The organism is Qipengyuania psychrotolerans (assembly GCF_019711355.1).
Classification (GTDB): Bacteria; Pseudomonadota; Alphaproteobacteria; order Sphingomonadales; family Sphingomonadaceae; genus Qipengyuania; species Qipengyuania psychrotolerans.
The window spans coordinates 1,305,065-1,361,392 of record NZ_CP081297.1 but is presented as its reverse complement, the minus strand read 5'-3'; the positions used below and the strand labels follow the sequence as shown (position 1 = coordinate 1,361,392).

Annotated in this window: 57 protein-coding genes, 1 tRNA gene and 1 pseudogene (2 of these 59 only partly in view); 21 read left to right on the top strand and 38 right to left on the bottom strand. The window is 59.6% G+C overall.

The genetic code is table 11. The annotated features are described in order from the left end of the window. On the bottom strand, positions 1-70 hold the beginning of the coding sequence (locus tag K3166_RS06695; RefSeq protein WP_221423875.1) for a hypothetical protein. It extends 116 nt beyond the left edge of the window; only the first 70 of its 186 coding nucleotides appear in the window; the start codon lies at positions 68-70; the stop codon falls past the left edge of the window. An 86-nt stretch (positions 71-156) separates the two neighbouring features. Here K3166_RS06695 and K3166_RS06690 point away from each other — a divergent pair, with 86 nt between their 5' ends. Together K3166_RS06690 and K3166_RS06685 are read left to right on the top strand one after the other, a co-directional pair. After that, a complete protein-coding gene (locus K3166_RS06690; RefSeq protein ID WP_221423874.1) occupies positions 157-1,215 on the top strand; it encodes a phosphotransferase in 1,059 nt (352 codons plus the stop codon). Further along, a complete protein-coding gene (locus K3166_RS06685) occupies positions 1,215-2,306 on the top strand; it encodes an Rv3169 family protein (RefSeq protein ID WP_221423873.1) in 1,092 nt (363 codons plus the stop codon). The genes K3166_RS06690 and K3166_RS06685 overlap by 1 nt, the downstream gene beginning before the upstream one ends. Here the strand turns inward: K3166_RS06685 and ribH are convergent. From ribH to K3166_RS06645, 8 genes are all read right to left on the bottom strand, one after another. Beyond that, the gene (gene ribH / locus K3166_RS06680; RefSeq protein WP_221423872.1) at positions 2,303-2,725 is read right to left on the bottom strand and encodes a 6,7-dimethyl-8-ribityllumazine synthase; all 423 of its coding nucleotides are present in this window, start codon (positions 2,723-2,725) and stop codon (positions 2,303-2,305) included. The two genes, K3166_RS06685 and ribH, sit on opposite strands and share 4 nt — an antisense overlap. Positions 2,726-2,731: 6 nt before the next feature. Then, positions 2,732-3,970: a 3,4-dihydroxy-2-butanone-4-phosphate synthase gene (gene ribB / locus K3166_RS06675; RefSeq protein WP_247714764.1), complete on the bottom strand. Its 1,239-nt coding sequence runs from the start codon at positions 3,968-3,970 to the stop codon at positions 2,732-2,734. 107 nt (positions 3,971-4,077) lie between these two features. After that, positions 4,078-4,153, bottom strand: a tRNA-Lys gene (locus K3166_RS06670). A gap of 106 nt (positions 4,154-4,259) precedes the next feature. Then, entirely contained in the window at positions 4,260-5,378 is a 1,119-nt protein-coding gene (gene rodA / locus K3166_RS06665; RefSeq protein WP_221423871.1) for a rod shape-determining protein RodA, read from the bottom strand. After that, entirely contained in the window at positions 5,375-7,507 is a 2,133-nt protein-coding gene (mrdA, locus tag K3166_RS06660) for a penicillin-binding protein 2 (RefSeq protein ID WP_221423870.1), read from the bottom strand. The genes rodA and mrdA overlap by 4 nt, the downstream gene beginning before the upstream one ends. Next, positions 7,507-8,058 carry a rod shape-determining protein MreD gene (locus K3166_RS06655; protein ID WP_221423869.1) on the bottom strand — a complete coding sequence of 184 codons (552 nt, stop codon included), beginning with the start codon at positions 8,056-8,058 and terminating at the stop codon, positions 7,507-7,509. The genes mrdA and K3166_RS06655 overlap by 1 nt, the downstream gene beginning before the upstream one ends. Continuing rightward, entirely contained in the window at positions 8,058-8,948 is an 891-nt protein-coding gene (gene mreC, locus K3166_RS06650; protein ID WP_221423868.1) for a rod shape-determining protein MreC, read from the bottom strand. Before mreC ends, K3166_RS06655 begins: the two co-directional genes overlap by 1 nt. Before the next feature lie 14 nt (positions 8,949-8,962). Continuing rightward, on the bottom strand, positions 8,963-10,006 hold the full coding sequence (locus K3166_RS06645; protein WP_221423867.1) for a rod shape-determining protein: 1,044 nt from the start codon (positions 10,004-10,006) through the stop codon (positions 8,963-8,965). Between the two features lie 194 nt (positions 10,007-10,200). On the opposite strand from K3166_RS06645, the gene mutL reads away from it, so the two are divergent. Both mutL and K3166_RS06635 read left to right on the top strand, forming a co-directional pair. Then, on the top strand, positions 10,201-12,003 hold the full coding sequence (mutL, locus tag K3166_RS06640; RefSeq protein ID WP_221423866.1) for a DNA mismatch repair endonuclease MutL: 1,803 nt from the start codon (positions 10,201-10,203) through the stop codon (positions 12,001-12,003). Further along, positions 12,003-12,500, top strand: coding sequence for a hypothetical protein (locus K3166_RS06635; protein WP_221423865.1), 498 nt, complete (start codon positions 12,003-12,005; stop codon positions 12,498-12,500). Before mutL ends, K3166_RS06635 begins: the two co-directional genes overlap by 1 nt. Position 12,501: 1 nt before the next feature. Here the strand turns inward: K3166_RS06635 and K3166_RS06630 are convergent, their stop codons facing one another. The 5 genes from K3166_RS06630 to ychF are packed head-to-tail and all read right to left on the bottom strand — an operon-like array spanning position 12,502 to position 16,993. Further along, positions 12,502-12,960, bottom strand: coding sequence for a MaoC family dehydratase (locus tag K3166_RS06630; protein WP_221423864.1), 459 nt, complete (start codon positions 12,958-12,960; stop codon positions 12,502-12,504). A gap of 15 nt (positions 12,961-12,975) precedes the next feature. Continuing rightward, a complete protein-coding gene (locus K3166_RS06625) occupies positions 12,976-13,755 on the bottom strand; it encodes a MauE/DoxX family redox-associated membrane protein (protein WP_221423863.1) in 780 nt (259 codons plus the stop codon). Beyond that, positions 13,752-14,564, bottom strand: a complete 813-nt coding sequence (locus K3166_RS06620) for a DUF1206 domain-containing protein (RefSeq protein ID WP_221423862.1) — start codon at positions 14,562-14,564, stop codon at positions 13,752-13,754. Before K3166_RS06620 ends, K3166_RS06625 begins: the two co-directional genes overlap by 4 nt. Positions 14,565-14,613: 49 nt before the next feature. Further along, positions 14,614-15,882 carry an alkaline phosphatase family protein gene (locus tag K3166_RS06615; protein ID WP_221423861.1) on the bottom strand — a complete coding sequence of 423 codons (1,269 nt, stop codon included), beginning with the start codon at positions 15,880-15,882 and terminating at the stop codon, positions 14,614-14,616. A gap of 10 nt (positions 15,883-15,892) precedes the next feature. Further along, a complete protein-coding gene (ychF, locus tag K3166_RS06610; RefSeq protein WP_221423860.1) occupies positions 15,893-16,993 on the bottom strand; it encodes a redox-regulated ATPase YchF in 1,101 nt (366 codons plus the stop codon). A gap of 100 nt (positions 16,994-17,093) precedes the next feature. Here ychF and K3166_RS06605 point away from each other — a divergent pair, with 100 nt between their 5' ends. After that, entirely contained in the window at positions 17,094-18,617 is a 1,524-nt protein-coding gene (locus tag K3166_RS06605) for a tetratricopeptide repeat protein (protein ID WP_221423859.1), read from the top strand. A 78-nt stretch (positions 18,618-18,695) separates the two neighbouring features. On the opposite strand, the gene K3166_RS06600 is transcribed toward K3166_RS06605, so the two are convergent. From K3166_RS06600 to K3166_RS06550, 11 genes are all read right to left on the bottom strand, one after another. Then, positions 18,696-19,415, bottom strand: coding sequence for a cistern family PEP-CTERM protein (locus K3166_RS06600; protein ID WP_247714762.1), 720 nt, complete (start codon positions 19,413-19,415; stop codon positions 18,696-18,698). 129 nt (positions 19,416-19,544) lie between these two features. After that, positions 19,545-20,114 (bottom strand): aminoacyl-tRNA hydrolase, encoded by a 570-nt coding sequence (gene pth / locus K3166_RS06595; protein ID WP_221423858.1) that lies wholly within the window; start codon positions 20,112-20,114, stop codon positions 19,545-19,547. Between the two features lie 60 nt (positions 20,115-20,174). Beyond that, a complete protein-coding gene (locus K3166_RS06590) occupies positions 20,175-21,170 on the bottom strand; it encodes an SDR family oxidoreductase (RefSeq protein ID WP_221423857.1) in 996 nt (331 codons plus the stop codon). A gap of 111 nt (positions 21,171-21,281) precedes the next feature. After that, on the bottom strand, positions 21,282-21,980 hold the full coding sequence (locus K3166_RS06585) for a 50S ribosomal protein L25/general stress protein Ctc (protein WP_221423856.1): 699 nt from the start codon (positions 21,978-21,980) through the stop codon (positions 21,282-21,284). Positions 21,981-22,094: 114 nt separating this feature from the next. Further along, positions 22,095-22,979, bottom strand: a complete 885-nt coding sequence (locus K3166_RS06580; RefSeq protein WP_221423855.1) for a TraB/GumN family protein — start codon at positions 22,977-22,979, stop codon at positions 22,095-22,097. Beyond that, entirely contained in the window at positions 22,976-23,893 is a 918-nt protein-coding gene (locus K3166_RS06575; protein ID WP_221423854.1) for a TraB/GumN family protein, read from the bottom strand. The genes K3166_RS06580 and K3166_RS06575 overlap by 4 nt, the downstream gene beginning before the upstream one ends. A 34-nt stretch (positions 23,894-23,927) precedes the next feature. Then, positions 23,928-24,581: a hypothetical protein gene (locus tag K3166_RS06570; RefSeq protein ID WP_221423853.1), complete on the bottom strand. Its 654-nt coding sequence runs from the start codon at positions 24,579-24,581 to the stop codon at positions 23,928-23,930. Next, a complete protein-coding gene (locus K3166_RS06565; protein WP_221423852.1) occupies positions 24,568-24,762 on the bottom strand; it encodes a helix-turn-helix transcriptional regulator in 195 nt (64 codons plus the stop codon). The genes K3166_RS06570 and K3166_RS06565 overlap by 14 nt, the downstream gene beginning before the upstream one ends. Continuing rightward, positions 24,759-25,271, bottom strand: coding sequence for a hypothetical protein (locus K3166_RS06560; protein ID WP_221423851.1), 513 nt, complete (start codon positions 25,269-25,271; stop codon positions 24,759-24,761). Before K3166_RS06560 ends, K3166_RS06565 begins: the two co-directional genes overlap by 4 nt. A 21-nt stretch (positions 25,272-25,292) precedes the next feature. After that, positions 25,293-25,718 carry a hypothetical protein gene (locus K3166_RS06555; RefSeq protein ID WP_221423850.1) on the bottom strand — a complete coding sequence of 142 codons (426 nt, stop codon included), beginning with the start codon at positions 25,716-25,718 and terminating at the stop codon, positions 25,293-25,295. A 75-nt stretch (positions 25,719-25,793) separates the two neighbouring features. After that, positions 25,794-26,111 carry a UrcA family protein gene (locus K3166_RS06550; protein WP_221423849.1) on the bottom strand — a complete coding sequence of 106 codons (318 nt, stop codon included), beginning with the start codon at positions 26,109-26,111 and terminating at the stop codon, positions 25,794-25,796. Between the two features lie 192 nt (positions 26,112-26,303). Between K3166_RS06550 and K3166_RS06545 the strand changes: the two genes are divergently transcribed. The 3 genes from K3166_RS06545 to ppdK are packed head-to-tail and all read left to right on the top strand — an operon-like array spanning position 26,304 to position 32,082. Beyond that, on the top strand, positions 26,304-27,203 hold the full coding sequence (locus K3166_RS06545; protein WP_221423848.1) for a glycine--tRNA ligase subunit alpha: 900 nt from the start codon (positions 26,304-26,306) through the stop codon (positions 27,201-27,203). After that, positions 27,200-29,359 (top strand): glycine--tRNA ligase subunit beta, encoded by a 2,160-nt coding sequence (gene glyS, locus K3166_RS06540; RefSeq protein ID WP_221423847.1) that lies wholly within the window; start codon positions 27,200-27,202, stop codon positions 29,357-29,359. Before K3166_RS06545 ends, glyS begins: the two co-directional genes overlap by 4 nt. Before the next feature lie 59 nt (positions 29,360-29,418). Continuing rightward, positions 29,419-32,082: a pyruvate, phosphate dikinase gene (gene ppdK / locus K3166_RS06535; RefSeq protein WP_221423846.1), complete on the top strand. Its 2,664-nt coding sequence runs from the start codon at positions 29,419-29,421 to the stop codon at positions 32,080-32,082. On the opposite strand, the gene K3166_RS06530 is transcribed toward ppdK, so the two are convergent. Further along, a complete protein-coding gene (locus tag K3166_RS06530; protein WP_221423845.1) occupies positions 32,079-32,837 on the bottom strand; it encodes a class I SAM-dependent methyltransferase in 759 nt (252 codons plus the stop codon). The two genes, ppdK and K3166_RS06530, sit on opposite strands and share 4 nt — an antisense overlap. A gap of 30 nt (positions 32,838-32,867) precedes the next feature. On the opposite strand from K3166_RS06530, the pseudogene K3166_RS13540 reads away from it, so the two are divergent. The 5 genes and pseudogenes from K3166_RS13540 to K3166_RS06510 all read left to right on the top strand — a co-directional run. After that, a pseudogene (locus K3166_RS13540) lies at positions 32,868-33,113 on the top strand (double zinc ribbon domain-containing protein); the annotation flags it as partial. A gap of 171 nt (positions 33,114-33,284) precedes the next feature. Then, positions 33,285-33,662: a ComF family protein gene (locus K3166_RS13535; RefSeq protein ID WP_345719143.1), complete on the top strand. Its 378-nt coding sequence runs from the start codon at positions 33,285-33,287 to the stop codon at positions 33,660-33,662. 345 nt (positions 33,663-34,007) lie between these two features. Continuing rightward, entirely contained in the window at positions 34,008-34,382 is a 375-nt protein-coding gene (gene hisI, locus K3166_RS06520) for a phosphoribosyl-AMP cyclohydrolase (protein WP_221423998.1), read from the top strand. A gap of 33 nt (positions 34,383-34,415) precedes the next feature. After that, positions 34,416-34,871 (top strand): MerR family transcriptional regulator, encoded by a 456-nt coding sequence (locus K3166_RS06515; RefSeq protein WP_221423843.1) that lies wholly within the window; start codon positions 34,416-34,418, stop codon positions 34,869-34,871. A 45-nt stretch (positions 34,872-34,916) separates the two neighbouring features. Next, a complete protein-coding gene (locus tag K3166_RS06510; RefSeq protein ID WP_221423842.1) occupies positions 34,917-36,722 on the top strand; it encodes an acyl-CoA dehydrogenase C-terminal domain-containing protein in 1,806 nt (601 codons plus the stop codon). Positions 36,723-36,794: 72 nt separating this feature from the next. Here K3166_RS06510 and K3166_RS06505 read toward each other — a convergent pair whose 3' ends face one another. The 5 genes from K3166_RS06505 to tyrS form a co-directional block, all read right to left on the bottom strand. Beyond that, positions 36,795-39,188 carry an alpha/beta hydrolase family protein gene (locus K3166_RS06505; RefSeq protein WP_221423841.1) on the bottom strand — a complete coding sequence of 798 codons (2,394 nt, stop codon included), beginning with the start codon at positions 39,186-39,188 and terminating at the stop codon, positions 36,795-36,797. Positions 39,189-39,296: 108 nt separating this feature from the next. Further along, positions 39,297-40,217, bottom strand: coding sequence for a cysteine synthase A (gene cysK / locus K3166_RS06500; RefSeq protein WP_221423840.1), 921 nt, complete (start codon positions 40,215-40,217; stop codon positions 39,297-39,299). Next, entirely contained in the window at positions 40,214-41,518 is a 1,305-nt protein-coding gene (locus K3166_RS06495) for an MFS transporter (RefSeq protein WP_425594580.1), read from the bottom strand. The genes cysK and K3166_RS06495 overlap by 4 nt, the downstream gene beginning before the upstream one ends. 80 nt (positions 41,519-41,598) lie before the next feature. Then, positions 41,599-41,937 (bottom strand): PilZ domain-containing protein, encoded by a 339-nt coding sequence (locus tag K3166_RS06490; RefSeq protein ID WP_221423838.1) that lies wholly within the window; start codon positions 41,935-41,937, stop codon positions 41,599-41,601. 96 nt (positions 41,938-42,033) lie between these two features. Next, complete coding sequence (gene tyrS / locus K3166_RS06485) at positions 42,034-43,263, bottom strand: tyrosine--tRNA ligase (protein WP_221423837.1); 1,230 nt, start codon at positions 43,261-43,263, stop codon at positions 42,034-42,036. A 32-nt stretch (positions 43,264-43,295) separates the two neighbouring features. Here tyrS and K3166_RS06480 point away from each other — a divergent pair, with 32 nt between their 5' ends. After that, positions 43,296-43,838: a DOMON-like domain-containing protein gene (locus K3166_RS06480; RefSeq protein ID WP_221423836.1), complete on the top strand. Its 543-nt coding sequence runs from the start codon at positions 43,296-43,298 to the stop codon at positions 43,836-43,838. Further along, the gene (locus K3166_RS06475; RefSeq protein ID WP_221423835.1) at positions 43,835-45,037 is read left to right on the top strand and encodes an exo-beta-N-acetylmuramidase NamZ family protein; all 1,203 of its coding nucleotides are present in this window, start codon (positions 43,835-43,837) and stop codon (positions 45,035-45,037) included. Before K3166_RS06480 ends, K3166_RS06475 begins: the two co-directional genes overlap by 4 nt. A gap of 2 nt (positions 45,038-45,039) precedes the next feature. On the opposite strand, the gene K3166_RS06470 is transcribed toward K3166_RS06475, so the two are convergent. Then, complete coding sequence (locus K3166_RS06470; protein ID WP_221423834.1) at positions 45,040-45,231, bottom strand: hypothetical protein; 192 nt, start codon at positions 45,229-45,231, stop codon at positions 45,040-45,042. Between the two features lie 208 nt (positions 45,232-45,439). Continuing rightward, complete coding sequence (locus K3166_RS06465; protein WP_221423833.1) at positions 45,440-46,621, bottom strand: vWA domain-containing protein; 1,182 nt, start codon at positions 46,619-46,621, stop codon at positions 45,440-45,442. A 123-nt stretch (positions 46,622-46,744) separates the two neighbouring features. Between K3166_RS06465 and K3166_RS06460 the strand changes: the two genes are divergently transcribed. After that, positions 46,745-48,145 (top strand): methyl-accepting chemotaxis protein, encoded by a 1,401-nt coding sequence (locus K3166_RS06460; RefSeq protein WP_221423832.1) that lies wholly within the window; start codon positions 46,745-46,747, stop codon positions 48,143-48,145. 75 nt (positions 48,146-48,220) lie between these two features. Here the strand turns inward: K3166_RS06460 and K3166_RS06455 are convergent, their stop codons facing one another. The 3 genes from K3166_RS06455 to K3166_RS06445 form a co-directional block, all read right to left on the bottom strand. After that, complete coding sequence (locus tag K3166_RS06455; protein WP_221423831.1) at positions 48,221-49,087, bottom strand: AAA family ATPase; 867 nt, start codon at positions 49,085-49,087, stop codon at positions 48,221-48,223. Between the two features lie 77 nt (positions 49,088-49,164). After that, complete coding sequence (locus K3166_RS06450) at positions 49,165-49,737, bottom strand: hypothetical protein (RefSeq protein WP_221423830.1); 573 nt, start codon at positions 49,735-49,737, stop codon at positions 49,165-49,167. Beyond that, a complete protein-coding gene (locus tag K3166_RS06445) occupies positions 49,734-50,261 on the bottom strand; it encodes an RNA polymerase sigma factor (RefSeq protein WP_221423829.1) in 528 nt (175 codons plus the stop codon). Before K3166_RS06445 ends, K3166_RS06450 begins: the two co-directional genes overlap by 4 nt. A gap of 71 nt (positions 50,262-50,332) precedes the next feature. Here K3166_RS06445 and K3166_RS06440 point away from each other — a divergent pair, with 71 nt between their 5' ends. Both K3166_RS06440 and K3166_RS06435 read left to right on the top strand, forming a co-directional pair. Beyond that, positions 50,333-51,550: a bifunctional alpha/beta hydrolase/OsmC family protein gene (locus tag K3166_RS06440; protein ID WP_221423828.1), complete on the top strand. Its 1,218-nt coding sequence runs from the start codon at positions 50,333-50,335 to the stop codon at positions 51,548-51,550. Further along, positions 51,547-51,852, top strand: a complete 306-nt coding sequence (locus K3166_RS06435) for a putative quinol monooxygenase (RefSeq protein ID WP_221423827.1) — start codon at positions 51,547-51,549, stop codon at positions 51,850-51,852. Before K3166_RS06440 ends, K3166_RS06435 begins: the two co-directional genes overlap by 4 nt. Here K3166_RS06435 and parE read toward each other — a convergent pair. After that, a complete protein-coding gene (gene parE, locus K3166_RS06430) occupies positions 51,849-53,825 on the bottom strand; it encodes a DNA topoisomerase IV subunit B (RefSeq protein WP_221423826.1) in 1,977 nt (658 codons plus the stop codon). The two genes, K3166_RS06435 and parE, sit on opposite strands and share 4 nt — an antisense overlap. 62 nt (positions 53,826-53,887) lie before the next feature. Further along, positions 53,888-55,030: a penicillin-binding protein activator gene (locus K3166_RS06425; protein ID WP_247714760.1), complete on the bottom strand. Its 1,143-nt coding sequence runs from the start codon at positions 55,028-55,030 to the stop codon at positions 53,888-53,890. Positions 55,031-55,068: 38 nt separating this feature from the next. On the opposite strand from K3166_RS06425, the gene rsmI reads away from it, so the two are divergent. The 3 genes in view from rsmI to gshB are tightly spaced (at most 9 nt apart) and all read left to right on the top strand, a layout consistent with a single transcriptional unit that may run on beyond the window. After that, positions 55,069-55,926, top strand: coding sequence for a 16S rRNA (cytidine(1402)-2'-O)-methyltransferase (gene rsmI, locus K3166_RS06420; protein WP_247714759.1), 858 nt, complete (start codon positions 55,069-55,071; stop codon positions 55,924-55,926). Beyond that, positions 55,923-56,273 carry a YraN family protein gene (locus K3166_RS06415; protein ID WP_221423824.1) on the top strand — a complete coding sequence of 117 codons (351 nt, stop codon included), beginning with the start codon at positions 55,923-55,925 and terminating at the stop codon, positions 56,271-56,273. The genes rsmI and K3166_RS06415 overlap by 4 nt, the downstream gene beginning before the upstream one ends. Positions 56,274-56,282: 9 nt before the next feature. Further along, positions 56,283-56,328: the 5' end (the start) of a glutathione synthase gene (gshB, locus tag K3166_RS06410; protein ID WP_221423823.1), read on the top strand. The gene runs 923 nt beyond the window's last position; 46 of the gene's 969 nt are visible here — the first part of the coding sequence; the start codon lies at positions 56,283-56,285; its stop codon lies off the right edge, out of view.

Sequence of the window (56,328 nt, the reverse complement as noted above, 5' to 3'; positions counted from 1 at the left end):
GGTGGACCAGGCAGTCCTCAAGCCGGGTGAGAACCTGTGCAATCTCGATATGTCGGGTGGGTGCAATCATAATAGCCACGATCTGTGCACGATCCTGATTGCCAGGTCGTGAGGCTGTGGCTAGCCTTTCATACCTAGGTGGGGAGTAATACACGCATGGACGGCATCCCGGTGCATCCGGATGAAGTTACTCCCGAATGGCTTGGCTCCATCCTTGGAGGCAAGGTCAGCAACGTGAGCTGGAAGCCCATCGGGACCGGTCAGGTCGGGGATAGCGTCCGGTTCACGCTTAAAGGCCCCGATGTCGGCACCCAGATACCTGCAACGCTTGCAGGCAAATTTCCCGCCGCCGACGAAACCAGCCGCGCCACTGCCGCGCTGTTCGGCCTCTATCGCAAGGAAGTTCGGTTCTACAAGGACGCCGCGTCCAAGCTGGATGTGCGCGCGCCGCGGGTTCACTTCGCGCAGACTTGCGATGAAGGACAGCGCTTCTGCCTGATTTTCGAAGATCTCGGACCGGCGCGCCAGGGCGACCAGATTGCCGGGTGCTCATTGGACGATGCACGAGAGGCGATCCGGCAAGCTGCGGCCATCCACGCGCCGAGCTGGGGGCGTCGCGACATATTGGAGGCTGACTGGATCCAGCCAGCGCCGGATGTAGCTGAGCGTGTCGACACAATGTATCCGCAAGCGCAGGCGATCTTCCATGACCGGTACAAGGATCTGCTCGAACCGCAGTTCATGTCGATATGCGACGAGTTCGCCGGCCTTACCGACCGGTATCACCGCTCGAACGACCAGCAGCAATGCCTGGTCCACGGCGATTTCCGGCTCGACAATATGCTGTTCGGGATTGGCGGCGGTGCCGAGCCGATTGCGATCCTCGACTGGCAAACCGTGACCAGCGGGAAGGCCATGACCGACATCGGATACTTCCTCGGCTGTGGGATCGGTCAAATGGGGCTGGATCACGAGGACGAGTTGCTTGAAATCTACCTAAACGACATGACAGCACGCGGCGTTTCCCTGACCCGCGAAGCCATTGACCATGATTACCGTGTGGGCATACTTCACGGCGTCACGACTGCAGTGTTCAGCGCGGCCTTTGTGGAGCGAACGCAGCGCGGAGACGCCAACTTCCTTTCAATGGCGAGGGGTGCCTGTGCCCTGGCCCTGAAGCATGACAGTATTGCAGCGCTAAAGGAGGCAAGTTGATGGTGCTTTCACGCGGGGACGAATATCCAATCCACCAGACGCCGGAACCGGTCGCCTATTCGGGGACCGACCGAAATTTCTACGACCGGTATTTTTTCAACGGATATGCGCCCGATGGCAGCGGATTTTTTGCGCTGGCGTTCGGCGTCTACCCGCACCTCGACGTGGTCGATGCGCATTTCAGCTTCATCAGCGGCGACACGCAGCATTGCATCCACGCCAGCGCTGAGATGGGAATGGAGCGTATGGCGATGCGCTGCGGGCCTATTTCGATCGAAGTGATCGAGCCGCTTCACGCGTTGAAAGTCACGGTGGAAGAGATCAACGGGATCTCTGCCGAATTCACGTTCACCGGACGCGCGTTCCCGATAGAGGAGCCGCGCTTCGTGCACCGGCTCGGCCCGCGAGCGTTCATGGATTACACGCGGATGACCCAGAACGGACACTATCGCGGATGGATTTCGCTGAACGGTGAACGGCACGCATTGGCGAAAGGCACTGCTGGCACACGCGACAGGAGTTGGGGCATCAGGCCGGTCGGGGCCAAAGACATGCAGCCCAATCCCGGCCATGAGTTACCCGGATTCTTCTGGCAGTGGACGCCGATCAATTTCGAAACGGGAAGTCTTTTTTTCCACGTCAATAACGACGAACATGGGGAGGCGTGGAATACCCGGGCCGCGTGGGCGCCCGACGGCGCGGATGCACGCGACATCTCAGAAGGTGTGGGCGGCATGCGCACCCGGCTTCAAGCAGGAACGCGCTGGCCTTCGGGCGGCACTCTCTCACTCGCACTGAAAGGCGCGCCGGAAGAAGTCAGCTTCGAACCGCTCGGACGTTTCCAGATGCGCGGGCTCGGCTACACGCATCCCGACTGGAACCATGGGGTGCACCACGGCCCGCTGGAGGTTCAGCGCGAAGATATCGATCTGGCAGCGCTCAATCCGCTCGCGCCGGAAAATGTGCACGTGCAGATGCCCGTCCGGGTCAGCGGTAACGATGGCCGGGAAGGCATCGGTGTATTCGAACAGCTGATCCTTGGCCCGTTTGCACCGCTCGGCCTTGAAGCATTCCTCGACGGAGCGGCTTAGCGAGCGAACCTTGCTTGCAAGTCGAGCAGGGCGAGGGCGGCCTTCGCTGCTTCGCCGCCCTTGTCCTTTTTGGACGGGTCAGCGCGCTCGAGCGCCTGTTCCTCGTTCTCGACCGTGATGATGCCGTTGCCGATGGCAATGCCGTCCATTGTCAACGCCATGATTCCGCGCGCGCTTTCTCCGGCCACGATTTCGAAGTGATAGGTTTCACCGCGAATGACGACGCCGATGGCAACGAAGCCGTCATAGCGCTCGCTGTCGGCCGCCAATGAAATCGCGCCCGGAATTTCCAGTGCGCCCGGAACGGTCAGCACGTCGACCGCGTGCCCTTCCGCTTCCATCGCAGCCTTGGCGCCTGCCACGAGCATATCGTTCAGATGGTCGTAAAAGCGTGCTTCGACGATGAGGAAATTGGCCATGTGCGATTACTCCGGGATGGGTCGATGGTCGACGATGTTGAGGCCATAGCCTTCGATCGCGATAACGTTGGGCTGTGAATTGCTCAGCAGGATCATGTCTTCAACGCCCAGATCCGCGAGGATCTGCGAGCCAATGCCGACATTGCGCTGAGCTTCGTTTTCGCCGTAGCCGCTCGCCGGCCGGCCAGTTATAATCACGATAACGCCGGAGCCATGGTCGCCAACCGCCTGCATCGCCCGTTGCAGGGTGCGCTTGCGCGGTCCGGGCTTGCCCAGCACATCGTCGAAAATCGAGATCGGGTGGACGCGGCAAAGCGTGGCTTCGCCTTCCTTCACCTCGCCTTTTTGCAGCACGTAGGCTTCGCTGTCGTCGACTGTGTTGCGATAGGTGAGCATTCTCCAGCCGCCGCCATAGTCGGAATCGAAGTGCTCTTCCGCGGTGCGCTCGACCAGGTGATCGTGACGCATCCGGTATTCGATCAGGTCACGGATCGTGCCGATCTTCATGTCATGCTTGCGCGCGAAGGTGACGAGGTCGTCGAGGCGCGACATCGTGCCGTCGTCATTCATGATTTCGCAGATGACGCCGGAAGGGTTGAGGCCGGCGAGGCGCGAAATGTCGACTGCTGCTTCCGTATGGCCTGCGCGAACCAGGACGCCGCCATCGCGGGCGGTCAGCGGGAATACATGGCCGGGGGTGACGATATCGTCCGGGCCCTTGCTGGTGTCGATGGCAACCGAGACCGTGCGCGAGCGATCGGCTGCGCTGATGCCGGTGGTTACGCCATCCTTTGCTTCGATCGAGGTGGTGAAAGCGGTTTGCATGCTTTCCCGGTTGTCGCGGCTCATCGGTTCGAGGCCGAGTGCATCGACGCGCTTCTTGTCCAGCGCAAGACAGATAAGGCCGCGGCCATGCGTCGCCATAAAGTTGATCGCGTTCGGGGTCGCCATCTGGGCCGGGATGATTAGATCGCCTTCGTTTTCGCGGTCTTCATCATCGACCAGGATAAACATCCTGCCATTGCGCGCTTCGTCGATGATCTCTTCCGCGCCAACCACGACGGGTGTTTCGTCATTGGCTTCGAGGAATGCCGAGAGTTTGCCGAGGGTTTCTGCGGTCGGGTTCCAACCGGTTTCGGCGCAATCACGCAGCGTGTTGGCATGAAGGCCTGCGGCGCGGGCGAGCCCGGCGCGCGTCATGAGGCCTTGTGAAACGAGGGTGCGAACTTTGTCGATGGTGTCCATGGCGGAGCCTCTATCACATCATAATGTGATAGCCAAGACACAGATCACACCGAAGCATGACGCGTCCTTGTAGCGAAGAAACAGACCATTCCTGGAAAGATAGGAAATGGTGGACCCTGTTGGGTTCGAACCAACGACATTCTGATTAAGAGTCAGACGCTCTACCAACTGAGCTAAGGGTCCACACTCACGTTCTACCGTGCTCCGGCCCGGTGGTTCGGGCGGCCCCCGACTCGGGGGAGGCGCTCATATAGCGGCTGTCGTTCGGATTAAAAGGCCTAATTCGCCGTCAGCTCATCAGGCCGCGTTTCGGCGCCTTGAGGTTCCATCGGTGCACCATCATCAGGATCCCGATGCAGATCATATTCGTCATCATTGAACTGCCGCCGTGACTGACGAAAGGCAGCGGGATACCAACGACTGGTGCAAGGCCCATCACCATCATCAAATTGATGGAAACGTAGAAGAAGATTGTGGCGGTCATGCCTGCGGCGAGTAGTTTGCCAAACCGCTCCGCGCTGCCATGTGATACCTTGAAACCCCATCCCAGGATCATCGCGAAGGCACCGAGAACGAACAGGCCGCCTGCGAATCCCCATTCTTCGGCCATAGTGGCAAAAACGAAGTCCGTGTGCGGTTCGGGCAAGTAATTGAGATGGCTCTGCGAACCTTCGTTGAAACCCTTGCCAAACAGTCCGCCAGAACCAATCGCAATCTTCGATTGCGTGATCTGGTAACCCTCTCCGAGCGGATCACTTTCCGGATCGAGGAAGGTGGTGACACGGTCCTGCTGGTAAGGCTGCAATGCAAAGAAGAAAGCGAGCGGAATGGCGGCAATGCCAGCCGCTATGGTGCCAACGAACCAGCGAAGCGGGAGGCCTGCAAAGAACATCACCAGCCCGCCGCCGAACGCGATCGCCAGGGAAGTGCCGAGATCAGGCTGAAGCAGGACAAACGCCATCGGCAGAGCGATGATCGCTCCGGCCGGGATCAATGCGCGCCATGTCGGCACCATGCCGACAGGAAGGGTATCGTAGAAGCGAGCCAGCGCCACGACGACCGCCGGTTTCATCAATTCCGAGGGCTGTATCCGGATTGGACCCACTTCGAGCCAGCGCTGGCTGCCGCCGCCAAGCGTTCCGACAATCTCGACTGCCATGAGGAGCAACAGAACGATGATGTAGCCGGGATAGGCGAAGAACTTCACGAGGTCCTTGGACATCCGAGAAATCACGATCGCAGCGATTAGGAAAATGCCGAACCGCACCAGATGCGATTCAGCATAACGCGAGAAATCCCCGCCCGCCGCCGATGTCAGCACAAGCGCGCCGAAGCCGATCAAGGCAAACAACGGGAACAGCATCATCCATGGCTGGCGTGCGACCGGGGCAGGGACGATACCGTTCATTCGGTGCCCGGTGTGGGGGTAGGTTCTGGAGCAGCCGGACTGGTCGCTGTTGCCTGCGGCGGCTGTGACGCTTCGCGGACTTCAGCTGCTGTTCGCGTATCGACACGGGGCTGGATGGTTTCTTCGGCGAGCTGTTCCGTCTGACGCGCTGCCACACGGGCTTCTGCCTCGACCCGGTCGAAGATATCCTCGTCGCGGGAAGGAACTGGGGGCACAGCTTCCCCATTGGCCGCTGCGTAGGCGCGATATTTCTGGTCGAGCCTTTGCTGCGCCGTTCCGCCCCATTGCTTTTCGAGCGCGCTGAGTGCCTCGATGCCTTTTGCAGGATCAAACAGATAGGTCATCACGTCGCGCGCGATTGGATAGGCCGAACCAGAACCGCCGCCATGCTCGATGACGACTGCGCCCGCATATTTCGGCTTGTCGAACGGGGCGAAGAAAATGAACAATCCGTGGTCGCGGTATTTCCAAGGCCCGGTCTTGCCGTTCGAAACGCTGAGCGAGACGACCTGAGCCGTACCGGTCTTGCCGGCCATCAGAACATCATCGATCGGGAGACGCGCGCGTCCCGCAGTGCCGGGCCCGTTGACCACGTCGCTCATGGCCTGACGGACATAGCCGATCTCTTCCGGGCTAAAATCGAAATGCTCGAACTGGGGTTTCTTGTCGGTGAGGCGCAGCCTCGGCATTACCCGGTTGCCGGTCGCAAGGCGGGCAGACATCACGGCCAATTGCAGCGGATTGGTAAGGTAGTAGCCCTGGCCAATCGACGAGTTCACCGTGTCGTAGGGCTGCCATTCACGCTCGAACTTGCGTTCTTTCCAAGCGGGGGAGGGGACGGTGCCGTAAAACTGGCTGGTGACGGGAAGATCGAACTCTTCGCCAAGGCCCATTTTCTTGGCCCATTCCGCCACTTTCGCGAAGCCGATCTGCTGGGCGAAGTGGTAGAAATAGCTGTCGCAGCTCTGGTAGATCGCCTTGGCCATATCGACCCGGCCGTGATTGCTCCAGCAATTGAAGAACCGGTTGCCGATCCGGCGGCCACCATTGCACATGATGGCTTCTTCCGGCTTCACCCCGGCATCGAGGAAGGCCATGCAATGCATTGGTTTTATGGTGGAGCCTGGCGGGTAAAGGCCCTTCAGAACCTTGTTGCGCAAGGGCACACGTTCGTCGTCGCGCAGCATGGAGTATTCCACACGGCCAATACCGGCAGAAAAGCTGTTCGGATCGAAGCTCGGCATCGAGGCCATGCACAGCAAATCGCCAGTTTCGCAGTCCATCACCACGCATGACCCGCTTTCAAGGCCGATACGCCGGGCTGCGTAGTCCTGGAGCGGACCGTCGATCGTGAGGCGGACCGGATCGCCCTGAACATCTTCGCGGGTCTCGAGATCGCGCACGATGCGCCCCGATGCGGTGACTTCAACACGCCGCGCCCCAGGTTCCCCGCGCAAATCCTGTTCGAACTGCTTCTCCAGCGCGTCCTTCCCGATCTTGTAGCCCGGAGTAATCAGGATAGGGTCGGGATTCTCTTCGTATTCTTCTGCCGAAGCGGGTCCGACATAGCCGATCAGGTGACCGACGCTGGGTCCGGTTTGATAGTACCTTGAGAAACCACGCTGCGGCACGACGCCCGGCAGATCCGGCAAGCGTACGCTGATCGCGGCAAACTGATCGTAATCGAGACCAGTAGCGATCTCGACCGGCTGAAACCCGCGCGCATCGTCGATCCGTTTCGTAATATCGGCGACCGTTGTGGCTTCGAGATCGAGTATCTTGGCAAGCGCTTCGACGGTCTTTTCGGGGTCCTTCATCCGGTCGGGAATGACATCCACGCGAAAGTCGGCTCGGTTCGAGGCAAGCGGCGCGCCATTGCGGTCCAGAATCCACCCGCGGCGCGGAGGGATTAGCGAGAGATTGACGCGGTTGCTTTCGGATTCGAGCACCCAGCGCTCGTTTTCGGCGATGGCAATATAAGCCATGCGAGCAGCAAGGATCGTCCCCAGGCCGCCCATCCCGGCAGCAATGACAAATGAACGCCGGTCGAAAGCGTTGTCGAGCGTGGTCTGGCTAACCAGGTCACGGGGCTTTCCGACCCGCCGTTTCCGACTCGAAAACATGCCCATTACAGACGCTTCCAACGCATCAGTCGCAGCCGGTCGAGCCGCGCAATGACGCGGGCGATGATGGGAAAGGCGAGAATCGAGAACAAGAGTTGCGGTATCAATGCAATTAAGGAGGGCAACGTCGGGCTCGCGCCTGAAAGAAGCCAACCGGTAATCAAGTACAAGCTTACCAGTAAACTGGCGGTGAACCAATCCTGCCAGAACCCGCGCCAGGGCCAGCGCAGTTCCACGAACTCGATCGCAAGCAGCGAAGCGGACCAGAACAGGATAGCGAACCCGAAAGGTTGCCCGCTGAAAAGGTCATCGAATAAACCCAAGGGGAAGCCAGCCCATACAGGTAGGAGGCCTGGACGAACCAAGCGCCAGCCGAGCAATGCCAGAAATCCGAGCGGCGGCACCATTGGTAGTGCTGCAGCGATGGCGAATATGGGAAGGAGCGATCCGAGCAGGATCGAAATCCAGGGAATAACATTTGCGATCAGCGGTGAATGCGAGCGGTTTATTCGGCTGCCATAGGCATCGCTGCGGGCACGCGGCTCCATCCGCTCCATCAGTCGGTCAACTCCTCTTCGATCGGAGTGGACGCGCCAAGCGCCGCCTCCGGTTCGAAGATCGGTTCGACTGCAACGAAGTCGGTAGCTGCAGGATCGCTCACGATCCGTGCGAGTCCGCCGTCATCGGCAAGTTCGGTCACAATCGCGACGGCAATCCCTGGTGGATAATAACCGCCTGCACCGGAGGTGACGAACAAATCGCCTACCTTGAGCGGGTTGATACCCAGATTGATCAGTTTGATACGCAGCAGGCTGTCGCCGCGCCCTTCGGCAAAGGCGACCACTTCATCGCCTGCGCGCCGAACAGGCAACACGCTTTCGCTATCTGTCAGCAGCAAGACGCGGGAGGAGCTGTCGCCCGTCTCGAGTATCCGGCCGACCACACCGCGGGGCGAGCGAACCGGCATACCAACCTCGATCCCGTCGTCGCTACCTGCGCCAAGATAGGCGAAGCGGCGAGTGCTCGTGGAACTGGAGCCTACCAGCCTTCCGACTGCAACGGGCTTCCGTTCCTTGTCCTGCAACTTGAGCAGGCCTTTCAACCGGACGTTTTCCTGACGCACGGCCTTGGCTTCTTCGAGCCGGATGCGCGCGAGCTCCATCTCTCGCTTGAGTTCCGCGTTCTTCGATCCGGCACGGTAATACCCGCTGACGGAATCCCAAAGTGACTTGCTGCCGGAACGAACCGTGGCAGCTGTCTCGGTCGCCGGCGTGACAGCATCTTGAGCGGCACTGCGAGGGCCACCGAAAAAGCTGGGCTGGAAGAACGACACACCAAGCAGGATCGCGCCGATAAGGGCGCCGACCCCGGCAATGATATAGCCGGTAAAAATGTTGTACTGCGCCCGCCTCGAATAGCTCGAGCGCCGTGTGCCGCTCGGCGCCATATCCTACGTCTTCCTCAAGCTGTCATCAGTACGCCGCGATAAATCGGGTCTTCCATTGCGCGGCCGGTCCCGATTGCAACGCAGGAAAGCGGATCTTCTGCGATCGTGACCGGCAGGCCAGTCTCATCGCGGAGATATTCATCCAGACCCGAGATAAGAGCGCCGCCGCCGGTCAGGACGATGCCCTGATCGACGATATCCGCTGCCAACTCAGGAGCAGTGTTTTCAAGTGCGATCCGTACGCCTTCGACAATCGCGCCGATTGGCTCGTTGAGGGCTTCGGCGAGGTGGCCCTGGTTGATCGTGATTTCTTTTGGCACGCCGTTGACGAGATCGCGGCCCTTCAGAGTGATCTGTTCGCCGATGCCATCTTCCGGAGCACGGGCGATACCGTAATCCTTCTTGATCCGTTCAGCAGTCGATTCGCCAATCAACAGATTGTGGTGTCGCCTGACATAGGAGACGATAGCCTCGTCCATCTTGTCACCGCCGGTACGGACCGATGTCGTGTAGGCGAGGCCGCGAAGCGAAAGAACGGCAACTTCCGTGGTGCCGCCGCCGATGTCGACGACCATGGAGCCAACCGGCTCGGTGACCGGCATGTCTGCGCCGATCGCCGCGGCCATCGGTTCGAGAATGAGATAAACCTGCGAAGCACCGGCGTTGCTGGCCGCATCACGGATCGCGCGGCGTTCTACGCTGGTCGAGCCGGACGGCACACAGATGGTGATTTCGGGATAACGCATCAGGCTCTTGCGGCCGTTCACCTTGCGGATGAAGTGCTTGATCATTTCTTCGGCCACGTCGAGGTCGGCAATCACACCGTCACGAAGCGGGCGAATGGCTTCGATCGAGTCGGGTGTCTTGCCCATCATCATCTTGGCATCGTCACCAACTGCCTTGACCCGCTTCATGCCATTGATGGTCTCAAGCGCCACGACGCTCGGCTCGTTAAGAACGATGCCCTGATCTTGCACATAAACCAGCGTATTGGCGGTACCGAGGTCGATAGCCATGTTCTGAACGCCGAATTTGAAGATGTTATTCCAGATACCCATTGTAGCGCAATTTTCCGTGTGTTCGTGACGAGGCGAGAGGCGATGAAACCCGTTCTCACCTTGTCCGGGGGGATTGGTGGCCGTGCCTTAGCGATATTACGCACCGAATGCCAAAAATATCCGAGTCTTCGACGGGGATTATAAACACGCACCGTCTCGGTTTTCCGGCATTTCATCGCTAGACTGCGATTTGCATGCCAATCATTCGCCGCCTACCCGACAATCTGGTCAATCGTATCGCTGCTGGTGAGGTCGTTGAACGTCCTTCGTCGGCGCTCAAGGAACTGGTCGAAAACGCCATCGATGCGGATGCATCTCGCATCGCGGTAAAGCTGGTCGAGGGCGGCCTGACGAGTCTCGAGGTGACCGATGACGGCTGCGGAATGACACCCGACGAAATGGCGCTGGCGCTTGAACGTCATGCGACATCGAAACTTCCCGATGAAGCTATCGAACAGGTCGCGACACTTGGTTTTCGCGGCGAGGCTTTGCCCAGTATCGCAAGCGTCGCGCGCTTCACCATGGAAAGCCGCGCGCACGGTGCGGAGCAAGGCTGGAAGCGCATCGTCGATCACGGCCAGCTCCTCTCGGAAGGCCCCGCGGCACTTCCGCCCGGTACCCGCGTCCGAGTCGAAAACCTGTTCGCGAAAATCCCTGCCCGGCGCAAGTTCCTGCGCACCGCGCGCAGTGAATACGCTGCATGTCTCGACGTGGTGAAACGCTTGGCGATGGCGCGCCCTGACGTGGCCATGACGCTGGATCATGGCGAACGGCGCATCCTTGGCCTTCAAGGTGAAGAAGGGCTCGTGAACCGGGTCGCTCAGGTGGTCGCGCGCGAATTGAAGGACAACGGTGTCCCGATCGATCTGGAGCGCGGGACAATGCGGCTGACCGGGATCGCCGGATTGCCGACCTACAACCGCGGAATTGCCGACCATCAATATCTGTTCGTGAACGGGAGGCCAGTCAAAGACCGCCTGCTGACCGGCGCTGTGCGCGGTGCCTATGCGGATATGCTGGCGCGCGATCGCCATGCAGTACTCGCGCTGTTCCTCGACCTTCCGCCGGAAGAAGTCGACGTGAACGTCCATCCCGCCAAGACAGAAGTGCGCTTTCGCGATTCCCAGGCGGTTCGCGGATTCATCGTTTCCGGCCTGCGGCAGGCGTTGTCCATCGGCGACAAGCGCAGCGCGCAATCGCCCGATGCGGGTGCCATGTCGCGCTGGCAGGCAGAGCCGGTACGCGGCGAGCCATCGCCGGCACTGCGGTCCATCTTTGAAGGCAGGGACTGGTCATCACCGGCCCAGGGCGTAGCCGATGCCGGACAGGCCTGGCGCGGACCTGATGCAGGCGTAATGGCAGAACCGCGCGGCCGCGCCGAGGAAGCTGCCCCGGCTTCCGCTTACGATCAGGATTATCCCCTTGGTATCGCTCGGGGACAGGTCGCCAACACCTACATTGTCGCCGAAGCCAAGGACGGGCTGGTACTCGTCGACCAGCACGCAGCGCACGAGCGCCTCGTCCTCGAACGGCTGCGCAGTGCCGGAGCAGAAGAGGCGGTCGCCCGCAGCCAGGCGCTGCTCATTCCAGAAGTAGTGGAGATGGACGAGACATCCTGCGACCGCCTGGAAGGTGCCGCGGATGCCTTGGCCAAACATGGGCTGGCGATTGAGCGATTCGGACCATCGGCCATTCTTGTGCGGAGCCTTCCGCACGCGATTGCGCGCACTGATCCCGAGAAACTGCTGCGCGATATCGACGACGACCTCGCGCTCAATGGTGAGGCGTTGTTGCTGGGCGAGAAGCTCGATCTCGTGCTGGCGACGATGGCGTGCCACGGTTCGGTGAGGGCAGGGCGGACATTGCGGGTCGACGAGATGAATTCGCTCCTGCGCGAAATGGAGCGCACGCCTCGGTCGGGCCAGTGCAACCATGGCCGCCCGACATGGGTCAAGCTGTCGATGGAAGATGTCGAAAAATTGTTCGGGAGGCATTGATGCGGCGATTGGCTCTTTTCCTCGTGGCAGGTCTTGCGGCTTGCGGTCCGACACCTGAAGAGAAAGCTGCGGCTGATGCGCGCGATGTCGCCGAAGTCGAGGCGCATCAATCCCCTCCGCCTGATAAGTTCGTTCCGGAGCCAATAAGTTTTGCCGATGTCGAGGCGGCGGATATGTTTGGGGCAGGATGCAGCGTCCTTCCGAAAACGGAAAGTGCCGACGGCATCGCGATAGCCGTGGCGCAGGCGGATGCGGCCTATTTCAAGCGCAAGGGCGAGCTGGTCCGGCTAAGCGCGGATGCGGGCAGCAAGGAGCTCCCGTATCTCGCTCGCACTCACTACGACGGGCTGGAATATTCGATGACGCTTGAACTGGATGAGGACGCAGGGGTTCAATCGGGCGATGAGACCGTGGATTATCCCTCGGTCCTGACCATCAAGGACGCCGCGGATCGAGCGATCTTCACGGACCGCGGGACCACGCAATGCGGCGCGTAAGCTAGTCTGAACCACCCGGTTCGCGCGTGGAAATCAAACCGTTGGAGACCATTTCCAGAACGACTTCATCGTTCTGGTTGTAGGTGCGGATACTGCTCTTGAAGATGCCCATTTCGGGCCGCGACGCGCTCCGCCGTTTTTCGATGATTTCGGTTTCGCAGCGGAGAGTGTCGCCGGGATAGACCGGCTTTTTCCAGCGCAACTGGTCCACCCCCGGCGATCCGAGACCCGCAGATTTCTCGCTGCGCATGTTCTCCACCATCATCGCCATGGTCATCGAACAAGTATGCCATCCACTGGCCGAAAGACGCCCGAAGTGCGTTGCGGCCGCAGCGTCATCGTCGAGGTGGAAGGGTTGCGGATCGTATTTTCTTGCGAAGTCCATCACCTCTTCGCGGGTGACCTCGTAATGTCCGAAACTGCGGGCATCGCCCACTGCGATATCTTCGTAATATTTCATCTTAAACCGTCTGGATCAGAGTGCGGGCCGAAGCAACATCCAAAGACCCATCCCAATCATCGCGAGATTTTCGGATAGGGACACGAAGCCGAGCGGGACGTTGCTGCTGCCGCCGACACAGGCGCATTTGATCTCGCGCTCCTGGATATAGACTGCGTAAAACACGCTGACCGCGCCAATCGTGCCGATGGTAAGGGCTATGGGCACCGAGACTGCCGGGAAGATGCGCCCGGCCATCAGGATGGCCGTCAGTGCTTCCAGAAACGGGTAGGCATAGGCGTAGGGCACGAACCGGCGGCCCAGCAGGTCATAGCCGACGAACATCGTCGAAAACTGCTCGACATCCTGCAGCTTGAGCATGGCCAGCATCGCCATCGAGAAGGCGATAAACCACTCTGCGGCGCGCACGGTGATCGGGGTATCGTATACGAACGTGCTGAGCGACAATGCCAGGCCAGCCGCGACTGCGAACACCGCAATGACGGGCTGGTAACTGGTTGCGCCCTTGTCTTTGACCTTTCGATCGAAATGCTTGCGCAAAGCTTCATGACCGCCAATCCGCACGCCGTCGATGAATGTCTGGGGCGTGGTCGCGACCCCGTGCTGTTCCTTGAATGCGTCGGTTTCCTCACGCGTGGTCAGGTGGTGGTCTTCAACCTTGTAGCCTTCGCTTTCGAGGAGGTATTTCGATTTGATGCCGTATGGACAGACGTGCTTGTCCATTACCATGCGATAAAGGCGGGCGGTCTTTCGACCACCCGCCTCTTTGTCTAGCGTTTCCAATTGTTCGCTCATGCGCGGAAGCTGGGGACCCCGGCACTGGAATCAAGTTCCGGGATGATCCGGTAACGTGCCAGGATCAGGCTGAAGAGACCGAACAGCATCAAGCCGATTGCAGTAAGCGTAAAGATGAACCCTTCACCTGCCAGGCTAGATACTGCGTCACCCAGAGTTTTGATCTGGTCTGCACCGCCTGACATAAAGCCTGCCTGGAACAGCGACCAGCCGATCACGATGTAAACCACGGCGCGAGCGAGGAAGCCTGCGCCCCCGAGCCAGCGCGTAAAGTCGGGTGCCTGCCCGCTGATGCGGTTCATGAAACTGCCAGTGAGGCCCTTTTTCGCCTGATGGAACGCTGCGATAAACAGCGCGATACCGAGCAGGCCGAGAACGACACCGCCGAACTCAAACGAAAGAACACCCGAGGCAGCTTCCTGAGCACCGCTGCCGCCCGACCCGCCATCACCTGAGCCTTCGCTGCTGGCAAACTTGTAAGCGGAATAAGCAAGCGCAAGGTGGGCGATGCCGCTACCGGCATGGCCAATGCGCTTGCCCCAGCCTTTGGCATCGGAGCCATTGTTTTCGATGTCGAACAACAGCGAGCAGAACCGGAACAGCGCATAGGCCAGAAGGCCGACGACCATGATCCAGAGAATGAACGTACCGGCGGGATACTCTTCGATTGCCTTGAAGATACCATTGGTGCCTTCTGCGATCTTGCTTGCGCTCGTCAGGGCGATGAGCCCGAGGACGAAATAGAGGATGGCACGGCTAAAGTAGCCGATGCGGACCAGCCAATTGAACTTCTCGGATTTGTCGACCATTCACTTACTCCCTGTTTCCCAGCCTAACGGCATGGCAGGGCAAGTGTTCCTACCGCGGTGCTCGCAAGGCGCCTTTTACATCCTCCAGCGAACCGTCGGCGCGCTGTTTCTGCGGCAGACCGATCAGTTCGCGCAGCAGCGGTGCGATCGCCACATTCTGAAACGCCGGAATGCCCTTGCCGCTGGCGAAGGCGGGACCGTTGGCAATGAACAATGCCGCCATTTCAGGTGCAAACGGGTCAAAGCCGTGATTGCCGCCGGTCCAATCGCCCGAAGGTGCGGACCGAGTAACCGTCCAGCCGGTTTCTGGCAGACAAAAATACGGCGGGATGCGGTCATGCGTACCATATTGGAAGCGCGCAGGGATATCGCTCTTGGGCCAGCATTCCATCCTCGCGTGATCGGCCAGAATGGCGGCTTCGAATGCGGCTTCGTTGCCTTGAGTGGCTTCGAAAGTCGCATAAGCGCCAGATTCGACAAGCCGGTAGAGCGAGGGATCGACGATCTGATCGAGTACGATAACTCGCTCCGACGATGTTGGCGCCATGCCGTGGTCGGAGACGATAACCAGATTGGCCGTTTGTCCCAGCTCGTTGAGGCCAGAGATAAGCGCGCCGATATGCCCATCAATGTCTTTCAGGCCTGCGTTTACCTCGCCGCTGCCAGGGCCGCCGTCATGCCCAGCCGTATCGACTGTGTCGAAGTAGAGCGTGACAAATTCAGGGCGGATGTCCTCGGGCCGGCGCAGCCAGTCCAGCACGCTGTTCACGCGCTGCGTATTGGAGACCTGCATCGAGAATTGCTGCCAGTCACTTGGCAAGACGCCGTCCGATACCGGACCTCTGCGCTGCGAGGTGCCGCCCCAGGGGACTGCCGATCCCGGCCAGAACATCGCCGCCGTCCGGATCCCGGCTTCTTCGGCCTCGACCCAGATCGGGCGGGCATCGTTCCACCAGAACGGATCCACGCTAGCCATGGTAAAGGGTTCATCGGGACGGGTGCGATCCTCCATCCTGTTTGCGATGATCCCGTGATGGTCGGGCACGAGGCCCGTCACCAGCGTCCAGTGATTGGGAAATGTCTTTGTGGGGAAGGACGGTCGCATCGCCGCAGTCACACCGCCGGATGCAAGCTGCGAAAGATTCGGAGTAAGGCCCCGGTCCAGATAATCAGGATGGAAACCGTCGATTGAGACAAGGATCGTCACAGGCTCCCGCACCGAGACCGGCGCGGCGGCCATCGGCGGAGAGGAAACCGAAGTGCATCCGCCCGCAAACGCTGCGAACGTAAGGGCGAGGGCGGACAACACAGGTTTCATTGGGCAGTTCTCAGACGTTGAATTTGAACATCATGACGTCGCCGTCCTGGACAAGATACTCCTTGCCTTCCTGGCGTAGCTTTCCAGCTTCGCGGGCTCCGCTTTCGCCTTTCAGCGCGACAAAATCATCATAGGCGATGGTCTCGGCGCGGATGAAGCCCTTCTCGAAATCGGTGTGAATTTCCCCGGCGGCCTGGGGCGCCTTGGCACCTTCCGGGAACGTCCAGGCACGGGCCTCCTTGGGGCCGGCGGTAAAGAAGGTGTTGAGCCCGAGCAGCTTGTACCCGGCCTTGATGACCCGGCTCAGGCCGCTTTCTTCAAGACCCAGTTCGGCCAGATATTCGGCGCGATCTTCCGGGTCCATTGCCACGATCTCGCTCTCGATAGCAGCGCTGACGACGACGGCTTGCGCGCCTTCGCGTTCCGCTTTCTCGAAAACCATGGCCGACAAATCGTTACCGGTTGCCGCGTCTTCTTCACCGACATTGCAAACATAAAGAACCGGCTTCGCCGTCAGCAGCTGCGCCTGTGCAAAAACCCGCGCTTCTTCTTCGTCCTTGGGCTCGGTCAAGCGGGCCGGTTTACCTTCGCGCAGCAAGGCAAGCGCCTGTCCCAGCACACTGGCGATAAGCTTCGCTTCCTTGTCCCCCGCCGTGGCGCGTTTCTCAGCGTTGGGAACGCGCTTTTCGAGGCTTTCCAGATCGGACAGCATCAATTCGGTTTCCACCACTTCGGCATCGGTCAAAGGATCGACCTTGTTGGCGACATGCTGGATATCGTCATCCTCAAAGCAGCGCAGGACGTGGACGATTGCATCGACCTCGCGAATATTGCCGAGGAACTGGTTCCCCAGGCCTTCGCCCTGGCTTGCGCCCTTAACCAGGCCCGCAATGTCTACGAAGGCGAGCTGGGTCGGAACGACCTTTGCCGACCCTGCGATCGAAGCGATTTGTTCAAGCCGCTCATCCGGCACGGATACCTGGCCGACGTTCGGCTCGATCGTGCAGAATGGATAGTTGGCCGCCTGAGCAGCCTGTGTCTCGGTCAATGCATTGAAAAGGGTGGACTTGCCGACATTGGGCAGGCCGACGATCCCGCAACGGAAACCCATCGAAAACTCCGGAAATAGTGATATGCGGATGCCCTTAGCCGCGAGCTGTGATCATTGCCAGCTTCACGAACGCTTTAACATTACCTGCTAGGCATTCGGCATGAATAGAACGACTACCTTTTTCTCGGCCGTGGCCATCGCTGGCGCCCTCGCTGCGTGCTCTCCCGATCCGGAAAGCAGCTTTGCTCGCGGGCAGGACGCTTTCGAACAGCATGATTTTCGCGCCGCGCGCGTGGCCCTGATCGCGGGCCTTCGCGAAATGCCCGGCAATGCCGAAATGCGCAGCCTGCTGGCGCGCACCCAGATCGCGTTGGGAGATGGGGAGGGGGCTATTACCACCCTCGATGCATTGAGCAGCGATCAGAGAAAGGAACCGCAAATTGCGGCCCTGATCGGTGAAGCCGAGGTGCTTCGCGCCAAATACGATGAAGCGATGGCAGCAGTCGGCGGTGTGGAAACCGCCTCGGCGGACCGTGTCAGGGCCTTGGCGTTACTAGGCCAGAACAAGATCGAAGAAGCTGCCGAAGCTTTTGCCTCCGGTGCCGAGCGCGAAGAGGCAGACGCCAGACTATTGGCATCCTACTCACGGTTCGAACTGGCCCGGGGCGATATCGCGAAAGCAAGGACGCTGGCCGACAAGTCGGTCGCGACAGATCCCGATTCGATTGATGGCTTGCTTGCCCAGGCGCTTGTTGCCCGGCGGCAAAACCGTCTTCCCGATGCGCTTGCGGCCTATGACGCTGCGCTGAAACGCCATTCGGCCAATTTCGAAGCACGGCTTTCCAAGGCCCAATTGCTTGTGGCGATGGAACGCTATTCCGACGCTAATTCCCTTGTGGGCAGTCTGCTGAAGGAAGCTCCGGAAAATGGTGATATCGCTGTTCTGCGCGCGGAGATCGCCGGTAGCGAAGGGAAGTGGAAAGAGGTCCGCGCCATTCTCCAGCCTTTCGAAGGAGAGATGCGCCAGATCCCGAAGATGAGGCTCGTCTACGGCGAGGCACTGCTGGAGCTGGGTAATACCGCGCAGGCCATCGGGCTGCTGGAGCCGATGCTGCGAGCCAACTCCGGCGCCCGCGACTTGCGGTTGCTGGTCGCGCGGACACAGCTTGCATCGGGCCAGGCGCAAGACGCGCTCGACACTATTGAACTGGTGGCCATCCGTCCCGATGCCAAGCCGGAGGAACTGGAATTCGCAGCGAAAGCCGCAAAGGCGATCGGAAGCGCGAAAGCGGCTGAATTTGCCCGCCGCGCGAGTGAGGTGACGCCCGAATGGGTCGGCGGCGAACTGGCGAAGGCCGACCGCGCCATGCGCAACCGCCAATGGGAAAGCGCGGAAGCCAGTTACGAGGCAATCCTCGACCGCAGCGGATCGCGCAATGCGATGGTGCTCAACAATCTGGCATATGCAAAATCGCAGCTGGGCAAGACAGACGCCGCGCTCGCGATGGCGCTGGAAGCCTCGAAGCTCGAGCCGGACAATGCTTCGATCCTCGATACCGCGGGTTGGTTGCTGGTCCAGACGGGATCGCGCAAGCGGGGCATGGAAATGCTGTCTAAGGCGGCAGCGCTGGACCCGGACAATGCCGCAATCGCAGGCCGGTTGGAGCGGGCGAAACAGTCCTGATCAGGCCGCCGAAATGAAAAACGGCGCGCAATCCGAAGAGTGCGCGCCGTTCATCCCCCCAGAGAAGTAGAGGAACTATCAGGAGTAAGCGATGCGTCCTGCAAGCGGCTTAACCGCGCGGCGGCGGCGTGTGCCTGCGAAGATCATCAGGGCTGCGAGGCCGAAGAGGATCATCATGTTCGGTTCGGGAACTTCATTGCCCGAGCTGGTGCTGGTCGAAACCTGGCTGCCGCTGGCCGAAGTGATGTCGCCTGCGCCAGTCACCGACTGGTAGCGGACGAAGAAATCGTCGAGCGTCAGGCTGCTGAGCGCACTGTCGAACGAAAGCGAAAGCGTGCCGGTTCCGGTGTCACCGCCGTAAACGCCGCCGCGGTTACCTGCACACGAGCCGGTGTTGGCTGCCTGGAAACACACATCGACGGTGCCGATCTGGTTCGGGTAATTGCTGTCGATATTCGTGAAGTTATAGGTGCCGGTGCTGGTCGCGCCGCTAATGTCGGGATCGGTGTTGAACGCGAAGCTGGAAACCCGCGCATCTACGCCGCCGTCAGTATCTGACGTGTTGGTCATCGAATATGCAAAATTGTAAACGTCGCCTACGATCGAGGTCAGCGTCAGCGTAAGCTGAGCGCCGAGCCCGTCCACGATGACGTTGCCATCAACAAAGCCGTTGAAATCAATAGTGAAGCTTTCGCCGACATTCGTATCACTCAGCAAGATAGGGTCTGCTGCAGCCGGAGCTGCAAACAGCAGACTGAAGCCAGCTGCTACTGACGTGATTAGACCGCGCATATTCATTAATTCGCCCCCAGAACGGTAAACGCTGCTTTATCCAAGTCCAATTACCATGTCATCCGGGTTTTGAATGTCGAACCACCTTTTTACATGTGTCTCAAAGGGGAACAGGTTTGGACAAAGTTTTCTCGATCAGTCCTGCATCCGCAGCGCGATCTCGCTCATGAAGCGGGCGTCGTTGTTCTCTGCGAGCCAGTGTGCTTCTGCCGAGATTGCTCCGAGCATTGCAGCAAGGTCATCCATTTCGGATTTTGCATAGTTTCCAAGCACATGGCCCGTCACGCGGTCCTTGCTGCCGGGATGCCCGATGCCGATCCGTACGCGGCGGAAATCAGGTCCGAGATGCTGGTTGATCGAACGCAGGCCATTGTGGCCCGCCAGCCCGCCGCCCCGGCGCACCTTGATCTTGAACGGTGCCAGGTCGAGTTCGTCATGAAAAACAGTCAGGTCTTCGATGCCGAGCTTGTAGAAATGCATGGCTTCGGCAACAGCGCGCCCGCTTTCATTCATGAAAGTAGCCGGCTTGAGCAGCAGGATTTTCTCGTTCCCGATGCGGCCTTCCTGGACCCAGCCGGAGAATTTCTTCTGCACCGGGCCGAACCCGTGCATCTCGGCAATCACATCGCATACGATGAAGCCGATGTTGTGCCGGTGCATCGCGTATTGCGGTCCCGGGTTTCCTAGGCCTGTCCAGATCTGCATGGGCGAGGGCAATAGAGCCTGCGCCGCGAAGGGCAAGTCACGGCGTCACAAGTCGCGACGTCAGTCGTGGACCGCGCGAACCAGAGGGCCAAGAGCTGGCGAGCCGCCAAGCCAATCAACCTGCGTCTTCGCGCTGACTTCGTTGATCCTGGCCTGCGGAATGCTGCCGCCGCTCACGGCAAGGCGCACAGGCCGCGTTCCCTGCGGCATGGCAAGGACGCGGGCCATTGCGCGGGGAATGTCCATCGGGTCGGCGCTCCTACCCGAGCCGTCCTCTTCACCCATGCGCTCGACCGCCTGAGGATACCCACCGAGATGCTTGTCATCGGCGCGGTTCTTAAGGTCGCGGGAATAGGCGTTCCTATTGACCCAAACCTTTGTGGGATATCCGCCGGGCTCGATCACGGTAACTTCGATATTGTGCGGCACCAGTTCATAGGCGAGCTGCTCGCCCATCGCTTCGACTGCGAACTTCGTCGCGGAATAGTGACCTGCAAACGGCACAATCACCCGGCCAAGCTGGCTCGAAATGCTGAAGATGTGGCCGCTTTTGCGCGCCCTCATTGCAGGCAGCACAGCCCGGACGAGACGGTGATATCCGAACACGTTAGTATCGAAGGCAAGCCTGGTTGCTTCCATGTCCTGTACTTCGACGGGGCCGGTTATCCCGATCCCGGCATTATTGACGAGCACGTCCAGCGCACCGCCTGCAATCCGCTCCGCCTCGGCGACAGCCCGCGTCACCTGCCCATCATCGAGGACATCAAGCTCGATTACATGGATGTCGAGATTCCGGTCCTTGGCAATCCGGATGAGCTCGTCAGCTTCCGGGCGCGGCAGGTTGCGCATCGTGGCGAAAACCTTGGCGCCCAGCTCGGCAAAATGAACCGCGCTGAGTTGGCCGAAGCCGCTCGAACAACCGGTAATCAGGATAGCCTTGCCGCTCAGGTCGGGCATTGCGCCCACCGTATCGCCTTGCGCTCTCGCGGCTGCGGCGGCCAGTGCGCCGGTTGCAGCGACTCCGGCAAGCAAGGTTCGGCGATCAATGGCGGGCATGGCAAGTCTCCTCTGGTTGAGGAAAGCATTACCGCATCACCGCCGCAAACGAAAACGCCGGACTTCGCGTGAAGCCCGGCGTTTCGATTTTGGTCTGAAAGACAGCGCGAATTATTCGCTCTTGTCTTCCTGTTCCTGTGCAGCGTCGGCGTCCGGACCCTGCTCGGTGGCAGCGGTTTCGCCCGCTTCCATACCTTCGCCGGTCTGGCCTTCGTCGCCGTCAGCGCCTTCGCTCTTCTTGAGAGCGGAAGGAGCAACCAGCGTAGCGATCGTGAAGTCACGGTCGGTGATGGCGCTTTCGCTGCCAGCCGGAAGCGTCAGTTCGCTGATGTGGATCGAATCGCCGACTTCCTTGCCGGTGACGTCGATTTCGATCTCGCCCGGAATCTTGTCGTTTTCGCAGACCAGTTCCAGCTCGTGACGGACCACGTTCAGAACGCCGCCCTTCTTGAGGCCCGGGGAAGCTTCTTCGTTGATGAAGACCACGGGGACCGAGACTTCGATCTTGCCGCCCTTGACCATACGGAAGAAGTCAACGTGCTCGGGGCGATCGTTGACGGGGTGAAGCGACACGTCCTTGGGAAGGGTCTTGATCTTCTTGCCGCCCAGATCGATCTCGACGATCGAGTTCATGAAGTGACCGGTGCCGAGCTGGCGAACCAGTTCCTTGGCCTCAACGTGGATCAGGGTGGGTTCTTCCTTACCGCCATAGATTACGGCGGGGACACGGCCTTCACGACGCAGTGCACGGGAGGCTCCCTTGCCAGCCCGTTCGCGCGCCTCGGCCGGAAGTGTCAGAGCATCGCTCATGTCGCTTACCTTTCGAATGCAATTAAGTAATCCGGTCCGCCATGCCTCCAGGGATGACCATGACGCCGAAGGGCGCGCCTATAGCGTCATGCGCTGTAAAAGCAAGCGTCAAGCCTATTGGATGCGCCGGACCGTGTAGCCTCTTGCTTCCAGCAGTGCAGGGACGCCGTCCTCGCCCAGAAGATGGCCAGCCCCGACGGCTATGAGTGGCTTGGGTGAAGCCGACAGCAGGTTCTCTATCTGCGCGGCCCATGCCTTGTTCCGCCTGACCAGCAAAGCGTCGCGCAATTCAGGGTCGGCGAGCATTCCCTGACGGGTAATTTCCTGCAGCTCGTCCAAGTCGCCGCTCGACCAAATTGCAGCCAGATTCGTGCGCTTAGATTCGGGTTTTGCGACCTCTTCGACAACCGCGACCAGGAGATCGCGTTGTTCCGCTTCAGGAAGGTCGTTGAAAATAGACAGCTGCGGCTCGGCGCCTTCGAGCTCGAAAATCTCGCGCCCTGCAAACTCCTCAAGAAGTATGCGGTCAGCACCGTGGTCAGAGGAATTGGTGCGCCCCAGTTCGGCGATGGCGAGGGCGGCAGCCCAGCTTTCCATCGGATCGAGCGATCGCGCATCCAACCCGGCGTCCCCGAGGACCGCTGAGAGTCTCTGGCGCTGGGAAGCGTTCAGCCTTTCTGCGATCGGTATCGCGGGAGCGGCGTCATACGCCATTGTCCGGAACAGCGATTCCAGCGTGCGGCGATCATCCAGTCCCGATACTTCCACCACCAGCAGCGGTGCCATTGCGGCGACGCGGTCGAACTCGGCAGAGCGCCATTCAAGTTCCGGAGGGAGGGCATGAAGGGTCCCGAACAGCCAGCCTTCCGCGGCTCCCGTTTCGTCAGCAATTTCCCATAGCGCAGGATAGCTAGCTTGTTCATCCGGCACAGCTTGGTCTGCCTGGCAGGACATCAGCGCGAGCGCCGCAAGGCTCGCGGCAAAGGCTCTCGTTCTCACCGGACCCTGCTTACCGTAATGCCGCGGTCTTCGAGATAATCCTGCACGCTCTTTTCACCGGCAAGATGGCCAGCACCCACTGCAATGAAGACCGCGCCGGGTTCGTCCATCCGGCTATCGATCCACTCGGCCCATCTGGCGTTGCGATCATATAGGAGTGCCGCCGCCAATGCGGGGTTGGTTAGGCCGTTATTCATCAAGGCGGCGAGAGCATCGGCATCGCCGTCCATCCATTCTGCCACCATCTGGTCCATCAGGTTGACGATAGCCAGCGGATCGCGAGCAGACGACATCAGGAATTCCACCTGCGCTTCTTGAGGCAGATCATCGAACAGCGACATCTGCTGATCGAGAGTTTCAAGCGCTGCGCGGGGTTTTTCGGATCCGGCCTGGGTGTCGATGATCTTCTCGACCCCGCTTTCCGGATTGTAGCCCTCCTTCATCAGGGGGAGGACTGCCAATGTTACCCCGGCAAACCAAGGTTCGAAACGGTCGAACGTGCCCGGGGGCATCCCAAGCAGGCCAAGCGCGGCCTCGTATGCGCTCCGGTCTTCTTCCGACAACATTGCGCGCAAGGACTGATCCGGCGGCAACATCGCCTTGGAAGCGATCATCATCTGGCTGGATGGGCTGTTCATTTCCTCCGGCAGGATTTCGGTCACCAGCGTGTCGGAGGAGGCAAGCGCCGCCGAAATGTCGCTTCGTAGCCATTCAAGATCGTTGGGCAGCGCGTGTACGGTGCCAAACAGATAGATCGTCGTATCTTCGTCCGCGACCTTCCACATGGCCGGGCCAGCAGGCGTAGCTGCGGCGGGCGCAGCCGCAGTTTCAACCGGCTCTGCGGCCACACATGCGGGGAGTGCCAGAAGCGCGATAGCTGAGGCGGCACAAGTGAGACGGTTACGAAGCTTCATGAAGGTTTTGCCATTTCAGATATTGGGCGGAGGTTCAATTGGACCGGCGCACTTGCCAGACAAGGCCCCACACGCCCATCACAATCAAATAAACAATCATCGGTTCTTGCTTAGGGGCAATATCGGCCCGTTCGAGAATCCACCAGATAGGGGCGATGAAAGCATAGGTGTAGATTGCCGCAAGAGCGCCTTGGCCCGAAGCTCCCCTTTCAAACTCGTCCGCATTCTTGTGCCAGTATAGCGACAGTAGAGGAAGCAGTAACGCGTAAGCTGTGACGACGAAAAGCGCATTGACCACGGGTAGGGGGCTGTTGCTGAGAGTGGAGTTTACGCCTTGCTCCAGACCTGGAACGGCAAGCACTACCCCGATGATCGCTCCCAATCCCACCGCGGCAAGTAGCATCCAGTTCGCCGTTTTTGTCTTGGCCGACATAGGTTCGTCGAAGCGCAAGTCCGGTTTCAGCTGCCAGACACCGTATCCGCAGAGCGCAGCTGCGATGAGCGCGCCCCCAAGGTTGCGTCCCGACTTCATCGAAAAACCGCCATTATGGATGATCGCGGCGATCACCCCGGTAATGTAGCCCAACGCAAGCACGAACCCGAAAAACAGCCCGGTGAGTGCGAGAAGGCGAGCATATTTTCGGATGCCATCAGCGTTGCCGGCGGAATCTACCTCAAGCTTCGTCATGGAAAATTTCCTCGATAGGCATTTCGAACAGCCGCGAAATGCGAAAGGCGAGCGGAAGGGAGGGATCATGCTTCCCCGTTTCGATGGCGTTGACCGCTTGCCGCGACACGTCGAGCTGCATGGCCAGTTCGGCCTGGCTCCAGTCGCGCTCGGCACGCAGGACTTTGAGGCGGTTCTTCACCGGCTGTCCTTCCAGCGCAGGATTTGGAAGACGATCACGAAGGCCATAATGAAGGCGAGCCAGGCTCCTACCATCCCAGCACGGGCATTGAGATCCTGTTCGATGAAGTAATAGAATTGGTAATAGGCGCGGTGGATGATGCCTCCGTCCGGAGTATAGAGAGTGGCTGTAATGCGGTAAGCGGTGTTCAAGACCAGTGGCACCACTGCTGCCAGCACGCCAATCACCATCATCGTGCGGCGCCAGATGCCATCGGCATAGTCGTCTCTCATGAAACTGGCTGTGATCAGGAACACGGGGACGACACCCGCCATAAAGGCGAGAGGCCACATTACGATTTGGACCCATAGGGGGGAGTATCCGTCGATATCTCCGGGCAGCGGCCAGACGAGCGTGGCAAGCCCGGCAAGTATCGCTACGGTGGCTGCATCCATCAGCCAGAAATAGAAGCGGTACTTGAATTGTTTGTATGGTTTGGTTGGCGGAACCGGGGAAGTTGCTGCTTTCATTCGGTAATCCAGTTCATTTACTCAGACCGAGCCGCGCAGGCGGACCCACGCGTTGGCAGTGAAAAAGGAGGCTAGGGCGATTGGCGGGAGCCATTCGCCGATCAGGATGTCCTGCGCAGTCTCACGCTCCCAGATCGCCTCTGTGAAACCGTCCACGAAGCCTTCCAGGGCTGGTGCGAACAACATGAAGCTGACCGTGACCACGAAGGCGACGCTGGTGCCGGCCCGCCAGATCGAAGACACATATTCATCGGCATTGCGGGTCGCGAACATGACGATCAACGAAAGCGCCAGCGAAAGCAGGGCGAATAGGCTGAACCCTCCATTGGTCTCGATAACACCGCCGGCAAATAGCATGAACGCGGTGAGCGAAACGAAGGCAAGGATTGTTGCAACATTGTGCCACCGCACGGATTTATCGCGGTGTATCAGAGGTTTGGCAGGCATACTCGGCAAATCCTATCAGGTAGCAGAAAGATCCGCCGGGGCGCCGTTGTCGCGTGACACCCCGGCGAAACCGGTTCAGCCTTGGGCATCAAGTGCGATGGCTGCGAAATATCCAGTGCGTGCCGTTTCGATTGCAAAGGCGACCTTCGGGGCAGCATTGGCCTTGGCGGCGAGGCGGCAATCGGCCTGCTGGCGCAACATGGCGGCATCGAAACCGTCGACGCGGCACATCCGGCGGATTGCCTGGTCGACGCGCTTGTCGAGCTTGTCCTGACCGGCCTTGGTCGACAGGTCGAGATCGGCAGTCGTGACGGTCGCCGACGGTGCGTCCTGGGCAGCAGCCATCGAGGGAACTGCAAGGAATGCGGCGGCGATGAGAATGGTCTTTTTCATGTCAGGTCTCCAGTTGGATGTAGGGTCCAATGGTTAGGTCAACCTTCCGTTATGTCAGGTTGTCCTGACTATATGTCTCGATTCGCTGACAATGTCAACACTACCTGACATCCTGTCGGCACTACCTGTCTTTTAGGTCTCTGGATCACTGCGCCATTGACCCGTTTTCGCGCTTAAGCCATTGCGCCGCGCATGGACCGTAATCCCAAAAACTCCTTCCAGGACATGATCCTCGCGCTACACGATTTCTGGAGCGCGAATGGGTGCCTCATCCTGCAGCCCTACGATATGCGCATGGGCGCGGGCACGTTTCACACGGCCACCACGCTTCGCGCACTCGGGCCTGAGCCGTGGAATGCCGCATTCGTGCAGCCTTGCCGCCGCCCGACCGACGGCCGTTACGGCGAAAATCCGAACCGGCTCCAGCACTATTACCAGTATCAGGTGATCCTTAAGCCGAGCCCCGCCGACATTCAGGATCTGTATCTTGAAAGCCTGCGCGTGATCGGCATCGATCCGCTGAAGCACGATATCCGTTTCGTGGAAGATGACTGGGAAAGTCCGACGCTTGGCGCTTGGGGACTTGGCTGGGAAGTCTGGTGCGACGGGATGGAAGTCACCCAGTTCACCTATTTCCAGCAGATGGGCGGCTTCGATTGCAAGCCGGTCGCGGGCGAACTGACCTACGGCCTCGAACGCCTCGCCATGTATATCCAGGGCGTCGACAATGTGTACGACCTCGATTTCAATGGCCGCGGCGTTTCTTACGGCGACGTATTCCTCGAGAACGAAAAGCAGATGTCGAAATGGAATTTCGAGGTCGCTGATACCGACGCTCTTTTCGACCTGTTCAACAAGGCCGAGGCCGAGTGCAAGAACGCGCTGGCCGCAAATGTGCCCATCGCCGCTTACGAGCAGGCAGTCGAGGCCAGCCACATCTTCAACCTGCTGCAGGCGCGTGGCGTGATCAGCGTGCAGGAACGCGCCAGTTACATGGGCCGGGTCCGCGACCTCGCGCGCGGAAGCTGTGAAGCGCATATGGAAAAGGAAGCGCCTGTCTGGGCCGAGAAGTATCCGGAGTGGAGCGCATGAGCGACTTTCTCCTCGAACTGCGCAGCGAAGAAATCCCCGCCCGGATGCAGGCAGGTGCGCGCGCCGAACTCGATAAGCTGTTCCGCCGCGAGATGGACGGGGCGGGAGTATCGGTTGGCGACATCACCGTATGGTCGACGCCGCGCCGTCTTGCGCTGATTGCCCGCGATCTTCCTGAAGCCACCAAGGCCGTAAGCGAAGAAGCCAAGGGCCCGCCTGAGGGTGCGCCCGATCAGGCGGTCGAAGGGTTCTGCCGCAAGAACGGCGTTACCCGTGAACAGCTTGAAGTGCGCGACGTGAAAGGTCGCAACACCTACTTCGCCGTGATCGAAAAGCCGGGCAGGGCGGTGAAGGACCTGCTGGCCGAAGCAATCCTCTCGATCATCCGAGACTTCAGCTGGCCAAAGTCGATGCGCTGGGGCGATGCTTCGATCAGCACGGAAAGCCTGCGCTGGGTTCGCCCGCTGTCGGGCATCGTTGCGCTGCTTGGCGACGAGATTGTCGAGTGCGAGGCGCACGGCGTTACCTCCGGCGCGGTCACGTTGGGCCACCGGTTTCATCATTCGGGCGATATAACCATCGGCAATGCCAATGATTACGCGATGAAGCTGCGCGCTGGCCATGTCATCGTGGATCATGCCGAACGCCAGGACATCATTCGCGCTGGCGCTGCGAAGGTTGCGTCCGAAGCTGGCCTCAAGCTGGTCGAGGACGAAGGCCTCGTGATAGAGAACGCCGGCCTCACCGAATGGCCCGTCCCGCTGCTCGGTCGGTTCGAGGAAGATTTCCTCGAAGTCCCACCAGAGACGATCCAGCTGACCGCGCGTGTGAACCAGAAGTATTTCGTGTGCGAAGATGATGCTGGCAATCTCGCCAACGCCTTCATCTGCACCGCCAATATCGAGGCGGATGACGGCGGCGCGCGCGTGGTCGACGGTAACCGCAAAGTCCTCGCCGCGCGCCTGTCCGACGCGCGCTTCTTCTGGGAGGTCGACCGCAAGAAGACGCTGGCCCAGCACGCCAGGGGGCTGGAGCGCATCACCTTCCATGAGAAACTTGGCACCGTCGCTGACAAGGTCGAACGTGTGGCCAAGCTGGCTGACGGGCTAGTCTTCGATGCCAAGGCTCCGAACGGTGATCACAAACTGGCGCGGCAGGCAGCCGAACTCAGCAAGGCCGATCTCGTCACTGAAATGGTCGGCGAATTTCCCGAGTTGCAGGGCCTGATGGGCGGCTACTACGCGAAGGCCGAAGGCTTGCCGGTAGAAGTCGCCGAAGCGATCCGCGATCACTACAAGCCCGTCGGTGCGAGCGACGAAGTTCCCACTGCACCGACCACCGTCGCGGTCAGCCTCGCCGACAAGCTCGACAATCTGCTCAGCTTCTTCAAGATCGACATCCTGCCCACCGGTTCGAAGGATCCATTCGCCCTGCGCCGCGCGGCACTCGGTTATCTGCGTTTGGTGCAGGCCAACGACCTCAGGCTTTCTCTCGACGAGGTGGTCCACGCCTGGGCGAGCAAGCCGATGCCAAAGCTGGCGGAAAAGCTGGCCGACTTCCTGCTCGACCGTCTCGCCGTGCAATTGCGCGACGAGGGTGTGCGCCACGACTATGTCCAGGCCTCGCGCAGCTGGCAGGGGCGTCCCGACCAGCGGATCGACCGCGTCGAGGCACGGGCGAGGGCGCTTGCGGCTTTCCTTGGAACCGAAGACGGCGCAAACCTCCTCGCCGGCTACAAGCGCGCGGCAAACATCCTCAAGAAGGAAGACTGGCACGGCGCGGAAGGCGAAATCGCGCGCACCGGCGAAGAAGATCCGCTGGCGCTGGTCGACGATCCCGACATGAAGGCGGTGATCGATGCCAAGATGGCCGAGCGCCATGCGAAAGAGCTTTCCTACGCACCTGAGCCTGCTGAAAAGGCGCTGATGGACGCACTCGCGACTTCGGAACCTGCGGCGGCGAAGGCCATTGGAACGGAAGACTTTGCCGGGGCAATGGCGGCGCTTGCCGCTTTGCGCGGGCCGATCGACCGGTTCTTTGACGAAGTGACGGTAAACGCGGAAGAAGAAAACAAGCGGGCACATCGCCTCGACCTGCTTGCACGCTTCCGTGCTGCGGTGCACAAAGTGGCCGACTTCTCTCGCATCGAGGGATAGGATTTGAAGAGCAGGACCGTGTTCCAAGTGTTCCACGGTTCAGACAATCAGGGATAAGCATGAACGATACGGTCTTCACCTTCGGCGGCGACGCTCCGCATACGAATGCCCGGCAGAAGGACAAGACCGTCACCGGCGGCAAGGGTGCCAATCTGGCGGAAATGGCGAGCATTGGCTTGCCGGTCCCTCCCGGCTTCACCATCGCCACCGAGGAATGCCTCAAATACCTCGAACACGGCGGCGAATTCGCGCCTGCCCTGCGCAAGGAAATCGAACAGGCCCTGACCCACGTCGAACGGACGGTAGGCAAGGGCTTCGGCGATGCCGCCGATCCGCTGCTGGTGTCGGTGCGCTCGGGTGCGGCGATCTCCATGCCCGGCATGATGGACACAGTGCTCAACCTTGGCCTGAACGACGCGACCGTTGAAGGCCTGGCGCAGGCTTCGGGCGATGAACGCTTTGCCTGGGATAGCTATCGCCGGTTCATCCAGATGTATTCGGACGTGGTGCTGGGGATTGATCACGGGCTGTTCGAAGAAGCGCTCGAGATCACGAAGGAAGACAACGGCTTCTACGCCGATACCGAGCTTTCGGCAGACGACTGGAAGACGCTGGTTGCCGAATACAAGCAGATCGTATCGGACGAACACGACGCGCCGTTCCCGCAGGACCCGACCGAACAGCTTTGGGGTGCAATCCGCGCCGTGTTCGATAGCTGGGACAGCGAACGCGCCAAGGTCTATCGTCGCCTCAACAACATTCCCCATGACATGGGCACCGCGGTCAATGTGCAGGCGATGGTGTTCGGCAACATGGGCGACACCAGCGCAACGGGCGTGGCTTTCACCCGAGATCCGTCGACCGGCGAGAAGGCCTATTACGGCGAATGGCTCGTCAATGCCCAGGGCGAAGACGTGGTCGCGGGCATCCGTACTCCGCAATACCTGACCAGGGCCGCCCGCGAGAATGCCGGTGCCAAACCGCTCAGCATGGAAGAGGCGATGCCGGAAGCCTATGCCGAGCTGGCGCATCTCTTCGACCTGCTCGAACGGCATTACACCGACATGCAGGACATCGAATTTACGGTGCAGCAAGGCAAGCTGTGGCTGCTCCAGACCCGCAACGGCAAGCGTACGGCGAAGGCGGCGCTTAAGCTGGCTGTCGACATGGTTGGCGAGGGTCTGATCGACGAGAAAACCGCGATCCTGCGGGTCGATCCGATGGCGCTCGACCAACTCCTGCATCCCACGCTCGATCCGGATGCTCCGCGCGATGTGCTGACAACCGGCCTGCCAGCATCCCCCGGTGCGGCGAGCGGCAAGATCGTGCTCGATGCGGACACCGCAGAACTATGGTCGAACCGCGGCGAGAAAGTGATCCTGGTGCGGGTGGAAACCAGCCCCGAGGACATTCACGGCATGCACGCTGCGACCGGCATCCTGACCGCGCGCGGCGGGATGACCAGCCACGCTGCGGTTGTTGCTCGCGGCATGGGCCGCCCGTGCGTTTCCGGCGCATCGCAGGTTTCGATCGCACGGGAAGGGCGCACGCTGACCATTGGCGACCGCGAACTCAAGGAAGGCGACACGATCACCATCGACGGTGCCAACGGGCAGGTCATGGCCGGAGAAGTCGCGACGATCGAACCCGAGCTCGATGGCGACTTCGGCGTTCTCATGGAATGGGCCGACAAGCACCGCCGGATGCGGGTTCGCACGAACGCCGAAACCGAGAACGATTGCCGAATGGCGCGGCAATTCGGTGCTGAAGGCATCGGCCTTTGCCGGACGGAACACATGTTCTTCGATGCGAGCCGTATCAGCCTGGTCCGCCAGATGATCCTTGCCGATGACGAGCAGGGCCGCCGCGCCGCGCTCGACCAGCTCCTGCCCGAACAGCGCAGCGATTTCGTGAAGATCTTCGAGGTCATGGTCGGGTTGCCATGCACCATCCGCCTGCTTGACCCCCCGCTGCACGAATTCCTGCCACACGGTGATGCCGAGTTCGAAGAATTGGCGAACGCGACAGGCTTCTCGGTCGATCAACTCCGCCGCAGAGCTGGCGAACTTCACGAATTCAATCCGATGCTGGGCCATCGCGGTTGCCGCCTGGGCATTACCTATCCCGAGATTTACGAGGTGCAGGCCCGCGCGATCTTCGAAGCTGCTTGCCAGGTCGCCAAGGCTTCCGGGGAAGCTCCGGTTCCTGAAGTGATGATCCCGTTGGTTGCCACGCGGCGGGAACTCGAACTCATCAAGGAGGTCGTGGACCGCGCTGCACAATCGGTTTTCGAGGAAGCCGGTTGCTCTGTCGAATACCTTGTCGGCACCATGATCGAACTTCCCCGTGCTGCGTTGATGGCCGGAGAGATCGCGGAAGTCGGAGAATTCTTCAGCTTCGGGACGAATGACCTGACGCAAACGACGCTGGGTGTGAGCCGCGATGATGCGGCACGCTTCCTGACGACATATGTCGACAAGGGCATCTTCGCGCGCGACCCGTTCGTGAGCCTCGATGTCGACGGCGTCGGTCAGCTTGTCAGTCTCGCTGCAGAGCGGGGCAGGGCCACTCGTCCTGACATCAAGCTCGGCATTTGCGGTGAGCATGGCGGCGATCCGGCCAGCATTGCCTTCTGTGAAAAGACCGGCCTCGATTACGTCAGCGCGTCGCCCTATCGTGTGCCTATTGCGCGCCTTGCGGCGGCTCAGGCGAGCCTTCGCTAATCTTTCCAGCCGGTTAGGGTGAGTATCTCGAAGGTTTCGACAACGCGGTTCTGCTTGTTTCGACCTTCGAGAAACGCATCCCTTGCCCGGCCGAGTGCTTCGCGGCCAAGCGGCGGTGCCGACGACGCGAGGCTGGAGGTCATTGCCTGATCGCGCAGGTCTGACACCAGCCGGTCGAGCGAACTGAATGCTACTTCAAGGCTTCGCCCATCGACGACTTGCCTGCGAAACAGCGCTCTTTGCATCAAGCCCGACGCGGCGGCATTATCGACCAGCGGGTGCATTCTGGCAGCAGGCCTGTCCGGTTCTGCTGCGATCATCGCCCGGCGCAAATTGCTGAGGCTTCCCGCCCCTACTATGCTGGCAATCATGATCCCGTCGGCCGCCAGTGCCGCGCGCAGATGCGTGAGCGATCCGGGCAGGTCGTTGACGCGTCCGATCGAGGCGAGGCTGACGATGAGATCGTATCCGCCCGCTGGCAATGGCGCCTCCTCGTCGAGATCGCGCAAGTCGGTTTCGTCGACTTGCGACCCGTTCCCTCTTAGCGATAGCGCGAGCGTGCCGGTCCAGTCGCCGATCACCAAGGCCTTTGCAGGTGAAAGCCGCATGAACTCCAGCCGCTCTAGAATGTCCTCGACCATGTCATCCAGCACATAGCGTGCGGCATCCCGCTGCGATTGACGAACTAGTGCACGGCGCAGTCCAGCTTGGCGGCGTTGACGTGAAAATATGCGGGGAGGTGACCTTGATTCCATAGCGGGGGCACTGCCGCCCTTGCCAGCAGGATGCAAGCGCGCCACGAGGTCCGGATGGGGAGAGTGGGCACTATTCGCAGAACGCTTCGTGATGGCGCAGCGCCATTGGTGGACCTTGTCTACCCTCCGCGGTGCCCTGCCTGCGGTAATGCCATCGGGGAGCAGGGCGGTCTGTGCCAGGATTGCTGGAGCGGGCTCGCGATACCGAGCGAACCCAGCTGCGGACTATGCCAGCGTCCTTTCGGTCAAGGCGGCCCGGAAGCCGGGTCCGTTTGCGCACCGTGCATGGGCAATCCGCCAATCCATGATGGAATAGCTGCAGGCACGCTCTATACCGATACATCGCGCAAGCTTGTCCTCGCATTCAAACACGGTCGCAGGATTGGCCTGGCGCCGATGCTGGCGAGGCTGATTGGCGCGCGTTTGCCGCCAGGAAACTCTGAGCGGTTGATCATACCCGTCCCGCTCCATCGCTGGCGATTGTGGAAGCGTGGCTTCAATCAGGCGGCAATGCTGGGGAGAGAACTTGATTCGTTGGGGCATGGCCGATTGCTTGTGGATGGGCTGGAACGCCGCAAGCAAACGCCGAGCCTTGGTGGAATGGGCGCCCGGAAGCGTGAAAAGATTCTCGCTGGTTCCATCGTGGTGGCATCGAAAGCGCAGCCCTTGATCTCTGGAAAAGATGTCATTCTGGTTGATGACGTTTTGACCAGCGGGGCGACCAGCAACGCTTGCGTCCAGCAATTGAAGCGAAACGGGGCGCGATCAGTTGTCGTCGCTTGTTTTGCGCGGGTGCTCGACGAGTCGCTTGATACCGTCAGATAACGAAACGCCCGGGTCCTTGCGAACCCGGGCGCCACGTGACGAAATACACCGGACCAGTCTTGCGACATGATGCAGCCCCCCAGCATGCATCGGGTCCTATCCCTCATCGTTACCGGATGCGCCGCACTAAATACCCCCGTGCGGCTGCGGATCCGGGATCCCCTGAACCTGGCGCTCTTGCGGCACTCATGCTCCGGTCGGCAGGCCTCACATTGCCTGCGGAACGGAACATCACCCAAGTTGGACGTTCATAGAATAGACATTCGTGTTAGCTCTCGATTTTGAAAGCCCCTTGTGGTTATCGTGCAACAAGGTGTCGTTTATTTACAAAAACAAGGTCCGAAAATGATAAAGCAAAGCGTCGATCGAGAAACCGGCAGCCGTTTCCTGCCCAAATTCGACAGCAATGGCTTGCTCAGCGCGGTGGTTCTGGATGCGTCCAGCAGGGTAGTTTTGATGGTCGCGTTCATGGACGCCGAAGCCCTGGCGGCCACGCAGGAAACCGGCATCGCACACTTCCATTCCCGCTCACGCGGGAAGCTTTGGAAAAAGGGGGAAACGTCGGGCAATGTTCTGAAAGTTTGCGACATTCTGGTGGACTGCGATCAGGATGCGCTGGTGCTGCTGTGCGAGCCAGCTGGGCCGGCCTGCCACACGGGTGCGACCAGCTGTTTCTACCGCAAGCTGGAAGCTGGTGTTCTCCAACCCGTCAACACTTGACGCTTACGTAAACGTTGCGGTAAAAGCCGGGGCATGTCCCAATCGCTTCAACGCAGCACTCGCCCGGAAGATTCAGACCGCCGCCACGCGGGGGCTCATCTCGAACGACCGGACAAGCTGGAGCGCGAGCAGTTCTCGATTTCCGACCTTACTAGCGAGTTCGAGTGCACCGCCAGGGCGCTGCGCTTTTACGAGGATGAAGGTCTGATCGCGCCATCGCGCGTGGGTCTGACTCGGATTTACTCCAAGCGCGACCGTGCCCGTCTGGCTTGGATAATGCGCGCCAAGAACGTGGGATTCTCCCTCACCGAAATTCGCGAGATGATCGACCTCTACGATCTCGACGACGGACGCGCAGAACAACGCCGTGTCACGCTCGAAAAATGCCGCAAGCATGTCGCCAAGTTGAAAGCGCAGCGCGCAGACATCGACAGTTCGATCAAGGAATTGTCGGAGTTCATCCTCTTGGTCGAGGACCGGATCGACTAGCCACGCGTTTTTTATTCAAGACACTACCTACCGAGGAATAACCCCATGCCGACTTACACCGCACCCGCGCGTGACACGCGCTTCGTCATCAATGAACTGCTCGACCTCGCCAGCTACGGCAATCTGCCGGGCTTCGAAATGGCGTCGACCGACGTGGTGGAAGCGATCGTCAATGAAGGCGGCAAATTCTGCGCCGAAGTGCTCGGACCGCTCAATCGGATCGGTGACGAGCATGGCTGTGTGCGCAATGAAGATGGCTCGGTGACAACGCCTCCCGGTTTCAAGGAAGCGTTCGACCAGTTCCGCGAAGCGGGCTGGGGCACGATTGCTGCTCCTGAAGAATTCGGCGGTCAGGGTATGCCGCACGTCCTCGGCTTCGTGATGGAAGAATTCATCGCGAGCTCGAACCAGGCATTCGGCATGTATCCGGGTCTCACCAATGGTGCGATTTCGGCGCTGATCGCCAAGGGTTCGCAGGAGCAGAAGGAGAAGTATCTTCCCAAGATGATCTCCAACGAATGGACCGGCACGATGAACCTGACCGAACCGCATTGCGGGACGGACCTGGGCATGATCCGCACCAAGGCTGTACCTAATGGAGATGGCTCATTCGCGATTACCGGCACCAAGATCTTCATCTCTGCCGGCGAGCATGACATGGCCGAGAACATCATCCACCTCGTACTGGCCAAGACGCCTGGCGCACCTGACAGCACCAAGGGCATTTCACTTTTCGTCGTGCCCAAATTCATTGTGAACGATGATGGCTCCATCGGTGACCGCAACGCTGTTGCATGCGGATCTATCGAAGAGAAGATGGGCATCCACGGTAACTCGACCTGCGTCATGAACTACGACGGGGCGACCGGTTGGATGGTTGGCGAAGAGAACAAGGGTCTCGCTGCCATGTTCATCATGATGAATGCCGCCCGCCTCGGCGTCGGCATCCAGGGACTGAGCCAAGCTGAAGTCGCTTATCAGAACGCTGTCGTTTACGCGCTCGACCGCCGTCAGGGCCGTGCGCTGACCGGACCTGCGGAGCCCGAGGCGCAGGCCGATCCGATTTTCGTTCACCCTGACGTGCGCCGCATGTTGATGGATGCCAAAGCGTTTACCGAAGGCATGCGTGCATTCTGTCTGTGGGGCGCGCTTCTGGTGGACCTGAGCCACAAGGCGCAGACCGAGGAAGAGCGCGAAGAAGCAGACATGCTGATTGGCCTTATGACCCCGGTCATCAAGGGCTACGGCACCGACAAGGGTTATGAAGTCGCCACCAACATGCAGCAGGTGTTTGGCGGCCACGGCTACATCGAGGAATGGGGCATGAGCCAATTCGTCCGCGATGCGCGTATTGCCCAGATTTACGAGGGCACGAACGGCATCCAGGCGATGGATCTTTGCGGCCGCAAGCTGGCTCAGAAGGGCGGCGCTGCGATCCAGGCGTTCTTCAAGCATGTCGGCGACGAGATCGCTGCTGCCAAGGAAGTCGATGAGCTCAAGGATATGGCCGAACAGCTTGAAAAGGCGCTTGGTCAGCAACAGGCGGCGACCATGTGGTTCATGAACAATGCGATGCAGAACCCGAACCATCTCGGTGCCGGGGCTCATCACTACATGCACATCATGGGCATCGTGACGCTCGGCCTGATGTGGCTCAAGATGTCGAAGACTGCCCTTGCTGCTCTGGCGAACGCCGGAGACGACAAGGCATTCTACGAACAGAAACTGGCCACAGCCCGTTACTACATGGACCGTTACCTGCCTGACGCCGGGGCACTGCGCCGCAAGCTGGAAACCGGTTCCGACAGCATGATGGCTCTCGGCGAAGAAGCTTTCGCGACAGCCGCCTGATCCCGTCCGGCATTAGCTAACAAAAAGGGCGCCCACCTCACCGAGGGGGCGCCCTTTTTCGTGTGGCGGCTCCTATTCGACCTCGGCGTTTTTCACGTAACGATCGAACCAGTTCATCATCTCCGCGAGGGTATGGAGGACGTTCTCGCGGCCGGTATAGCCATGGCTTTCGTGCGGCAGCATCACCAGACGTGCAGTTCCGCCAGTGCCCTTGATTGCGGCGAACATGCGTTCGGATTGCTGCGGGAAGGTCCCTGAATTGTTGTCCTTCTCGCCATGGATCAACAGCATTGGCTCATTAATCTTGTTGGCAGCCATGAAGGGCGAGAGTTCGTAATAAGTCTCGGGCGCATCCCAGAATATCCGCCGTTCGGACTGGAAGCCAAACGGGGTCAGCGTGCGATTGTATGCGCCGGACCTGGCGATCCCAGCGCGGAAAATGTCGCTTTGGGCCAACAGGTGCGCTGTCATGAATGCGCCGTAGCTGTGTCCGCCTACACCGACCCGCACTCCGTCACCGAAGCCGAGGCGCACGGTTTCGTCCACCGCGGCCTGGGCCGACGAAACAATCTGCTCGATGAAGGTATCGTTCACTGTTTCCGGATCGTCTCCGATGACAGGCATCGCCGTGCGGTCCATGACCGCATAGCCCTGCATCAGGAAGAACAGGTGCGAATAGCTTCCCACACGTGTGAAACGGTAATTGGAATCGCGTGTTTGCCCGGCGGTGGCCGCATTGTTGAATTCGCGCGGATAGGCCCACACCACGACAGGAAGTTTCTCACCCTCGGCGTAGTTGGGCGGCAGGTAAAGCGTGGCGGTCAGATCGACGCCGTCCGCGCGCTTGTACGTAATCAGTTTCCGCTCAATTCCGCTCAATTCCGGATGGGGATCGGGAAAATCGGTCACGAAACGGGCTTCATCCCCAGAGTAGAGCCGGAAATTGCCGGGATTGGACGGGCTTTCGTAGTAAGTGATGAAGCGTCCGCCATCATCGTCAAGTACATCGACGACGCTCTCGTAATTCTCACCCGAGTTCCGCCACAGCTCGGTGGTCTCCGTTGTCGCGAGATCGAACCGGCGGAGGAAGGGGCGGTTGCCTTCCGGACTTGCCCCTTGGCCGGAGAGCAGCAGGGCACCGTTTTCAACCCGGGCTACACCGTAACCTGCCTCGTTGCGCTTGGTCAGCGGCGATCCGGGGTCGTTATAGGCATCCTGCACATTGCGGATATTGAGCACGCGCGGTTCTGCCGAGCCGGTCACATCGACCAGTGTCTGGCGCAGTTCGCGTGTGTCGCGGTCATAATCCATCAGGATCATGCCGTCGTCATCTTCCAGACCGATACTTCCAGCGTAACGATCCTCGAGCGTGGCAATACGACGCGGTTCTCCGTCGAATGGAGCGGCCAGTGCATAAAGCGCATCGCGCGTGTCGGTTTCTACCCGCGGATCGCCGCCATCAAGAGCCTCTGCCCAGATAGCCAGTGCATCTTCGTTGGGATGCCATCCGAGCGAGCGGCGACCCGTTTCCACACCTTGGACTGGCAAGTTGTCGATGAGGGGACGCTGCCGGAGGATGCTGACCAGTTCGCCGTCCATCGAGTAGACCGCAGTCGTCATCGGGAAGCGGCTGTACGGGACCTGGTACGAGAACGGCTTCTCCACCCAGGTCGCCATTATGTATTTGCCATCGGGCGAGGGGGCTGCACCCAGATAGATGCGTGGTTCGAGGAATTGCGTCGTTTCACCGGTCGCGGGATCGATAATCACTGGCTGGCTGGTGGTCAGCCATTCGAACAACGCCTCATCGTGGGCATTTTCGAGCAAGTCCTGATAGGTACGAGTCTGCGCTTCTTCACCGCCTGCTGCGTCCTGGATTGCAGGACCTTTCGGAGATAGTGGTTCAACCGGCATTGCGCCGCGGCTTTGCGGGATGGTCAGGGCAAGCACTCGTCCATCAGCCATGAAGCGCGGCTCGGCAAAGATGGCGTTGAGACCGCTTTTGAGCAAGGTCGTTACCCGCCCGCTCGCCACATCAAGGACGTGCATCGACATTCCGTCCTCCAGAGTATTACTGAAAACGAATTTGTCGCCGTCTTTCGACCAGCCCGTATCTGCGATGTCTGCATTTTCCGGCAAGGCAACCTTCCGGACCTCGCCCGTCGCGATGTCCTGGATCGACAGGCCCACGATGTTGCGGGGATTGTGATTATCGTTGATCGTAACATCGAGCCGCATTCCGGCCAGACGCTCCATCGGTTTGGCGATCTCGGATACCGGGGGCAGTGCTTCACGTTCGAGCAGGAGCATGGTCTTGCCGTCAGGCGAGAGCGACACCTGCGGCGACGGTGCGCGGGTGACGATATCGGCAATGTCCGGTGCCGGTGTGTCATACGCCGTCTGCGCGGCGATTGGCGTCGCGGCGGTTGCGATCGCAAGCGCGACCATGCTGGTAAAACGATACATCAGTGTCCCCTCGACTTTAAGTGGGAGGAGCCTAACGTTTTGTATTCTTAAACCAACATTTTTGGGCGGGGTGGGGGCGCACTTCGTCGAAAAGCGCGCCCTGATCCCTTATTCGGTCGGGAGAAAGTCTGGAACCGAGAGGTACCGTTCGCCCGTATCGTAATTGAAGCCAAGGATGCGGCTTCCGGGTTCTAAATCGGGCAGTTTCTTGGCGATAGCCGCCAGTGTGGCGCCGCTGGAAATTCCTACAAGAAGCCCCTCCTTCGTCGCGCATTGACGGGCCCATTCCTTGGCATCTTCGGGGTCGACCTGGATCGCACCGTCGATGGCCTGCGTATGGAGATTTTCCGGGATGAAGCCAGCGCCGATACCCTGGATGGGATGGGGACCGGGCTGACCGCCGCTGATGACGGGGGAGCCCGCAGGTTCCACAGCATAAGCCTTCATATTGGGCCAGCTCTCTTTGAGAACCTCTGCGCAACCGGTGATATGGCCGCCAGTACCAACCCCGGTAATCATTGCATCGATCGGAGTGTCGCCGAAGTCTGCAAGGATTTCCTTCGCCGTAGTCCGCTTGTGCACTTCAAAGTTCGAGGGGTTTTCGAACTGGCTTGGCATCCAGGCACCCTCGGTTTGTTCGGTCAGTTCCTGCGCGCGGGCGATTGCACCCTTCATGCCGCCTTCCTTGGGCGTAAGATCAAACTTTGCACCATAGGCGAGCATCAGGCGGCGGCGCTCGATGCTCATGCTCTCTGGCATAACCAGGATGAGCGTGTAGCCTTTTACAGCTGCAGCCATCGCGAGGCCAATGCCGGTGTTGCCGCTGGTCGGTTCAATAATCGTGCCGCCGGGCTTCAGCTTGCCCGATTTCTCCGCATCTTCGACCATGGCCAGCCCGATGCGGTCCTTGATCGATCCGCCGGGATTGGCGCGCTCGCTCTTCACCCAGACCTCGTGGTCGGGGAACAGGCGGGACAGGCGGATATGCGGAGTGCCGCCGATGGTTTCGAGAACGGACTGGGCTTTCATGGCGTTTGCTCCTGGAGCTTTTCTTGAGGTGTATGATGTAGCAATTCTTCAGGCGGCTCGAAGGTCCGGGTAGTTCGTAGCACCGGGAAAATTTTCGACCAAAGGGCAACGGTGACTATCGCACCTGCCCCTCCGCCGACCACGGCTGCGACAGGACCGATAGCGTAGGCGAGACTGCCGGAGAAGAAATCGCCGAACTCGTTAGACGCGCTGATCGTCAGCAAGCTGACCGAAGAAACACGCCCCCGTTTGTCATCAGGTGTGTGCAGCTGGATGAGCGATTGACGAATATAGACGCTGAACATGTCCGCTGCGCCAACAATGAACAGCATCGCGAGCGAGAGCGGCATGTAGGTCGACATGCCGAATACGATAGTTGCAACGCCAAAGATCGCGACCGCCCACAGCATCTTCGGGCCGACTTGTGTCTTCAATGGCCGGAACGAGAACCAGAGCGCGGTCAATGCCGCGCCGACTGCCGGGGCCATTGCGAGTTGGGCGAGACCTGTCTCCCCGACCTCCAGAATATCACGCGCATAAACCGGAAACAGCGCTGTCGCGCCGGCAAGGAATACTGCGAACAGATCGAGGGTAATGGCGCCGAGCACCATCTTGTTGCGGACCACGTAGCGCAGCCCTTCGACCATCTGGTGGATCGGCCGCTGGTTCACAGCTCGCGGCGGCTGCGGGACCTTGCCGATGAAGGAAAGGGCGGTGATCGACACCACGAACAGTAAGCCGGCAGCGGCGTAGGGCAGGGCCGGGATAACGGCGTAGAGGTAGCCGCCCAGTGCCGGGCCGATAATCATTCCCGATTGCCAGGAAATGCTGGACAAGGCGATCGCATTTGGAAGGATGGCCTTGGGGACAAGGTTCGGAGCGAGCGCGGAGAGCGCAGGGCCGGCAAATGCGCGGGCAATACCCAGCAGAACTGCGACGCCGTAAATCCACGACAGCGTAAGCGTCTCGCTCCACGTCAGCCATGCCAGGATCCCAGCGCAAATCAGCTGCAGGAAAACGGTCAGACGGCCCAGGTTGCGGCGGTCGAAATGATCGGCTGCCCACCCTGAAAACGGTGTAAGCAGAAACAGCGGTAAGAACTGAAGTAGGCCGATCAGCGCCAGCTGGCCCGATGCCTCAGCGACTCCCATCCCGCCGTCGCGGGCGATATTATAGGTCTGCCACCCGATGATCAGCATCATCGCGTATTGCGCTAAAGTCATCGACAGGCGGGCCAGCCAATATGCGCGGAAGTTCGCTATGCGAAGCGGCGAGCGTTCAGGCGTAGAGATCTCGGAAATCGTCACCCCGAACGCATGGCAGGCGCCCCTTCGAATGTGAAGAGACGCCTGCTTGAATGTTCAGAACTGAATGTTGCGTATCAGCGCAGTTTGCGCAGGCGCGGATTCGGCTGGAGCTCGTCGATCAGCGAAAGGAAGTCATCGACGCGGATGATCCGTTCGAACTGGAAGCCCGCACGATTGTCGCGGCTCCAGATGCAATATGCCTCGATCCGGCCGATAACCGGCAGGCGGACAACGACCCGGTCTCCGCGCGCAACATTTTGCGCATCGTCGATCATGAATCCGTTGGCCGAAATATTGGCGATATGCATGCGCATGTCGCCAGTGCCGTGATGTTCGGCAATGACTGGGTGGTCGACCGGGTGGCGCGCCATGCGGCGCTGGTCGGTGACGCTGAGTTGTGCTCCGGCACTCATGCGATACGTTCCCTTATCTGTGACAATCTCTACCGGAGAAAGATGGACGCAAAAGGAAAATATCCGGTTAACTAGAAGTGCAAAAACTTGTCACGGCTAGCGGCGCAGAATGGCGTGTTTCTTTTTCCCGAGGGAAAGCTTCACTTCCGCACCCTCGGCAACCTCGACAAGATAGCCGGCATCGGTGACGGGCTCGCCATCCAGTTTCACAGCGCCTTCAGCCAGCTTGCGCTTGGCCTCTCCGTTGGACGCGGTGAAACCCAGTGCTGTCAGAGCAGCACCGATGCGCATTCCTTCAGCACCGACCGACAATGTGGGAAGATCCGATCCGGCCCCGCCGCCTGCAAAAGTTTCGGCAGCTGTCTTTTCTGCAAGCGCCGCAGCATCTTCACCCCGCACGAGTTTGGTCACTTCATTGGCCAACACGGTTTTCGCATCATTTATCTGCGCTCCGTCCAGGCTTTCCAGCCGCGCGATTTCCGTCAGCGGCAAGTCGGTGAACAGGCGCAGGAACTTGCCAACGTCGCGGTCATCCACGTTGCGCCAATATTGCCAGAAATCGTAATTGGGCAGCTGCTCCTCATTGAGCCACACCGCGCCTGCTGCCGTTTTCCCCATCTTGGCGCCATCGGCCGTGGTCAGTAGCGGCGTTGTCAGTCCGAATAGTTCGCTTCCGTCCATACGGCGGCCAAGTTCCATGCCGTTGACGATGTTGCCCCACTGATCGCTTCCGCCCATCTGCAGGCGGCAGCCATAGCGCTGGGCCAGCTCGCGGAAATCATATGCCTGGAGGATCATGTAGTTAAATTCGAGGAACGTCATCGGCTGTTCGCGTTCGAGACGCAGCTTCACCGAATCGAATGTCAGCATCCGGTTAATCGTGAAATGCGGTCCGACATCGCGCAGCAGTTGAATGTAGCCGAGCTGGCTGAGCCATTCGTCGTTATTGACCATGATGGCATCGGTCGCGCCATCTCCGAATGTCAGAAGGCGCTCGAATATCTTGCGGATACCGGCGATATTGGCGTCGATGTCCTCGTTGGTGAGCATTTTGCGGCTCTCGTCCTTGCCGGAAGGATCGCCCACCTTCGTGGTTCCTCCGCCCATCACGACAATCGGCTTGTGGCCCGCCTGTTGCAGGCGCCGAAGCATCATGATCTGCACGAGGCTGCCGACATGAAGGCTTGGCGCTGTCGCGTCGAAACCGATATAGCCGGGCACCACGTCGCTAGCCGCAAGGGCATCTAGCCCCTCGGCATCGGTAACCTGGTGGATGTAACCGCGTTCGTCGAGAACGCGCAGAAGGTCGGATTTGTAGCTGCTCATATCAGGCAGCGCGCTAGCAGGAACATTGCCCCATGCAAACGCATGAACTGATCGCACATACGGCCTATCCACCCCTGGAAGTGACAAAGGTGCAATCCCGCATCATCGGATACGACGCTGACTGGCTTCGCCTGAGGTGGCGGATCGAAGGGAGCGGGAAGCTGGTTGTGCCTCCTTTCGCGGGTCGGGGCAGGGCAGATGAATTGTGGCGAACAACCTGTTTCGAGCTGTTCCTCATGCCAAGCGGCGGTGACGCTTACAGTGAATTGAACCTGTCGCCTTCAGAGCGCTGGAATGCTTATGATTTTTCCGATTACCGCGATGGAATGACAGAGCGCCCTGCAAGCCGCGAACCTAACTGCACAATGCGGCAAGGCGGCAGTTTTGCAATTTTCGATGCAGCAGTGCCAGCCTCCGTCATACCCAAAGCCAATTGCGCCATGAATCTCACATGCGTTCTGGAAGAAGAAAGCGGTATCAAGAGTTTCTGGGCGCTGAAACATGTAAAAGATCAGCCGGATTTCCATGATCCGGCTTGCTTCGCGGCAGAGCTTGCGGCACCCACCGCCACATGAAATTCGGTATTGATCGCCTCCTTACGGAGTCCGAGCTTCGCGTTCCCCTTGAAGGCAAACGCGTATCCCTTGTCGCCCACCCGGCATCGGTGAGCGCGCAATTGACCCACTCGCTCGATGCGCTGATTGCAAAGGGCATCAACGTCACGTCTGCTTTCGGACCCCAGCATGGGCTCAAGGGCGACAAGCAAGACAATATGGTCGAGACCGCGGACGAAACCGATCCGCGCCTCGGCATCCCGATCTTCAGTCTCTATGGCGAGGTGCGCCGTCCCACGGGTCAGATGATGAGCACTGCTGACGTGTTCCTGTTCGATCTCCAGGATCTTGGCTGCCGTATCTATACCTTCGTCACCACGCTGCTGTACCTGCTCGAAGAAGCTGCGAAAGCCGGCAAGGAAGTCTGGGTGCTCGATCGGCCAAATCCCGCAGGCGGCCCGGTCGAGGGCACTTTGCTCGTTCCCGGTCAGGAGAGCTTTGTGGGCGCAGGGCCGATGCCGATGCGTCATGGGATGACCATGGGTGAAATGGGCCACTGGTTCATCGACCACTATAAGCTCGACGTTGCCTATCGCGTCATCGAGATGGAGGGCTGGAAGCCGGGTAAAGCGCCGGGATTTGGTTGGCCCGAAGACCGCGTCTGGATCAATCCCAGCCCCAATGCCGCGAACGTGAATATGGCGCGTGCTTATGCCGGGACCGTAATGCTCGAAGGCACTACGCTGAGCGAGGGAAGGGGCACTACCCGGCCGCTGGAGGTTCTGTTCGGTGCACCTGACGTCGAAGCTCTCGCGGTTCAGGCCGAAATGCAAAAGCTGGCACCAAGCTGGCTGCGGGGGTGTCATTTACGCGAGGTCTGGTTCGAACCCACCTTTCACAAGCACTCAGGAATGCTTTGTAACGGATTGATGATCCACGCAGAAGATACGTTTTACGATCATCACGAATTCAAGCCTTGGCGGCTGCAGGCCCTTGCATTCAAAGCGATCCGCAACCTTTATCCGGACTACGAACTCTGGCGCGATTTCCCCTACGAATACGAGTTGGACCGGCTCGCGATCGACGTGATCAATGGCGGACCGTCATTGCGCGAATGGGTGGACGACCGCGAAGCACAGCCGGGCGATCTGGACGATTTGGCGGGAGCGGATGAAAGCGCATGGCGCGAAATCATCGCGCCGCACCTTATCTATAGCTGACCTTATTCTGCCTCGGCGGGCCGGAGCAGGGTCTCCTCCGCCGGTTCTGGCAGCGGGCGCAAGTCCGACACATCGCCGTGCATCTGCATGACCGAGCAGCCATCAACGCGCTTGTCGACTGCCGCAATCAGATAGCCATCTTCTGGTGTGGCAGGACCGCGTTGCAGCGTGGTCAGTGAATTGGCGTCGCGCATTTGCTGAATTACTTCGGCGCAATGTGCAGACTCGCCTTCAGCGAATTGCACGATTTGTGAGTCCGGCTCTGCGGATGGCATTACAGGGACCGGCTGCGACTGACCGCTCAGCAAGATGGCGGCGACGGGCAAACTAGCGAGAATGTAAGATCGCATAAGCTCTCCTCGGGCGGTAACGATAACGCGCCGGCCCAATTTGAGCAAATCGTCAGCCTTGCTTGCGGCTCAGTTCGCGCATGGCGTCATCCAGGCCATCCAGCGTGAGCGGATACATCCGGTCAGTGACCAGCTGCCTCATGATCTTGGTCGACTGGGAATAGCTCCACTGCTTTTCCGGGACGGGGTTGAGCCAGACGGTAGCAGGATAGGTATTGGTGACCCGCTGCATCCACGTGGCGCCGGCTTCGTCGTTCATATGCTCGACGCTGCCGCCGGGATGGGTGATTTCGTAGGGGCTCATCGCTGCATCGCCCACGAACACGATCTTGTAGTCGTGCCCGTATTTATGGAGCACATCCCAGGTCTTGGTGCGTTCCTGCCAGCGGCGACGATTGTCCTTCCACAGCCCTTCATAAAGGCAGTTATGGAAGTAGAAAAACTCCAGGTTCTTGAACTCGGTCGTGGCCGCACTGAACAGCTCTTCGGTGACCTTGATGAAGGGATCCATGGATCCGCCAACATCCAGGAAAAGCAGCAGCTTTACCGCGTTGTGCCGCTCCGGCCGCATATGGATGTCGAGCCAGCCCTGCTTGGCGGTGCCGTCGATCGTTGCATCAATGTCCAGCTCGTCAGCGGCACCTTCACGCGCGAAACGGCGCAGGCGGCGCAGCGCCATCTTGATGTTGCGTGTGCCCAGTTCCTTGGTGTTGTCGAGGTTCTTGAACTCGCGCTTGTCCCAGACCTTCATGGCGCGCTTGTGCTTGCTCTCGCCGCCGATGCGGACGCCCTCGGGATTGTAACCCGAGTTGCCGAAGGGTGATGTGCCGCCGGTTCCTATCCACTTGTTGCCGCCCTGATGGCGCTTTTCCTGTTCCTCCAGGCGCTTCTTGAGCGTTTCCATGATCTCGTCCCAGTCGCCCAGCGACTTGATCTTCGCCATCTCTTCTTCGGACAGGAATTTCTCGGCTACAGCCTTCAGCCAATCCTCGGGGATATCTACGGGATTCTGTCCATAATCGCTCAGGATACCCTTGAAGACCCGCGCGAAAACCTGGTCGAACTTGTCGATCAGTCCTTCGTCTTTCACGAAGGTCGCCCGGCTCAGGTAATAAAAGGCTTCGGGGGTCTGTTCGATCACATCCTTGTCGAGCGCCTCGAGCAAGGTGAGATGTTCCTTGAAGCTAGCTGGAATGCCCGCGGCGCGAAGTTCGTCGACGAAATTGAGAAACATGCCACAACCCTAGCGCGAGTTTCTGGCGGCGCGAAGGGGAAATCGGTGAACCTCCTTAACCCGGCGATAACCATTCCCGTTTAGATGTTGCGCCGGATCAAGAAAAACAGGGGCTAAACTGACATGGAAGTCAGCGCGATTGATACAAACGGGGCGGCTAATCTGGCACAGATCCCGGAAAGCTGCGGCAAGGTAACAGTCGGCTGCACGGATGTAGCTGGCATCGTGCAAGGCGTTATCGATTCATTCGGTCATTTGCGGTCCGAGTATATCGAACTGCAGGGCACCGTATCGGCGCTCGACGATGATCAGCGCAAGGTCCTTGAAGCCAGCGACGAAGCCCGGCTTCTTTCCCAGCGCGCCATTGATCGGCTTGCGCAGGGCTCCGAACTTATCGGCAACTCGCTCGGCCAGATTGGTAACCTTCTCGGCCTGGTGGAAACTCTTACCGAACATGTCACCGGATTTGCTGCTGCAATGGATCAGGTCCGCCGCAGTTCGCAGGAAATCGACCAGATTGCAGAAACCACCAACATCCTCGCGCTGAACGCGACGATCGAGGCCATGCGCGCCGGAGAACAGGGCCGCACTTTCGCTGTCGTTGCCAACGAGGTCAAATCGCTTGCCAGCGACACCCGCCGCGCGACCGAGGAAATCGGCCGGACAATCGACACTCTCGGCGCAGAAGCTGAGCAGGTGATCGCGAAAATTCATTCTGGCGCTACGGCAAGTGCAGAAGCGAAAAGCTCGGTCTCAGCGATCGAGCATACCTTGCACGGCGTGACCGAATTGATCGGCGAGGTCGATCAGCAGCAGGACCAGATTGCCCGCAACACGGCAACGATTTCAGAACACGTGCACCGCGTTCAAGACGTGCTCGGCGATTTCGACGGAGCTGTCAGCGAAAACGAGAACAAGCTGGCGACAGCGCATGACCGGATGGAAGATCTGGAACTGACTGCCAGCGATATGTTCGACAAGCTCGTGAAGGCCGGGTTGTCACCCCAAGATAGCCAGATGGTCGATCGTTCGCTGGAGCACGCAAAGACCCTCGCGCGTCTCGCCGAAGAGGCGATCGCAAAGGGTGAGCTGTCGATGGAAGAGCTGTTCGATCAGGATTACCGCGAAGTGCCTGGTTCGAACCCCAAGCTATACCGCACCAAGCTTAGCGACTGGGCTGATCGCAACTGGCGTCCTGTGATCGATGCTGTGGTGGCCGAAGGAGGCGTCATCAAGATGGCTTCTCCCGCAGACATGAACGGCTTTCTTCCGACACATGTCAGCGACCGGTCGCGCACCCCGACAGGCGACATTACGCATGACACCAAATACTGCCGCAATGGCCGTATCATGATGGAAGGCGTTGATGTCGCCGCGAAGAAAAGCAACGATCCCTACATGATGGCTGTCTACCGCCAGGAAGGTGACGGCAAGAACTACATCGTTGTGCGCAATGTTTATGTGCCGCTGATCATCAATGGCCGCCGCTGGGGCGATTCCGAGCTGGCATACACCTTTGACTGAGGGAAACCTCAGGTAAGAAAAAGGGCGCGTTCCGAGACCGGAGCGCGCCCTTTTCGCATTAGCTGTTCAGTCCGGTCAGGTCTGCCGGCGCGCCATGAACGCGAGACGTTCAAACATCATCACGTCCTGCTCGTTCTTGAGCAAAGCACCGTGGAGCGGCGGGATCGCGCTGTTGGGATTGCTGTCCTGCAGCACTTCGAGCGGCATTTCCTCGTTGAGCAGAAGCTTGAGCCAATCGAGCAATTCACTGGTGCTGGGTTTTTTCTTCAGACCCGGCACATCGCGCAGCTCGTAAAAAACCTCCATCGCCTTGCTGACGAGGGTTTTCTGGATGCCGGGGAAATGGACCTCGATGATGTCCCGCATCGTGTCGTGATCGGGAAACTTGATATAATGGAAGAAGCACCGGCGCAGGAAAGCGTCGGGCAATTCCTTTTCATTGTTCGATGTAATCACGACAATCGGGCGGTCTTTCGCAGCGATCCTTTCGCGCGTCTCGTAGACATCGAAGCTCATGCGATCGAGTTCCTGCAAGAGATCGTTGGGGAACTCGATATCGGCCTTGTCGATCTCGTCGATCAGCAGGACGGGAAGCTCGGGGCTGGTAAAGGCTTCCCACAGCTTCCCTTTCTTGATGTAGTTCGCAATGTCATGGACGCGCTCATCGCCAAGCTGGCCGTCACGAAGGCGCGCAACCGCATCGTATTCGTAAAGCCCCTGCTGAGCCTTGGTGGTCGACTTCACGTTCCATTCGATCAGCGGCGCATTCATCGCCTTTGAGATTTCATGGGCAAGGACCGTCTTGCCGGTGCCAGGTTCACCTTTCACCAGCAAGGGGCGGCGCAGCGTAACCGCGGCGTTCACAGCGACCTTGAGATCTTCTGTGGCGATGTAGGATTTGGTACCCTCGAAACGGGAGAGGTCTTCGGACTTTTCGGACATGGGTTTTCCCTTGCAACTTTACGTTTGCGTTAGGGACAAGCGCCGGACCACGCAAGAGTTGTCCGGCAACCCGTTCCTCAGACCATGTCGAGGGCAGTAATCTGGCGATCGAGCTTTCTCGCCGCGCGCAAATTGTACCACGCGGCAAACCCGAATACCGAAATCCAAGCGACAACCACGAACCACGAGTCCTCAACCGCAGCCGTCCAACCTTTCAGCTCGGCCACCCTGGCCGCTGTGGCGACATAGAACCCCACCAATCCCGGAACGAAGGGGGCAAGGTACCATTTAGGGACACCTCGCAGCAGGTCACGCTGGCGAACGAGTTGCTCACGCAGATAGTCCCTGCAGCTTTGATCAATGCTGCGTCGTTCTACGCTCCCGTCGAAATGCAATCTTGCGATTACGAAAATTGCAGCGGCAATTATCATGGCAATTGGAATAACGATTGCCCATTCGCCCACGCTCCCGAAAAACGCGCCAACGGCAGTGAAGGCGAATATCACTAAAGCTCCAGCTGCAAATTCCATCCGGTTCCTGCGCTTGATTACTTTTTCGAATTGGCTCGCGCGGTTTTGGCAGGCGCCGGGCGAACTGAAATTCGCTTCGGTTTCTTGGCTCTTCCAAAAGTTGAAGGGATCATCGTTCATGATGTTTGCTCCTGATTGTGTGTGTCGACGAAATGATCGGCGAGAGAGGCTTTCAGGCGGTGAATGCGCGTTGCGACTGTGCCTGATGCCAGTCCGGTCACGTCGGAAATCTCCTTCGCGCTCTCACCCTCCAGCCAAAGCAGCATTATCTGTGCATCCAGAGTGGGTAGTTCCCGGATCAGGGCCTGAGCCCGAAGGAGTGCGAGGCCCTCGCTTGTTTCCAGTTCTGTATCGCTAGCTGCTGGCAAGTCGCCTACGTGATCCAACGTGACCATCTTCTTGCCGCGACTTTCGCGTAGCCGATGTTCTGCCGCTACGTTGTGGGCGACCCGGTAAACCCAGGTCTTGAGTGCACATTGCCCTTGGAACCGCGTGAGGCTTCGAAAGATCTCGCAATGGATGTCCTGTTCAAGGTCTCGCGCCTTGTCGGCATCTCGCTCCATTGCCCGCGCAAGGCGAGCGATAGCAGGGGCAAGCTGTTCACCTGCCTCGCGGTAGAGTGCGTGTTGCTTTTCCTCGGTCATGTATCTTTAGTCCGTCCGCGAACGTATTTCTTACACACCGTCAGAGAAAAAGCCCGCCACAAGGAACCCGAATGCCGACTGAAAACCTGAAAATCGTCGCAGAAGCAGGTCATGAATTGACCGGGTCGCTGGAAATGCCGACGGGATTGGTGAGGGGGGCCGCATTGTTTGCGCACTGCTTTACCTGCACCAAGCAGAGCAAAGCTGCTGTGTCGGTAGCACGCGCACTTGCGGCAGAAGGTATCGCGACCCTCCGGTTCGACTTTACAGGGCTGGGCGGGAGCGAAGGGGATTTTGGCCGCGCTGGATTTGCTGTCGATGTCTCCGACCTCGTCGCGGCGGCCGAGCATCTGCTCGAGCGCTTCTCACATCCGATCCTGCTGGTCGGGCATAGCCTTGGCGGTGCCGCCGTGCTGGCTGCCGCTCGGGAAATCGGCCTCGAGCGTGTTGCGGCAATCGCGACCATTGGGGCCCCGTCGGATGTCCCCCACGTGCTGCACAATATCGACGGTGACATCGAGGCGATCCGCACAAATGGCGAGGGCGCGGTGAAGATCGGAGGACGCGAATTTTGCCTTGGACGCGATTTCATCGAGAAGGTCGAGAACATCGATCTGCTCAAGGAGGTCGAAAGTTTGCGCAAGCCTCTCCTGTTCCTCCATTCACCAACCGACGCGATAGTCGGCATTGAGCATGCAGGCGCTTTGTTTCAATCTGCCAAGCACCCCAAAAGCTTCGTCAGTCTCGAGGGCGCGGATCACCTGTTGCTCAAAGAGGAAGATGCTGAATTTGCGGCGAGGGTGATCGCTGGCTGGGCCCACCGCTATCTGCCGCTGCGCGACGATTGGCCAATGCCGGAAGTGGGGATTGTCGCACGTACCGGGCACGGAAAGTTCGGCACCGAGGTTCATACTGGTTCACACCAATTCGTGGCGGATGAGCCGAAGAGCTATGGCGGCGATGACACCGGGCCAACCCCGTACGATCTGCTCAATGCATCGCTCGGCACCTGCACAGCCATGACCATGAAGATGTACGCTGACCGCAAGGGATGGCCACTTGAGGGCGTGAGCGTCCACGTCACTCACGAGCGCAAGCACGAGGAAGTGTGCGATCACGTCGAAGCTATGGTGGAGGGCAAGCAGATGCAGTCGCTCAATCGGGCAATCTCGATGCGCGGGGATGCTCTGGATGACACCCAACGTGCCAAACTGATGGAGATTGCCGACAAGTGTCCGGTACACCGTACGCTGGAGGGCGTGCTGCACGTCCATACGCAAGAGACATGATCATCATCACGGGTTCAGTGACGCTGAGGGACGAACACCGTGATGCGGCTTTCGCCCTCGGCTGGGAACATTCTGCGCGCTCGCGCCATGAACCGGGCTGCATCGCGCACAATTGTTACCGCGATGCCGAAAACCCCGGCCGAATGTGCTTTTTTGAGCAATGGGAGGATATGGAGGCAGTCCAGAAGCACTTTGCCGTGCCTCAATCTAACGAGTTCATCCGCGAAATTGCGGGTATGGCCATCGACAAGCCGTCCATCCGCATATTCTCGGCAAGCGAGCTCGACTTGCCGAAAGCTTAGGCGTCGATCATTTCGCGGTCCATGTCGCCCGCGTTGTTTTGGATGAAATTGAACCGGTGCTCCGGGTTGCGGCCCATCAGCTGATCGACCAGCTCCTTGACCTTGGCCCGGTCTTCGAATTCCGGCGGGAGGGTGATCCGGATGAGGCCGCGGCTTTCGGGATCCATGGTGGTTTCCCGGAGCTGCTGCGGGTTCATTTCACCCAGACCCTTGAACCGGCCGACATCGACCTTCTTGCCCTTGAACACGGTTTCTTCCAGTTCCTTGCGATGCGCGTCATCCCGGGCATAGCGGCTCTCTTTACCGGCGGTCAGACGGTAGAGTGGCGGCTGGGCGAGGTAGAGATGTCCGTTGCGCACAACGTCGGGCATTTCCTGGAAAAAGAACGTCATAAGCAGCGTCGCGATATGCGCCCCGTCGACGTCGGCATCGGTCATGATGATGATGCGGTCGTAACGCAGCGCTTCTGAATCGCATTCCTTCCGCGTGCCGCAGCCCATCGCCAGCGTGAGATCGGCGATTTCGCTGTTTGCACGGATCTTGTCCGCCGTGGCGCTGGCGACATTGAGGATCTTGCCGCGGATCGGAAGGATCGCCTGTGTCTTGCGATTGCGGGCCTGCTTGGCGCTTCCGCCGGCGCTGTCACCTTCGACGATGAATAGCTCTGTCTCGGCGTCCGTTTCTCCCGAACAATCGGTGAGCTTGCCGGGCAGGCGCAGTTTCTTGGCATTGGTCGCGGTCTTGCGCTTGATCTCGCGCTCTTGCTTGCGGCGCAGGCGCTCATCCATGCGCTCCATGACCTGCCCGATGAGCGCTTTGCCCCGGTCCATGTTGTCGGACAGAAAGTGGTCGAAGTGGTCGCGGACTGCGTTTTCGACCAGCTTCGCCGCTTCCGGCGAGGTCAAACGATCCTTGGTCTGGCTCTGGAATTGTGGATCGCGCACGAACACGGACAGCATGACTTCGGCGCCGTTCATGACATCGTCGGCAGTGATGTCCTTCGATTTCTTGATCCCGGTAAGTTCGCCGAATGCGCGTAGTCCCTTGGTCAAAGCTGCTCGCAGGCCCTGTTCGTGCGTGCCGCCATCAGGCGTGGGTACCGTGTTGCAGTACCAGCTGGTCGAACCGTCGGAGAAGAGCGGCCAGGCGATGGCCCATTCAACGCGGCCCTGTTCGTCAGGGAAGTCCTGATTGCCGGCGAATGGCTGTGAAGTGACGCATTCCCGGCCGCCGATCTGCTCTGCGAGATGGTCGGCGAGGCCGCCGGGAAACTTGAACACCGCTTCTTCAGGTACGTCTTCCGAGGCGAGTGCTTCTGCACATTTCCAGCGGATTTCGACGCCCGCAAAGAGGTAGGCTTTCGAGCGCGCGAGTTTGAACAAGCGCCTGGGTTTAAACGCGCGATCGCCGAAAATTTCAGTGTCGGGCGTGAAGGTGACGGTGGTCCCGCGGCGATTTGGCGTGGGGCCCAGTTCCTGCAATTTGCCGGTCGGCGCGCCCTGCGAAAACTCCTGCGCGTAAAGCTGCTTGTCCCGAGCTACTTCGACCCGCGTGTAATCTGACAGTGCATTGACCACCGAGATTCCGACCCCGTGCAAACCGCCACTGGTGGCGTATGCCTTCCCGGAGAATTTACCGCCCGAATGCAGGGTGGTCATGATCACTTCGAGGGTGGATTTGCCGGGATACTTGGGATGCTCACCAACCGGAATACCGCGTCCGTTATCGCTGATCGTGACCCGATTGTTTTCGTCGAGCCGCATTTCGATGCGGGTTGCGTGCCCTGCGACAGCTTCATCCATCGCGTTGTCGAGCACTTCGGCAACGAGGTGGTGCAGCGCTCGGTCGTCTGTGCCCCCAATATACATACCGGGCCGGCGGCGCACCGGTTCGAGACCTTCGAGGACCTCGATGGATGATGCGTCATAATCGCCGCTGGATGTGGGCGTGTTCTCGAAAAGATCGTCGGACATGGTGCAGGCTATATCGCGCGCGAATCGGCGCGCACAAGGCGCTGGCGAATGTTATCCGCCTGTCAGAAGCCCGCCGGCGCGTTAGAAATCGTCACAATGCTGCCGTCCCGGACCTCGCGCACTTCCATTGCGCGTTCAACGACACCGTTGCGCTGGAAGCGGAAAGGTCCGTCCATACCGTCAAATCCGCCCTCTTGCAGCAAGACTGAAGTCGGGAATTGGCGGCCAATGCGCCAGTCACGCGCCACGCGCAGGGTCAGCAGTACAGCATCATAGCCAAGGGTGGCGATGCGATAAGGCTGTCCCCCGAAGCGCGCTTCGTAACTGTTCACGAACCCGGAATACCGCCCGTCCGAAACGGCTGAGAAAATTGCGCCATCGAGCGCGCGCGAGCGAACAAGCGCGCTCTCCCCGGCCCAGCGTTCGGTTCCGATGATTTGCAACGACGAGCCGGCGATTGCTTCGGCGCCGCGGATCGACGGCGCGCCGCCGTCGGCGATGAGTACGGAATCGAACCCGCCCATGGATTTTAGCCGTCCCGCCGCACTTACGACCGAGGTGTTCGACCTTGCATAGCGTTCGGTCCCGACCAAGCGGCCGCCATAGCTTGAAATGGCCGCCTGCATGGCCGCTTCCGCGCGCTGGCCATATTCACTTTCCGGGGCAAGCACCGCGAAGCTGCGCGCGCCGTTGGAACGCGCATATTCCACGCTGCGCTCGATCGATTGTTCAGGAATGTGACCCATGACGAACACGCCGCGCCCCGCGACAGAGGTGTCGTTGGAGAACGTGATGATCGGAACGTTCGCAGCCGCAGCCTGGGGTTTGATCGCGCCGACATTGCTGCCGAGCAGTGGGCCGAGGATCAGCTTGTTACCATCGGCAAGAGCCATGCGAGCTGCATCCTGTGCACCGCGTGAGGTATCGTATGTGGTGATACGGATGTTATCGGCATTCGTATCGAGAATGGCCATCGTTGTGGCATTCGCGATCGACTGACCCACTGCGCCATTCTCCCCTGAAAGGGGGACGAGCAACGCAATACGGTGCCGGTCCGAATCTTCGGGGAGCGTGGTCGCGCTGGGTTCCGGGGTAGGGGTGGGTTCGGCAGGCGCGGTGGTCTTCGGTATGATCGAGCAGCCGGACAGCAGGATCGCTCCCGTGGCCAGCATCGCGCCGCGCCGGTTCATAAATGCAAAAGCCATGCTTGCCGCGTCCCTCTTGTGTGGTTCATGGAAGGGCAGTGAGCGACCCTGCACCTGCCAAATCTGATGAAGACCTTACACCCGGTCTTTACCTTGTTGCCACCCCTATCGGGAATCTTGGCGACATCACCAGGCGGGCTGTCGATATCTTGAGCCGCTGCGATGGGGTGGCGTGCGAAGATACGCGAGTCACGGGCAAGCTGCTCAAGCATCTTGGTATTTCCAAGCCGATGTGGCGTTATGACGATCATAGCGAGCACCGTGACCGCTCGCGGTTGGTGGATTCGATGCGCACCCGCGCAGTTGCCTTGGTAAGCGATGCCGGAACGCCAATGATAAGCGATCCCGGTTACAGGCTGGTCAATGATTGCCGTGAGCAGGGCATCCCCGTGACAAGCTTGCCCGGTCCATGCGCTGCGGTGCTTGGCCTCACCTTGTCGGGTTTGCCGAATGACCGCTTCATGTTCGCGGGTTTCCTCCCGCCGAAAGACAAGGCGCGCCGGGAAACGCTGGCTCAGCTGGGCCAGATCGATGCAACGCTCATTTTCTACGAAACAGCCCCGAGATTGCTGAAATCGCTCGCTGCCATCGAAGAGGTGCTGCCAAAGCGTGAAATTGCCGTCGCGCGGGAATTGACCAAGCTCCACGAAGAATGCCGCCGCGGGTTCTCTGCCGGTTTGATGGCCTATTACGATGCCCATCCGCCGAAAGGTGAGATCGTCCTCCTGATCGGACCGCCCGAAGCCGTGCAGGCAAACGAGGCAGATGCGGATGATATGCTGCGCGAAGCTATGGCAACGCTCAAACCCTCGCAGGCAGCGGGACAGGTTGCCAAGGCAACGGGCCTTGATCGCAAGGTGCTTTATGCACGGGCGATGGACCTCAAATCGGAATGAAACGGCAGGTCGCCGAACAAAGCGGACGCAATGGGGAGGCGCGGGCGGCCTTCTGGCTCCGCGCCAAAGGTTGGCATATTCTAGGCGAGCGCGTGAAGACCAAGGCGGGTGAGATCGATCTCATCGCCAAGCGCGGCAAGCTGGTCGCCTTTGTCGAGGTGAAATGGCGCAGCCAGAAAGATCAGCTTGATCACGCAATCGACGAACGGCGTCTTGCCCGCGTTGCCGCAGCTGCCGAAGCCGTGGCGCATCAGTATGCGAAAGATGGGGAGGATATCCGCATTGACGTCATCCTCCTTGCGCCGGGAGCATTCCCTCGCCACATCGCCAATGCCTGGCAACCTTAGGAGATCGGCATGGGCCTTCGCGTCGCTGTCCAGATGGACCCGTTGGAAAGCATCA

Coding starts and splice junctions, on each gene's coding strand:
- K3166_RS06690 (WP_221423874.1), top strand. CDS start 157: ATGGACGGCATCCCGGTGCATCCGGATGAAGTTACTCCCGAATGGCTT.
- K3166_RS06685 (WP_221423873.1), top strand. CDS start 1,215: ATGGTGCTTTCACGCGGGGACGAATATCCAATCCACCAGACGCCGGAA.
- ribH (WP_221423872.1), bottom strand. CDS start 2,725: ATGGCCAATTTCCTCATCGTCGAAGCACGCTTTTACGACCATCTGAAC.
- ribB (WP_247714764.1), bottom strand. CDS start 3,970: ATGGACACCATCGACAAAGTTCGCACCCTCGTTTCACAAGGCCTCATG.
- rodA (WP_221423871.1), bottom strand. CDS start 5,378: ATGAACGGTATCGTCCCTGCCCCGGTCGCACGCCAGCCATGGATGATG.
- mrdA (WP_221423870.1), bottom strand. CDS start 7,507: ATGGGCATGTTTTCGAGTCGGAAACGGCGGGTCGGAAAGCCCCGTGAC.
- K3166_RS06655 (WP_221423869.1), bottom strand. CDS start 8,058: ATGGAGCGGATGGAGCCGCGTGCCCGCAGCGATGCCTATGGCAGCCGA.
- mreC (WP_221423868.1), bottom strand. CDS start 8,948: ATGGCGCCGAGCGGCACACGGCGCTCGAGCTATTCGAGGCGGGCGCAG.
- K3166_RS06645 (WP_221423867.1), bottom strand. CDS start 10,006: ATGGGTATCTGGAATAACATCTTCAAATTCGGCGTTCAGAACATGGCT.
- mutL (WP_221423866.1), top strand. CDS start 10,201: ATGCCAATCATTCGCCGCCTACCCGACAATCTGGTCAATCGTATCGCT.
- K3166_RS06635 (WP_221423865.1), top strand. CDS start 12,003: ATGCGGCGATTGGCTCTTTTCCTCGTGGCAGGTCTTGCGGCTTGCGGT.
- K3166_RS06630 (WP_221423864.1), bottom strand. CDS start 12,960: ATGAAATATTACGAAGATATCGCAGTGGGCGATGCCCGCAGTTTCGGA.
- K3166_RS06625 (WP_221423863.1), bottom strand. CDS start 13,755: ATGAGCGAACAATTGGAAACGCTAGACAAAGAGGCGGGTGGTCGAAAG.
- K3166_RS06620 (WP_221423862.1), bottom strand. CDS start 14,564: ATGGTCGACAAATCCGAGAAGTTCAATTGGCTGGTCCGCATCGGCTAC.
- K3166_RS06615 (WP_221423861.1), bottom strand. CDS start 15,882: ATGAAACCTGTGTTGTCCGCCCTCGCCCTTACGTTCGCAGCGTTTGCG.
- ychF (WP_221423860.1), bottom strand. CDS start 16,993: ATGGGTTTCCGTTGCGGGATCGTCGGCCTGCCCAATGTCGGCAAGTCC.
- K3166_RS06605 (WP_221423859.1), top strand. CDS start 17,094: ATGAATAGAACGACTACCTTTTTCTCGGCCGTGGCCATCGCTGGCGCC.
- K3166_RS06600 (WP_247714762.1), bottom strand. CDS start 19,415: ATGAATATGCGCGGTCTAATCACGTCAGTAGCAGCTGGCTTCAGTCTG.
- pth (WP_221423858.1), bottom strand. CDS start 20,114: ATGCAGATCTGGACAGGCCTAGGAAACCCGGGACCGCAATACGCGATG.
- K3166_RS06590 (WP_221423857.1), bottom strand. CDS start 21,170: ATGCCCGCCATTGATCGCCGAACCTTGCTTGCCGGAGTCGCTGCAACC.
- K3166_RS06585 (WP_221423856.1), bottom strand. CDS start 21,980: ATGAGCGATGCTCTGACACTTCCGGCCGAGGCGCGCGAACGGGCTGGC.
- K3166_RS06575 (WP_221423854.1), bottom strand. CDS start 23,893: ATGAAGCTTCGTAACCGTCTCACTTGTGCCGCCTCAGCTATCGCGCTT.
- K3166_RS06570 (WP_221423853.1), bottom strand. CDS start 24,581: ATGACGAAGCTTGAGGTAGATTCCGCCGGCAACGCTGATGGCATCCGA.
- K3166_RS06560 (WP_221423851.1), bottom strand. CDS start 25,271: ATGAAAGCAGCAACTTCCCCGGTTCCGCCAACCAAACCATACAAACAA.
- K3166_RS06555 (WP_221423850.1), bottom strand. CDS start 25,718: ATGCCTGCCAAACCTCTGATACACCGCGATAAATCCGTGCGGTGGCAC.
- K3166_RS06550 (WP_221423849.1), bottom strand. CDS start 26,111: ATGAAAAAGACCATTCTCATCGCCGCCGCATTCCTTGCAGTTCCCTCG.
- K3166_RS06545 (WP_221423848.1), top strand. CDS start 26,304: ATGGACCGTAATCCCAAAAACTCCTTCCAGGACATGATCCTCGCGCTA.
- glyS (WP_221423847.1), top strand. CDS start 27,200: ATGAGCGACTTTCTCCTCGAACTGCGCAGCGAAGAAATCCCCGCCCGG.
- ppdK (WP_221423846.1), top strand. CDS start 29,419: ATGAACGATACGGTCTTCACCTTCGGCGGCGACGCTCCGCATACGAAT.
- K3166_RS06530 (WP_221423845.1), bottom strand. CDS start 32,837: ATGGAATCAAGGTCACCTCCCCGCATATTTTCACGTCAACGCCGCCAA.
- hisI (WP_221423998.1), top strand. CDS start 34,008: ATGATAAAGCAAAGCGTCGATCGAGAAACCGGCAGCCGTTTCCTGCCC.
- K3166_RS06515 (WP_221423843.1), top strand. CDS start 34,416: ATGTCCCAATCGCTTCAACGCAGCACTCGCCCGGAAGATTCAGACCGC.
- K3166_RS06510 (WP_221423842.1), top strand. CDS start 34,917: ATGCCGACTTACACCGCACCCGCGCGTGACACGCGCTTCGTCATCAAT.
- K3166_RS06505 (WP_221423841.1), bottom strand. CDS start 39,188: ATGTATCGTTTTACCAGCATGGTCGCGCTTGCGATCGCAACCGCCGCG.
- cysK (WP_221423840.1), bottom strand. CDS start 40,217: ATGAAAGCCCAGTCCGTTCTCGAAACCATCGGCGGCACTCCGCATATC.
- K3166_RS06490 (WP_221423838.1), bottom strand. CDS start 41,937: ATGAGTGCCGGAGCACAACTCAGCGTCACCGACCAGCGCCGCATGGCG.
- tyrS (WP_221423837.1), bottom strand. CDS start 43,263: ATGAGCAGCTACAAATCCGACCTTCTGCGCGTTCTCGACGAACGCGGT.
- K3166_RS06480 (WP_221423836.1), top strand. CDS start 43,296: ATGCAAACGCATGAACTGATCGCACATACGGCCTATCCACCCCTGGAA.
- K3166_RS06475 (WP_221423835.1), top strand. CDS start 43,835: ATGAAATTCGGTATTGATCGCCTCCTTACGGAGTCCGAGCTTCGCGTT.
- K3166_RS06470 (WP_221423834.1), bottom strand. CDS start 45,231: ATGCGCGACGCCAATTCACTGACCACGCTGCAACGCGGTCCTGCCACA.
- K3166_RS06465 (WP_221423833.1), bottom strand. CDS start 46,621: ATGTTTCTCAATTTCGTCGACGAACTTCGCGCCGCGGGCATTCCAGCT.
- K3166_RS06460 (WP_221423832.1), top strand. CDS start 46,745: ATGGAAGTCAGCGCGATTGATACAAACGGGGCGGCTAATCTGGCACAG.
- K3166_RS06455 (WP_221423831.1), bottom strand. CDS start 49,087: ATGTCCGAAAAGTCCGAAGACCTCTCCCGTTTCGAGGGTACCAAATCC.
- K3166_RS06450 (WP_221423830.1), bottom strand. CDS start 49,737: ATGAACGATGATCCCTTCAACTTTTGGAAGAGCCAAGAAACCGAAGCG.
- K3166_RS06445 (WP_221423829.1), bottom strand. CDS start 50,261: ATGACCGAGGAAAAGCAACACGCACTCTACCGCGAGGCAGGTGAACAG.
- K3166_RS06440 (WP_221423828.1), top strand. CDS start 50,333: ATGCCGACTGAAAACCTGAAAATCGTCGCAGAAGCAGGTCATGAATTG.
- K3166_RS06435 (WP_221423827.1), top strand. CDS start 51,547: ATGATCATCATCACGGGTTCAGTGACGCTGAGGGACGAACACCGTGAT.
- parE (WP_221423826.1), bottom strand. CDS start 53,825: ATGTCCGACGATCTTTTCGAGAACACGCCCACATCCAGCGGCGATTAT.
- K3166_RS06425 (WP_247714760.1), bottom strand. CDS start 55,030: ATGGCTTTTGCATTTATGAACCGGCGCGGCGCGATGCTGGCCACGGGA.
- K3166_RS06415 (WP_221423824.1), top strand. CDS start 55,923: ATGAAACGGCAGGTCGCCGAACAAAGCGGACGCAATGGGGAGGCGCGG.